Genomic DNA, 57,671 nt, shown 5'->3' with positions numbered 1-57,671 from the left:
GAATACACATTCTATCCCGACTATAGCGCCTGCCGTCGACAGAATACGCATCAAAGTGCGTAACGCCGCGCAACTTTATCGTTGGAAGGTCACCCTGCATTGGCAAAAGGCTCTTCGACACGTTAAGGTGAGATAGCAAAGAAACGTATCACACAAACGCATCGAACCTGCGTGTTGGGCAAACGTCTTGGACAACTGTCGTCGCACACTGCGTTTCAGGGAGTAGTATGATCACACATATCAGCCCGTTAGGGTCCATGGATTTACTGTCGCAGTTGGAAGTGGATATGCTGAAAAGCACCGCCAGCAGCGATCTTTACCGGCTATTCCGCAATTGTTCCCTCGCCGTCCTGAACTCCGGCAGTCAGACGGACAACAGCAAGGAGTTGCTCTCCCGCTACGAGGATTTCGACATCAACGTGCTGCGTCGTGAGCGCGGTGTGAAACTGGAACTGGTCAACCCGCCGGAAGAAGCATTTGTCGACGGGCAGATTATCCGTTCGTTGCAGGCCAACCTGTTCGCCGTGCTGCGCGATATCCTGTTTGTGAACGGCCAGATCGCCAGCGCCGGGCGTTATCAAAACCTGGATCTCGAAGATTCCACCCATATCACCAATCTTGTGTTCTCCATCCTGCGCAACGCCAGAGCGCTGCACGTGGGCGAGGAGCCGAATCTGGTAGTGTGCTGGGGCGGTCATTCGATCAATGAAACCGAATACCTGTACGCCCGCAAAGTCGGCAGCCAGCTCGGCTTACGCGAGTTGAACATCTGTACCGGTTGCGGACCGGGCGCGATGGAAGCCCCGATGAAAGGCGCCGCCGTGGGCCATGCCCAGCAGCGTTACCGGGACGGGCGTTTCATCGGCATGACCGAGCCGTCCATCATCGCCGCCGAGCCACCCAATCCGCTGGTGAATGAACTGATCATCATGCCGGATATTGAAAAACGTCTGGAAGCGTTTGTGCGCATCGGCCACGGCATCGTAATTTTCCCGGGCGGGGTTGGCACCGCGGAAGAGTTCCTCTATCTGCTGGGCATCATGATGGACCCGGCCAACAGCGAGCAGGTGTTGCCGATTATTCTTACCGGCCCGCAGGAAAGCGCCGACTACTTCCGGGTGCTTGACGAGTTCATCGTTAGTACGCTGGGTCGCCAGGCGCGCCGTTATTATTCCATCATCATCAACGACGCCGCCGAAGTGGCCCGGCAGATGAAAAAAACCATGCCGCAGGTGAAAGAGCACCGCCGCCACACCGGCGACGCCTACAGCTTCAACTGGTCGCTGCGTATCGCGCCGGACTTGCAACTGCCGTTCGAGCCGACGCACGAGAACATGGCTAACCTCAATCTGCATCCCGACCAGCCGGCTGAACAGTTGGCCGCCACGTTGCGCCGGGCGTTTTCCGGTATCGTGGCCGGTAACGTCAAAGAGGCGGGTATTCGGGCCATCGAAGAATACGGCCCTTACAAATTGCACGGCAATGCCGACATCATGAAAAGCATGGACCGGCTGTTGCAGGACTTCGTGTCCCAGCAGCGTATGAAGCTGCCTGGCAGCGCTTACGTCCCGTGCTACGAAATCTGTTCCTGACCATCAGTTCGCCGCCGGCGTTAGGCCGGCGGCGACTCACATGACTACCGCTTATGGCCGTACATCTGCTTATTGTCGACGCGCTCAACCTGATCCGACGCATTCATGCGGTACAAGGTTCTCCTTGCCTGACTGCCTGCCGGCACGCGCTGGGCCAGTTGATACAGCACAGTCAACCGACGCATGCCGTTGCCGTCTTTGATGACGAACAGCGGGATCAGAGCTGGCGCCACCAGTTGCTGCCGGAATACAAGGCCGGCCGCGCGCCCATGCCGGAAAATCTGTCGCAGGAACTGCCGCAGATCAGGGACGCCTTTCTGGCATCTGGGGTGGAGAGCTGGCACTCGCCGGGCAACGAAGCTGACGATCTGGCCGCCACGCTGGCTTGTAAAGTCGCCGCGCAAGGGCATCAAGCCACCATTGTCTCGACCGACAAGGGTTACTGTCAGTTACTGGCGCCGACCATTCGTATTCGGGATTACTTTCAGAAGCGCTGGCTGGACGTGCCGTTCATCCAGCAGGAGTTCGGCGTTCGACCCGAGCAGTTGCCGGATTACTGGGGGCTGGCGGGGATCAGCAGCAGCAAAATCCCCGGCGTAAGCGGCATTGGGCCGAAAACCGCCGCCCAGCTGTTGCAACAGGCTGGTTCGCTGGAGGCGCTATACCAGCAGTTGGAGCAGGTACCGGAGAAATGGCGCCGCAAGCTGGAAGCCCAGCAGGACATGGCTTACCGCAGCCGTCAGGTCGCCACGCTCAGAACCGATCTGGTACTCAATGGCAACCTGCAGCAGCTACGTCTGCCCGCATCGGGTTAAACGGCGTTAACCACCGACACGTACAGGCATCACGCCCGGCAGCGGCAGAAACTCAACGTTCGTCGCGTCGGCCGGGAATCGCACCCCAGATACGCCGTGCATGAACGGTGACTTCTTCACGGTCGTGATAGAGGTGTTTGGCATGAATCTCAAAATTGATGCCGTTCTCCTCCATCCGCTGCGCCAGTAAGGCCAGATTCTGGGTCACTTCTTCATAGCGCTTTTTCATCGGCAGCTTAAGGTTGAAGATCACTTCGCGACACCAGCCATTGACCAGCCAGTCAGCCATACGGCTGGTGACTTTGGCCGGTTTTTCCACCATATCGCACACCAACCAGTAGATATTGTTACGCGGCGGCTCAAAGCGGAAACCGTCCGCCTGATGGTGGATCACCTGCCCGGTATCCATCAGGCTCGGCGCCATCATGCCGTTATCGACGGCGTGAACCATCATACTGCGTTTCACCAGTTGATAGGTCCAGCCGCCGGGGCAAGCGCCCAGATCCACCGCAAACATACCGCTGGAGAGGCGTTCGTCCCATTCGTCCGCCGGCACGAACACATGAAATGCTTCTTCCAGCTTCAGCGTCGAGCGGCTTGGGGCGTCCGCAGGGAACTTCAGCCGCGGAATCCCCATATAGAACGGTGAATTGTTATTGCTGTAGGAATAACCGACATAGCAGCAACCGGGAGCGATGAACAACACATGAATAACCGGACGGCTGGCTTTCTCCTGTGCCAGCAGGATGCGGTTTTCCCGCAGCGCAGCGCGCAGCGGCACCGTGAACTTGCGGCAGAACTTCATCAGTTCCTTGCTTTCGTTGGTATCCGGCACTTCAACCCGCAGCTCTCCGGCGCGCTCCAGCGCCCCGGTCAGCATCCCGACGATCGGCGTGATGCGATCCTCCGGCGGCAGATCGCGCAACAATTCGCCGCATACCATCATCTGACGCGCAAATATCAGTTCCTGGAACGGTAATTCCTTAATCAGCCGATCGGCGTCTTCGTGCTGGTAGCACTCAAACATCACATACCCGCTGTTATCCTTTACCCGTACAAAGCCATAGACGTTATAACGCGCCGCCTTGTCGGTAATTTCCGCCGCGCACTCTTTCTCAAACCCGGGGCGGCAGTACAAAATCACTTTATTCATGCTACTCAGCCTTTTTCTTTAAGCGTAAGGCTCCAATTAACAGTAACAGCCAGCCCGTCAGGAAGCACGCGCCCCCCACCGGAGTGACAAATACCCATAGTTTGAGGTGCGACAACGCCAGACAGTACAGGCTGCCGCTAAACAGCAGCGTACCCAGCGCCAGAAACGCCGCACTCCAGTAAAACCAGACATTCGCCCGTTGATGCATCGCCGCCGACAGCGCCAGAATCGCCAGCGTGTGAAACGCCTGATACTGGAGCCCGGTATGCAGCCAGGACATTTCCGCTTCGCCCAGCGATTTACTCAACACATGCGTGCCGAACGCCCCCAACGCCACATATACAAACCCGCTGATAGCGGCGAATATCAGCATGAAACGGCTGTTCATCGTTTGATCTATTCCATATATCAAGAAAAAGAGGCTGAACCCGGCGGATTCAGCGCGCACTGTTGTCGTAGCGGAAGCGGAACTTTCCTGTTCGCTGGCCGCACGAGCCAGAATCCATTGGCGAAAGGCGGCTATTTTACCCAGTTCCGCCTGACTGTCATGACAAACCAGATAAAACGCGTTTTTGCTGACCAGCACATCATTGAACGGGCACACCAGTCTGCCCGCCTCAATTTCCGTCTGCGCCATCACATTGTTGGCCAGCGCGACCCCCTGGCCGTGAATCGCCGCCTGCAACACCATCGCGCTATGACTGAAAATCGGCCCTTGTTGCACATTAATCTGAGTTATCCCCAACTGGCGGGTATAGGCCATCCAGTCACGCCGCGAGGCGTCATGCAACAGCGTATGCCATATCAGGTCCCCCGGCGTTTTCAGCGGGTGCTCCCCGGCCAATAATTGCGGCGCGCAAACCGGCAACAGATACTCCGCGTACAGCTTTTCCACCCGCAATCCCGGCCAGTTGCCGCGTCCGTAGAAGATCGCCACGTCCACATCATCCGACAGTCGTTCCTCTTCCCGGTCCACCGCCTGAATTCGCACATCAATGCCCGGATATTCCGTATTGAAACTCGACAGACGCGGCACCAGCCAGTGAATGGCGAAGCTAGGCAGCAGACTCACCGTCAGCGCGCCTTTGGCGCTACGAGCCTGCAGCTTGCGGGTCGCTTCATTAAGGGCGGAAAAGATTTCCTTGATGTCCAGAAAGTAGCTCTGCCCTTCTTCCGTCAGCAACAGCGAACGGTTACGGCGGCGGAACAGTTTCAGGCCGAGAAAATCTTCCAGCGATTTGATCTGATGGCTGACGGCAGCCTGGGTAACGAATAACTCTTCGGCCGCGCGGGTAAAACTGAGGTGGCGGGCAGCAGCGTCAAAGACGCGCAAAGCATTGAGAGGCGGCAATCGTTTCGACATAAACCGGATTCTTCGTATGCGGCTTACCCCGGTAAACACTACCGCGATTTGCCATTAGTTTTTGTAATCCGAGGCATTATAAATTGTCCGTTGAGGATGCACCAGCAAATACCTATAGTAGCGCCACTTCCCTGAGCCGGAACGAAAAGTGCGTAAGGTTGACCGATGTGCTTTTGGCTTGTGGTTGTGATGTTGTGTTTGCTATTTGTTTACTGTCTGCATTTCAGACGTGGTAGCGATGCTACCTTTTCATTTCCTGTACATTTACCCTGTCTGTCTAAGTGATTTTTGCATAGCACCGCGTTTTGCGGTGCTTTTTTTTGCCCATATTGCATTGACCAGAAGATATCGATCACTTCGCTTCCGTCATCGATCTCAGCGCATCACGATTAATCTGTTGATGATGACCATAGGCATCGGTGTAACTGATGAGGCCGGTCTCTTCATCCACCTTCGGCTTGCCATCGGCAATGATGGTCCGTCCGTCGGAGGTTTCCAGCACATAATTGCTGGAGCAGGCTGACAGCGATAATGCCAGGCCCAGAGCGACAAGAATTACAATTTTATTCTTCATACTTAACTCCTGGTATTTTTTAATGCCTTCATAAAGGCATTAGTCATTATTAAACTCCGAATCAAGCAAGGTTAAGGGTAGCAAGCTGAACGAGGTTTTCGTTCAGGATCGTCCTAAACTTGTTTCAGCCGCAAAAATGGGACAGGATCTGTCGCTCAACAGAGGATCGACATGAAACCGTTCAACGCCCCGTATTTTCGCCAGCAATTTCCCGCGCTTCGCCAGCCCGGCGTCTATCTTGACAGCGCAGCCACGGCGCTGAAGCCCGACGCGGTTATCGCCGCGGTTCAGCACCACTACGCCAGTGAAACGGGCAATGTTCATCGCAGCCAGCACCGCGCCGCCCGGCAGTTGTCGGAAGCGTTTGAGCAGGCGCGCGAAAAAGTAGCGGATTTCATTGGCGCAGCGCAGGCACGCGGCATCGTCTGGACCAAAGGCACGACGGAAGCGATCAATCTGGTGGCGCAATGTTATGCCCATCCGCGGTTACAACCCGGCGATGAGATCCTGGTCAGCGAAGCCGAGCACCATGCCAATCTGATCCCGTGGCTGATGGTGGCGCAGCAGACGGGAGCGCGGGTGGTAAAGCTGCCGATTGGCGCGGATAGTCTGCCCGATCTTCAGCTGTTGCCCTCATTGATCAACGCCCGGACCCGCCTGCTGGCTATCGGGCAGATGTCGAATGTGACCGGCGGCATGCCGGACCTGAAACGAGCGATTACGCTGGCGCATCAGGCCGGCGCGGTGGTGATGGTCGACGGCGCGCAGGGCATTGCGCACACGACGACCGACGTGACGGCGCTGGATATCGACTTTTACGCGTTCTCCGGCCATAAACTGTATGGTCCTACCGGCATCGGCGTGCTGTACGGCAAACCGGCCCTGCTGGAAACCATGCCGCCCTGGCAGGGCGGCGGAAAAATGATGACGGCAGTGTCGTTTGACGGTTTCACGCCGCAAGCCATTCCCCAGCGCTTCGAAGCCGGTACGCCGCACATTGCCGGGGTGATCGGCCTGGCTGCCGCCATTGACTGGTGGCAGCAACAGGACCGCCCGGCGGCGGATCGGCATAGCGTCGCGCTGGCGAGCGATGCGGAACAGCAGTTGAGCGCGTTACCCGGTTTTCGCAGCTTCCGCGCTTCCGGTTCCAGCCTGTTGTCGTTCACTATCGAAGGCGTATACCACCACGATCTGGTGACCCTGCTGGCAGAGGACGGCATCGCTCTGAGAGCCGGACACCATTGCGCTCAGCCGCTGATAGCGGCGCTGGGCGTGCCCGGCACGCTGCGGGCCTCATTTGCGCCCTATAACCAACAGCAGGACGTGGACCATCTGGTCCAGGCTACCCAAAAAGCGCTTGAATTACTGATGGATTGATTGATGATGACCGATTCTACACGCCATCCGTTTGGCACTGAAATTGATGAAGCGGCGCTGACGGCGCGTTTTGACGCCTGTCGCTCCTGGGAAGAACGCTACCGTCAGTTGATCCTGTTGAGCAAATCCTTGCCGTCGCTGCCGGACGCACGTCGTCAGGAACATATCGAACTGTCCGGTTGTGAAAACCGCGTCTGGCTGGGATATCAACGGCGGGCGGACGGCGCCTTGCATTTTTACGGCGACAGCGACGGCCGCATCGTACGTGGGCTGCTGGCAATCCTATTGACGGCGGTGGAAGGCAAAACCGCGCAAATGCTGCAACAGCAAGACCCGCTGGCTTTGTTTGACCGGCTGGGACTGCGCGCCGAACTCAGCGCATCACGCGCCGGCGGGCTGGCCGCGCTGGCCAGCCGCATCCACGACATCGCCCGTCACGAATCCTGATTCAACGCGACGGCCTGCGCCTGCCGGGCATCGCGCGCCATCATTTTTTTCAACGCATGGGAAACCGCCACAAAGCCAAAAGTGGCGGTCACCATGGTCGCCGCGCCGAAGCCTGAGGCGCAATCCATACGTTTCACGCCGTCAGCGGTGCTGCGAGACGCGCAAACCGAACCATCCGGTTGTGGGTACATCAGCGGCTCGCTGGAAAACACGCAGTCGATGCCGAGCTTGCCCTTGCTGTTTTTAACGATATTAAAATCGTGCTTCAACCGCTCGCGTAACTTGGCCGCCAGCGGATCCTGAATGGTTTTCGCCAGATCGGCGACCTCAATACGGGTCGGGTCAATCTGCCCTCCCGCTCCTCCCGTGGTCACCACCGGCACTTTATTGCGGCGACACCAGGCCAGCAGCGCGGCTTTGGGGCGCACGCTATCGATAGCGTCAATCACATAGCTGAAATTGTTGTCCAGCAGTTCCGCCACATTATCGGCGCTGATGAAATCATCGACGCAGGTCACCCGGCATTCCGGGTTAATCGCCAGAATTCGCTCCGCCATCACCTCGGTTTTCAACTGCCCGGTGTGCTGACGTAGGGCATGAATCTGCCGGTTGGTGTTGCTGACGCACACATCATCCATGTCAATCAGGGTAATCGCGCCGATACCGGTGCGCGCCAGCGCTTCCGCCGCCCAGGACCCTACCCCGCCAATGCCGATCACGCACACATGCGCGCCGGCAAACAGCGACAACGCCCGCTGACCGTACAAACGCGCCGTACCGCCAAAGCGTTGCAGATAACTCTCGGATTGCAGAGAACTATCGGATTGCAGAGAACTCTCGGATAATTGCGTACTCATCGCCCACCTTCACTCAATCACAAACGGCAGCGATGATACCCCAGTCAGGACCATTTGCGCAGCGGATAACGGCAATCTATTCCACACGCTGCGTTTCTCCACAGCCGGCACTTGCACCCTGCCGTCATTATTTACCGTTTTGACAGGTGACGACTTTAGGTGAGCTGTGGCACTTTAACTGATGACGCTCATTAGGCGGCGCTCCGCCGGAGGAAACCATGCATCCTGAACTGATCCCCGCCACCGAATCGGATATCGATTTCCTGCTGCAACTGCGCAGGCTGACTATGGGGAAATATCTGGCGGACATCGGCGCATCGACAGACAGCGACAGTCTGATGCGGCGCGTTCGCTACGAGTTTGAACACGCCCATATCGTGCGGGTGGAGGGGCAGCCCGCCGGGTTGTTCAAATATCGCTTCATGCCGCAGGAACAGCACTGGTATCTGATTCAGATTCAGATCCACCCGGATTTTCAGAACCGCGGTCTCGGCAAGCTATTGATTGAAAACCTACTTGCACAGGCATCGGCGCAGGGGCAACCGGTGGTGTTGAGCGTGCTGAAAAATAATCCGGCGCGCCATCTTTACCACCGGCTGGGATTTCGGGTCACCGACCAAAACGACCTGGAATTCATCATGACCTGCCGCCCTCAGCCGCAATAAAAAAACAGACAAGGAGCCCCTGCATGAACATCGCCATATTGGATGACTATCAGGATATCGTCAGACAGCTGAACTGCTTTTCACTGCTGAACGGCCATCAGGTACGGATTCTGAATCAGACCTATACCGATACCGCCCAACTGGCGGCGCAGTTGCAAGATGCTCAAGCGCTGGTGCTGATTCGTGAACGTACCCGTATTACTGATGAATTGCTGGCTCAACTGCCGAACCTGAAGTTAATCAGCCAGACCGGCAAGGTGAGCCAGCACCTCAGCGTTGACGCCTGTACCCGGCATGGCGTCGCGGTGGCCGAAGGCACCGGCTCGCCGGTGGCGCCCGCCGAATTGTGCTGGAGTTTGATCATGGCGGCTTCGCGCCATCTGCCCTGTTACCGCGACCAGTTAGCTCAGGGTCACTGGCAACAGAACGGCACGTTGGGATTGGGAAGAACGCTGCATGGCCTGACGCTCGGCATCTGGGGATACGGCAAAATCGGACAGCGTATCGCCCGATACGGCGCGGCATTCGGCATGACGGTGTTGGTGTGGGGCAGCGAGACGTCACGTGAACTGGCGCGCCAGCACGGTTTTACCGCCGCCGACAGCAAGGCTGCGTTTTTTGCCGACGCCGACGTGCTGTCGCTGCATCTGCGTTTGAACGACGCCACCCGTCATAGCGTAACGCAGCCGGACCTGGCATTGATGAAACCGGATTCGTTGTTCGTCAACAGCAGCCGCGCCGAACTGGTGGAGCCGGGCGCGCTATGGCGCGAGCTGTCCGCCCATCCCGGCAAACAGGCCGCGCTGGATGTCTTCGACCACGAACCCGCAACGCCGGCAAACGAACCGTTGCTGGCGCTGCCTAATGTGCTGGCCACGCCGCATATCGGCTATGTCGAGCGCAACAGCTACGAGCTTTATTTTAAAACCGCGTTCGAGAACGTGGCGGCATTTGCCGCCGGGCGCCCGGCCAATCTGGTCAACGACCCGGCGCTTTTTACCCCCAGCCGAAACGCCGCAACAGGAGCCGATTGATGCAACCTCCCGCGATCACGCTGCGTAAAGCCCGCCGAAACGATGCGCAAACGGCGTTTGACCTGCGTAACCGCGCCATCCTGCACGGCTGCCGCCATGACTATGCGCCAGAGCAACTGCAGCGCTGGGCCAGCGGCACCCTCAGCGAGGCTTTCGAGAACACCGTCACCCACCATTTTCACCTAGCGGAAAGAGCCGGCCGGATCGTAGCAACGGGTATGATCAACCTCCACACCGGCATGATCGACGCGGTGTTTGTCGACCCGGAGGCGATGGGGCAAGGGGTGGGCAAACGGATGATGCAACATCTCGAAACGCAGGCTCGCGCGGCAGGTCTGGCGGAAATTCGGCTCGACGCCAGCCTGAACGCCGCGCCGTTTTACCGCTCGCTGGGCTTTTCAGGCGATGAAGTCAGCCTCTACCACTCGCCGCGGGGCTTCTCGCTGGCCTGTATCCCGATGGTCAAAGTTATCGACTGACAATATCTCGACAAACGATATGCTGTTATTCCGGTTCCCAGCACGAGAAAAAAATGAGCGATATCATTATCAGACGTACCGAAGCACGCGATGCCGCCGCCGTAGCCAGCATTTATGAAGGGGAACATGCCTACTCAGGCACACTGCAACTACCTTATCCGTCACTGGCTGTGTGGGAATCCCGTTTGAACCACATGCCGGAGAATGTTTATAGCCTGGTTGCTGAATGGGAAGGCGAACTGGTGGGCAATCTGGGATTTGAAATATTCAGCAACCCGCGCCGCCGCCATGCCGGAACCTTTGGCATGGGCGTCAAGGATACGCATCAGCATCGGGGAGTTGGCAGCGCCCTGTTGTCAGCCTTGACCGACCTGACGGACAACTGGCTTAACATCCACCGTATTGAGCTAACCGTTTACACCGATAACGACGCCGCACTGGCGCTATACAGAAAATTCGGCTTTGTCGTCGAAGGCGAGTCCAAAGATTACGCCTTCCGTCATGGCCGTTTCACGGATGTCTTTCACATGGCGAGAATACGCCCGGCAAATACAACCAACCGGTAGGCCTGCGGAAGAGGAATGTCCCGCCGCGATACAGCAATAGTACGGCGGGACGAAAATCATTAGTTGGAACTACTGACCAGTCCACCAGCCCCGTTGCTGTTGCCTGCGCTGAGCAACGGCATAGCAGAAGAAGACTGCGCGTTTCTCAATACCCACACCCGGCCGTAATGATTGTAGAACCCGGCGGCGTGTCCGGCATCCGCCCCAATACCCTGATAAATATCGAAATGTTGTCCTTTTATCGCACCGCCGACATCCAGCGCGACCATTAAACGCATCTCATATTTGCCGGTAAATTTGCCCTGATTATCCAGCAGCGGCACTTCCGCCAGCAACGTGGTGCCGGCCGGGATCAGCGAGCGATCAGACGCCACAGACGCTTTAGCTACCAACGGCACCGCGCTGGCGCCCTTCACCGGCATCGACGCCATCGGTTTAAAGAACACGAAAGAGGGGTTCTGCACCAGTAATTCCCGGACTTCCGCTTCGGTATGCCGGTCGGCCCACTGTCGGATGGCCTGCATCGACATCTCTTCTCTGGGCACCTCGCCGCGATCAATCAACACTTTGCCGATACTGCGGTAAGCATGACCGTTTTTGCCGGCATAACCGAAAAAGGTCAACGGGCTGCCATCGCCGAAATCCACATAACCGCTGCCCTGCACTTCCATCATGAAGTTGTCCATCAGCGAATTAGTCCAGGCGATAGCCAGTTCGTTGCTCAGCGCGCCGGAATAAATGGCGGAGCGATCCGGCAGACGGCCGTTCTTGCGTACGCGAGGCATGGCGTACAGTGGGAAACGGAACTCGCCCTGACGGTAGTGGCGCGCCTGCACCACCGGGGTGTAGTAGCCGGTAAACTGCACGTTGCCAAAGCTGTCGACGCCTTCCATCTGCCAGGCGCCGAGGCCGAACTGCGTCAGTTGACGGGTATCGCCGCCAGCCTGAATCCAGTTCTGGATGGCCTGAAAAATATCGCTGTTGCGGGAGTAGAGTCCGGGAGAGGATGCCTGAATCTGGCTGATCTGTTGGGAAAAATCGACCGTGTTTACCGGCTTGCCGTTAGCGTTCGGCGCGTTGACCCATTCCAGCGGCTGATCAAGACGGCCATCTTTATATTGCTGACCACGATCGCTGGGTCGGGTCTGACAACCGGCCAGTATGGCGATGACGACCCCGGTCAACACGTACTTCCCCCACCATCCTTTCATTTCCGTGCTCTCTTCTTGCTTGAGTGTGAAACCACGCAGAACGATAACAAACAGGCGGTGAGAATAAAACGCATCGCATCAAAACGACACCCAGCAGTCTAAAAAAGCAACGCAATGCCGACATTTCCACCATCCGTCGGCAAAAGCGTAAACTATTTGCAAAAAGAGGTTGCATCGAAGCGAACGCGGAGTATAGTGCGCATCCACGGACGCGGGGTGGAGCAGCCTGGTAGCTCGTCGGGCTCATAACCCGAAGGTCGTCGGTTCAAATCCGGCCCCCGCAACCAATTGATGTACCAGCATCATATCAGAAGAAAGAAGACGGACGCGGGGTGGAGCAGCCTGGTAGCTCGTCGGGCTCATAACCCGAAGGTCGTCGGTTCAAATCCGGCCCCCGCAACCAATAAATAGACACCCGAACGGGTGTTTTTTTATGCCTGCAATTCAGGCATTTCTTTCCGGCACAGTACGCCTTTCGGCGCTTATCGCACCTGAGCCGCAAAATAGGCTTTGATCCCTTCCAGAATCGATTGCGCCACCTGTTGCTGAAAACGGCTGGTGCGCAGCTTGCGCTCCTCTTCCAGATTGCTGATAAACGCCGTTTCCACCAGCACCGACGGAATATCCGGCGCCTTCAGCACCGCAAACCCGGCCTGATCGACGCTGTTTTTGTGCAGGTGATTGACCTTTCCCAGCCGATGCAGAATTTCTTTGCCGAATTTCAGGCTGTCGTTGATGGTCACGGTTTGCACCATGTCAAACATGGTGCTGTCCAGATAGCGGTCGCCGCTCAGGCTGACGCCGCCAATCAAATCCGATTCGTTCTGGGTTTGCGCCAGATAACGCGCCGCTGAACTGGTCGCGCCTTTTTTTGACAACGCAAACACTGAGGAACCGCGGGCGGCCCGGCTGGTGAAAGCATCGGCATGGATGGAGACAAACAGGTCGGCGCGCTGTTTGCGCGCTTTAGCCACCCGCACTTTGAGCGGAATGAACACATCCTCATTGCGGGTCATGTAGACCTTCATGTTGTGCTCACGCTCGATCAGCGCTTTCAGGCGTCGGGCAATTTGCAGCACCACGTCTTTTTCGCGGGTCCGGTTTTTGCCGATGGCGCCAGGGTCTTCTCCGCCGTGCCCCGGATCAAGCATGATAACCAGCGGCCTTTCGCGCCCCGCCTTGCCGTCTTTGGGCTTTTCCGGCGGCAGCGTCCGTTCCAGATCGCCTTTATTGTAATCTTCCAGCAACGCCAGCAACGGGTCATCAGCGTCGTCGTAACGACCGGCGGCGGGATACAAATCCATCACCAGACGGTTCCGGAAGCCGGCGACCGGCGCCAACGTAAACAGTTTAGGATTGACCTTCTGCCTTAATTCCAGCACCAGACGCACGGTATTCTTGTCGAACTGCCCGGCGCGCGCCGTTTTGATGAAAGGATCCGGCCGTTCGAATTGCCGACCGGCATTTTTCAGCACGCTATTCAACGAGGCATTTTCAATATCCACCACCAGACGATCGGGATTTTCCAGCATAAACTGGCGATACTTAAGCGGCTGGCTGGACTCCAGCGTCACACGGCTATAGGCGGAAGAAGGCCACACCCGCACGGCAATCACCTGCGAGGCGGCGGCCAGCCCGATGCCGCTGATACTCAGTAACCAGGTGGCGGCGGCGCCCTGTAATAAATGACGACGGGTCAGATGGTGCTTCGGATCAGACATGCAACTCCGGTAATGGCTAAAGAAATCAGGCAGATTGATAAAAACGTCAAAAACTTTAACCAATACGCATCAGACTGTCATGCAAAAATCATTTTTATGTTTTTTACTGTGATAAGCAGACTTCGCTGAACTATCGGGCCAGACCGAAAAGTTATCGCTTGCCTTTTAGTTTACGAAGAATAAAAATACGAAAATATCGAATAAAAATTCAAAGAGGGCTCGCAGTGAAGGAACGTAGTACAGAACTGGTTCAAGGCTTCCGCCACTCAGTTCCTTACATCAACGCACATCGTGGTAAAACATTTGTCATCATGCTCGGCGGCGAAGCTATCGAACATGAAAATTTTGCCAAAATCGTCAATGATATCGGGCTGTTGCACAGTCTGGGCATCAAGCTGGTGGTGGTTTACGGCGCACGCCCCCAGATCGATGCGAACCTGATGGCCCATCACTACGAGCCTCGCTACCACAAACATACCCGCGTAACAGACAGCACCACGCTGGAACTGGTGAAACAGGCAGCAGGCATGCTGCAACTGGACATCACCGCCCGGCTGTCGATGAGCCTGTTGAACACGCCGCTACAGGGCGCGCACATTAACGTGGTCAGCGGCAACTTTATCATCGCCCAGCCGTTGGGCGTGGATGATGGCGTCGACTACTGCCACAGCGGGCGCATTCGCCGCATTGACGAAGAAGCGCTGCATCGTCAGTTGGACAGCGGCGCTATCGTGCTGTTGGGTCCGGTGGCGGTTTCCGTCACCGGCGAAAGCTTCAACCTGACGTCGGAAGAAGTCGCCACCCAGTTGGCTATCAAACTCAGGGCCGAAAAGATGATCGGTTTCTGCGCCTCCCAGGGCGTGACCAATATCGAAGGCAGCATTGTGTCCGAACTGTTGCCAGACGAAGCCCAGCAGCGCATTCAGTCACTGGAGGAAGCCGGTGACTATAACTCCGAGATTGTGCGTTTCCTGCGCGGTGCGGTGAAAGCCTGCCGCAGCGGAGTACGCCGCAGCCACCTGATCAGCTATCAGGAAGATGGCGCGCTGTTGCAGGAACTGTTCTCCCGTGACGGCATCGGCACCCAAATCGTGATGGAAAGCGCCGAGCAAATCCGCCGGGCGACCATCAATGACATCGGCGGTATTCTGGAGCTGATTCGCCCGCTGGAGCAACAAGGCATTCTGGTGCGCCGTTCGCGCGAACAACTGGAAATGGAGATCGACAAATTCACCGTGGTGGTCCGCGATAATCTGACTATCGCCTGCGCTGCACTCTATCCGTTTCCGGAGGAGAGCATCGGTGAAATGGCCTGCGTGGCGGTGCACCCGGAATACCGCAACTCGTCGCGTGGCGATCAGTTACTGCATCATATCGCCGTACAGGCTCGCCAGCAGGGGCTCAAACGCCTGTTTGTGCTGACCACCCACAGCATCCACTGGTTCCAGGAACGCGGTTTCCAGCCGGCGGAGGTCGCCGTATTACCGAAACGCAAGCAGGAGCTTTACAACTACCAGCGTCGCTCCAAGATTCTGGTCATCGACCTGTAAGGCAAATAACGCGTGGTTCATCGCCACGCGTTACCCGCTCGGTTTCCCTGCTTTTCCTTGTGCCAGCCATTTCTCCTGGCGCAGGCATTCATACTTTCAGCAGCACCTACTGTCCGGCGCCTTACTGGGTTTCCGTCTGTTTTTGTTCCACCGGTTTCAACGTCAGCGTTCGTTGCAGTGCGGAAGTCGATGCATAGGATTGCCATTCCGACGGCCGGGCATAGTCAGCCTGCCCACTCGCACTGCCGGAAATCTGGGATAGAATCGCCAGCCCCTGTGGATGCAGCGCCTGCCGGAAAAAGTCGGTTAACTGCGCCGACGAAATAGACGCCAGTTGTCCAATCAACTGCTGGCGGGTATCGAAGGCAAAATTCTCCCGTTCCAGATCGCCGCGCAGGCGGGCCGCCTCTTCATCCAGCGTCTGAGGCGGCTGACTGAGCGCATTGATCAACCCCTGCTTATTCTGGGCAAACGTCTCTGCGTTCATGGCGCTCAGGCGCTGCTCCGCCTTGCCAAAAAAGTCCTGATAACGTTGATAGAGGTAGGCAGGCTGCTGGCTGTTGCTTTGCAGCAGGAAACCAATCCCCCACTGGCGATCGACAGAGATCGGGGTGGCGAACACGGCATAGCCCAGCTGTTCGTCAGTACGCAACTGATTAAAGAACCAGGGATGAATGATCTGACCCAGCAGCTTACTGTAAGCCGCGCTCTGTACTTCGTCATACCCTGTCGGAATATATACCGCCGCCAGCGCCGAATCGGTGCTGGTCGCGCTGCGTTGCAGCGTGGCTCGCTGTGGCTGGCTGATGCTGACGGATTGTCCGCGCCACCATTCGGTGCCGCCGCAGCCAAGACGTTCACGCAGGCTGTGCGACAAGCTAACCACCTTGTCCTGTTCCAGATTGCCGACCACCAGCATTTCCGGCGCAGCCTGATGCAGTAAGGCCTTGCGGTATTCCATCAGCTCCTGCAGCGTAATATCCTTCAGCAAGTTGCGCCGCTCGCTTCGTTCGCTATAAGGCACGCTCGACAACCCCTTAATCGGGAACATCGCCTGCTCGTACGCTTTGGCCTTCTCGGCTGCATCCAACTGCTCGGCGTACCAGGATTTTGCCTGTTCCAGCTGTTCTTCCGTCGAGCTGAAGCTGGCGTATTGTTCCACCAGCGTCAGCAATAGCTCCGGCAGATGTTGGGTGTAGCCGCTGGCCGTCATCATCAGCCCGTCATTGCTGCCGGTGGAGAAACTGATGCCGCCCACCGATGCCTGGTAGCTGAGCGCATCCAGCGCCACGCCGGCCAGATAATCATTCAGGGCGAACAGCACCTGATGACGGGCGGAATCGCTCGCCATCCGGTTACGCAGCATCAGCGTGATATCGGCTTTGGGTTCGCTGGCGAAATGGCGGCTCGGCATGTAAAACACGCGCAGCCCCGGCTGGTCGACCACTTTCTTCGGATGCGTGATGGCGGCATCCGCGGCAATCAGCGAAAAACTATCCGGGATGTAAGGGTTGGGCGTCGGCAGACTGAGCGCCAGCGACTGTGCCGTCTTCTGCCACAGCGCCATCCGCTCGTCGCCAATCTTGTCTACCTGATAAGGCGCGCCAACAAAATACGCCTCTTTATTGTGGGGCTGCTCCGGGCTTATTACCCAGATACGCGCGTTTTGCGGCGTCATGGCCGACAGCCGCGCCTTGATCGCCTCAGGATCGAACCGATCCGCCAGATAAGGTCCTTCAAGGGTATATTCCACCGGTAGCCGCAGCATGGTATCCGCCAGCCACTCCACATAGCTCATATCGCGGGTAAGAGAGGGGTAGCGGAAATCAATACCCAGCACCCGTGATATCTCATCGAAGTAACGCGGCTGAATCCCTTCCTTACGCAGTTTTTCCAGATAGCTGAACACCCCGGCAATCACGTTATCCTGCTGTGCCAGTCCTTTGTCGGTCAAATCAACGCTGATATTGAAGACGCCGCTGTCGCGCTCGGACATGGGATCAGAACTGGCGCGTACCGACTCGGCCAGCCCTTGTTTTTGCAGCCAGTCGGAAAGCGTGTTCTGGCTGCGATTGCCGATCAGGTAGCTGATGTAGGTATCCGTTTTGCTGCGAAACGCCGGGCTGTTGTTATCGATCCGAAATTCAATCTTCAACTGCTTGCGGGGTTGCGCCGGGACATAATGAATGAATAACCCGCGCTGTTCATCAGTCACCACAGGGGCGGCAATCGGCGGTACGCTGGCCTGACGATTGGCTATCCGCCCGAAGGTCGAGGCGGCGATGGCAGCCAGATCCGGCAACGGCAACTTGCCGTAAATCACGCCTTTCATCAGGTTGGCGGAGTAGTAGCGCTGGTAGAAATTGACCAGTTCATCATGCAGTTTACTGCCGGGCTTATCACTGAGGGTTTCCAGGTTGCCGCCGGCGAAGCGGGAGCCGGGATGCGCCGGGTTAATGGTTTCGGCTTCCACCTGCTCCATGCGCAAGCCATCGCGAGCACGGGCCATGGTCAACTCCGCATTTACCGCGTGGCGCTCACGATCGGCGTTGACCGGATCGAGCAGTGGTTCGGCAATCGCATCGGCCAGCCGGTCGACGGCGGGCTGCAACGCATCGTTTTCCACTTCGAGATAGAAAGCGGTGCGATAAGACGCCGTGCTGGCATTATGGCTGCCGCCGTGCATTTTCAGAAATTCGGCTAGCCCATCCGCCTGCGGGTAACGCGTCGACCCCATCAGCAGCATGTGTTCCAGATAGTGGGCCAGACCCGGCTGTTGCGGGGGATTATCCAGCGAACCGACCGGTATCGCCAGCGCCGCCAACGAACGGGTGGCCTGCGTATCGGACACCAGCAGAACCGTCATACCGTTATCAAGCCGTATCGCCTGATACTGCCGAACGTCATTCTCACTCTTTCTTATCGTCTCGGGTAGCGGCTGCCAGCCATCCGCCGCCTGACTGATCGGAAACCAGAAACACAGCAATAAAGCGCTTAACCAAATACAAGATTTCCGCATCAACATCTCCAAAGGCGTTATACAGGCAGTTATTCCAGGCTATGGGCTGTCACGTTGCACAACTGCGTCAGGGGTATCACAAAACCAGCGGCCGAGCACCGCACGATAGCGATAGGGCGTCACTACGGTCACCGTCACACGGCGACAGGCCGGAGGATGGCGTTGTTCTTCCCGGCTCACACGCCATCCGGCGGGAACGCTCCGCGACGACGATGAAACGCTGTCTGCGCCTTCAGTTTCCAGTTGCTGATGAGCCAGCCGCCACGCCTGACGCTGCTGCATCTGATGCAACAACGATTGCTGAAGTACCTGATGATATTGCAAGAGGCCGACCAACGAAACCGCAAATAACAGCGCGGCGACCAGCGTTTCCGGCAGACTGAACCCAGCGCAGGGCTCACGACGCGACCTTTCATTGCGCCGGGACACAGGCCGGCTCCGCCGCATCCGGGCAAAAATCCAGCCATCCGCCCGCGACGGGCCGGATGCCGCCGTCGGCCGCTGCGGCATCGGCCATGACCCGGTGATAAAACGCCAGTGGCTGCGGATTACCGGCTATCCGCCCCTCCCCCCGCAATAGCCCGGAATGGTCTTCGCCACTTATACGCAGACAGGCGCGTAACTGCGCCGACTGCTGAGCCTGACACTGCCACTCGCCGGTGGTTTGCCAGCGCAACCCCATTCCCCAGTTCAGCGACGACAGCCCCTGATTGAATGCCTGCCAGAAGCGCTGTTCGTCAATTCCCTGCTGCAACTGAATATCCAGTTGGCGCTGCAATCCGCCCAACATTAACAAGCCGATCATCATAACCAGCATCACTATCACCAGTATGCTGCCCTGCTGCCGCCTACCCTGCATGATTCCTCCCTGCCACCAGGCTGTCGACCTGCCGCCGCCGTGTCGAACGCGCGGTCCAGTACCCCTCCAGCAATATCCGATAACGCGGTTGCGCGCCGGACGTCTCCTTCGTTACCTCAAAACGGGCGATGGTCACTTCGCTGGGATCCAGCAATTTCTCCCAGCGGTTGCCCTGACAACGGGGGCCGCCCGTTTGCACCTCCAGCGTGCCATCGCGCAGGCGATAGCTGAAAAACTCCGGCTCCGACTGTTCCCCCGTTTCCCAACGACCATTGCGGTTGACGTCATAAGCCACCGACAGGCAACTCACCTGTTTCGTGGCGCCGGCCTCCAGCGTCAGCGCGCTTCCCTGACAGCGGCCGGCGCAAAATCCGGCGCGCCGAATGTCTTTTTCTATTCCGAACAGGGTCTGCCCCAGCAACTGTTCCAGCCGGATCAGGCTGGCACTATCCTGCGTCTGGGCCCGCAGCAACGGCAGCAGCTGCGCCACCGCCAGCATGATCAGGCTACTCATCCCCATCGCCAGCATCACTTCCGGCAGGGTAAACCCGCCTGCGGCTTTCCCGGTTAATCTGTTCAACATAGCGGGATCCCCTGAACTGGCCGGGACTCGCTGCAAAGGCGCAAGCGCCCGCGCGCCGAGATCACCAGCCTCACGCGCCCAGCCGGGTTGCTCAGGGTGAGATGCCCAGCCTGTGCGGCATTACGCAGGCCGTAAAATACCAGCCGCTCGCTGGTGGTTTCGGCGATCGCCGCATCCCGCACCGCGCGGGTAAAAACGAAAGCGCTTTCCGGCGGACAGGAAGCCGGTTCGGCGCCATTCCCAATACACCAATTATCACCCGCCGACTTGAACCACAGACTTTCGGTCTGATTGCGCCAGTAGGCGTTGGCCTGTATGCGCGTCATGAATGCCAGCAGGAGCCGGGCGTGCTGCTCCAGCAAAAGCGCCTGGCGATAAGCCAGCCAGCTATGCAGCCCGCCGCCTGTCAGCAAAGCCACAATGGTGATCACCACGATGAGTTCCAGCAGGGAAAAACCCTGTTGCCGTACGCTGTTTCTGTTCATGACCGCCATTCTAAAGCGCGGTATCAGCGTGAATAGCGCCAGAGGATGGGGTTACGAGGCGCTTCGCAGGCAAGATGCGGGGCGGCGGCAACATACAGAGAAACTGCGCGGCCGCTCGCAAATCAGGAGAGAGGACAAAAAAACCGCCCAACGGCAAGATGTCCGACTGATCAGCAGGAAACCGCGATTTCCATTGTCAGCAACATCCGCCGTTGGGCGGTATCAGGTGATATCAGAGCAGGATAAGACTCAGACGGCTACCGGCGCCTTGATGGCGGGGTGCGGGTCATAACCCTCTATGTCGAAATCGTCAAACTGGTAATCAAACAGCGACGCCGGACGGCGTTTGATCACCAGTCGCGGCAAAGGACGCGGCTCGCGGCTAAGCTGCAGACGAGTCTGCTCAAGGTGGTTGTTGTAGAGGTGGGTGTCGCCGCCGGTCCAGACGAAATCACCCACTTCCAGGTCACACTGCTGCGCCATCATATGCACCAGCAGCGCGTAGCTGGCGATGTTGAACGGCAGACCGAGGAAAATGTCGCAGGAGCGCTGGTACAACTGGCAGGAGAGTTTGCCGTTCGCGACATAAAACTGGAAAAAAGCGTGGCAGGGCGCCAGCGCCATTTTGTCCAGCTCGCCCACATTCCAGGCGGAAACGATGATGCGGCGGGAATCCGGGTCCTGTTTCAGCTGTTTTAGCACCGTCTGCAACTGGTCGATCTGACGGCCGTCCGCCGCCCCCCAGGCGCGCCATTGCTTGCCGTAAACCGGCCCCAGGTCGCCATTTTCATCCGCCCATTCATCCCAAATGGTGACCTTGTTGTCATGCAGGTAGCCGATATTGGTATCGCCGTTCAGAAACCACAGCAGCTCATGGATGATGGAGCGCAGGTGGCAACGCTTGGTGGTCACCAGCGGAAAGCCATCCTGCAGGTTGAAACGCATCTGATGGCCGAAAATCGATAACGTCCCCGTGCCCGTGCGGTCATCCTTGGGAGTCCCTTCTTCAAGCACCTTTTTCATCAGTTCCAGATACTGTTTCATACCACCTCACCTACTTAATTTTTATCAACATTTACTGCCGGGCAGACTGGCGACGATACGCCCAGACCATCATCAGGATTCCGGCCAATACCATCGGCACCGACAGGATCTGCCCCATACTGACGCCGCCGAACAGCCCCAGTTGAGCATCCGGCTGGCGGAAGAATTCCACAATAATGCGGAAGCAGCCGTAGCCGATCAGGAACAGGCCGGATACGCTGCCCATCGGGCGTGCTTTGCGAATGAACACATTCAGAATGATAAACAGCACTACCCCTTCCAGCACCAGTTCATACAACTGCGACGGGTGGCGGGGCAATACGCCGTATTGATTGAAGATCGCCTGCCACTGCGGGTTGCCGGCCGCCAGCGCCATGTCTTCGCCGCGCGACCCCGGAAACAGCATCGCCCACGGCGCATCGGTACTGACGCGGCCCCACAGCTCGCCATTGATGAAGTTGCCCAGACGCCCGGCGCCCAGACCAAAAGGAATCAGCGGGGCAATGAAATCAGATACCTGGAAGAAATGACGTTTGGTGCGATGCGCAAACCACAGCATGACCGCGATGACGCCCAGCAGGCCGCCGTGGAAAGACATGCCGCCGTCCCACACGCGGAACAGATAGAGCGGGTTATCCAGAAACGACGGGAAAGCGTAGAACAGCACATAACCCAGACGACCACCTACAAATACGCCGAGGAACCCGAAATAGAGCAGGTTTTCCACCTCTTCCTTGCGCCATCCGCTACCCGGTTTGTTCGCCCGGCGTACCGCCAGCCACATGGCAAACACAAACCCGACCAAATACATCAATCCATACCAGTGCAGGGAAACCGGCCCTAACGAAAAAATTACCGGATCAAACTGGGGAAATACCAGATAGCTCGTCGTCATCGATCACCACATTATCGTTGCTTTGTCCCTGATTTCGGGGCTATTCAAGGGCCGGAAGGAAGGCAGGGCTTCCGTCAGCCGTCCGCGGTTGCGCATGATAGCATAGCCAATGGAAACAGTTGGCGACGAGGGGATAAAAGAACTGTAAACATTTCCGGCATGGATCCGGTATGAAAATGGGGCGACGCCGCGCTCAGCGCCCGCCGCGAATCAAGCCGCCCAGCCCGCGTTCTTCAATGAAAATCGACGCCCACTGGCGCACTTCGCTGGCGGTTTGCGCCCTGAGCACCTTGTCCGTCAACTGGCTCGCCTCTTCCTCGCCAATCCGGCGCAGCAGGTATTTGATGCGGGCGACGCTACGACCGTTCATGCTTAGCGTGCGGTATCCCAGCCCGATCAGCAGCAGTGCGCCCATCGGCTCGCCGGCCATCTCGCCGCACACCGATACCGGCAACGAATATTGTCGGCAATGAGTGATGATCATGTTCAGCGCCTGCAGCATCGACGGATGCAGGCTGTCGTACAGGGCGCCGACATGCGGGTTATTACGATCCACCGCCAGCAGATACTGGGTCAGGTCATTGGTGCCGACGGAGACAAAATCGATGCGGGACGCCAGATGCGGCAACAGAAACAGCACCGACGGCACTTCGATCATAATGCCGATGCGCGGACGCGGCTGCGGAAAACCGAGCATTTCCGACACTTCCGCCGCGGCGCGATCGATCAACCGCTTTGCCTCATCGATCTCATCCAGGCTGTTGATCATCGGCAGTAAAATGCTCAGGTTGCCGATATGCGCATTGGCGCGCAGCATGGCGCGAACCTGAATCATGAAAATTTCCGGCTGATCGAGCGTTACGCGAATGCCGCGCCAGCCCAGACAAGGATTTTCTTCACTGATAGGCAGGTAAGGCAGTTGCTTGTCCGCGCCGATATCCAGCGTACGCAACATCACCGGGCGGGACGGATAAAGCCGCAACATGCCTTCATATTGCGTCATCTGCTCCTCTTCCGAGGGAAAGCCGTTTTGCAGCATGAACGGGATTTCGGTGCGGTACAGCCCCACTCCGTCCACCTGATTGATGAAACGCTTTTCATGTTCGGCGCTCAGACCGGCGTTGAGCATCACGTCCACCCGCTCGCCGCTTTTCAGCACCGCCGGGCGTTCCATGTCATCTTCCGCCAGCCGGGTAAGCTCGTTTTCCTCGCTCAGCAGGCGCTGGTACTCCTGCACCAGCACCGGTTCAGGGTCCACCAGCAACTCGCCGCGATAGCCATCCAGCACCAGCAGACGCTGATGCAGCAGTTCGGGTTGAATATCGGCGCCCATCAGCGTGGGAATGCCCATCGCCCGCACCAGAATGGCGGCGTGGGAATTGGCGGCGCCGTCGTACGCGACCACGCCGGCCAGGCGCTCCTGCGGCACCTCCGCCAGCAGCGTGGCGGTCAGTTCATCCGCCACCAGAATGAAACGCTCCGGCCACTGGCCGTTGCTCTGGGCGTTGTCATCAAGATGGAACAGTAGACGCTGACCCAGCGCCCGCAGATCGCTGGAACGATCGCGCAGGTAAGGATCCTGCAGGCTGGCGAACTGCGCGGCAAACCGTTCGATCACCACTTTGACCGCCCATTCAGCCACGCTGCCGGTATCCACCTCCTGAAACAGTTCGCGTTTGAGGCGCGCGTCGTTGAGCAGGTGGGAATAGAAATCGAAGATCGCCGCGCTCTCTTTCTGCGCACTGGCGCTGAAACGCTTACTGAAACGGCGGAACTCCGCCCCGGCCTCCTCCATCGCCATCAGCAGCCGGGACCGTTCGCGGTCGCTATCCAGACTGGAGGCCGGAAATACCAGCTCCAGCGACGGCTGGCTGCGGTCCTGCCAGCCGGGGGCGATCGCCACGCCGGAAGACGCCGCCATCGCCTTGATGCGCGTCTGTCGGTATTGCCCGAACAGCGCTTTCATCTGAGACTGGGACAGAATGGCCGCCATCTGGGTGGCCAGCGTCACCATGAACGATTCTTCGTTTTTGTCGAACTGCCGGTGTTCGCGCTGCTGGACTACCAGCACGCCCAGCAATTGACGCCGGTGGATCACCGGCACGCCCAGAAACGAGCGGAAATGTTGTTCACGTACGGCAGGAATGAATTTGAAGCTGGGGTGGCTTTGCGCATCCGCCAGATTGATGGGCTCCGCCCGTTCGCCGACCAGGCCGACAATCCCCTGACCAAACGCCAGCGTAATGGTGCGGCCGCGCGGCTTTTTCAGCCCGCGCGTCGCCATCAGGTAATAACACTGACGATCGTGATCGGCCAGATAGATGGAGCAGACTTCCGTATCCATCGCCAGACAGGTTTCATTCACCAGAATATCCAACGCATCACTCAGTCGGGCCGCGGCCGCAACCTTCTCAATAATTTCTCGCAGTCGCGTGAGCATCATGATGTGTCGGATTATCCTCGTTTTCGTCTGGTTCCTGATGACATTCGGGTAGCCGAATTCTCCTGTAGCTGCATCACGGCGATGACAAACTCCTTCATCACCTTTCGATAAACGTCACGTTTGAACGACACCACCTGGCGTACCGGATACCAGTAGCTCACCCAGCGCCACCCGTCGAATTCCGGGGTGCCGCTGCTTTGCATATTGATGTCTGATTCATTACACATTAACTGTAGCAGAAACCATTTTTGCTTTTGGCCGATACATACCGGTTTTGTATCCCAACGCACCAAACGTTTTGGCAATTTATAGCGTAACCAGCTTCGGGTGGAAGCCAGGATACGAACATCCTTTTTCCGCAGCCCAACCTCTTCGAACAGTTCGCGGTACATCGCTTGTTCCGCGCTTTCTCCGGGGTTGATTCCCCCTTGAGGAAACTGCCAGGAGTGCTGACCGTAGCGACGGGCCCACAATACCTGACCCTGCCGATTACAAATTACAATACCAACATTCGGGCGGTAGCCATCATCGTCGATCACCGGACTACCTCGATAAACTAGAATGCAAAGATGACTCGATTGTTTCACACTACTGACAGACGGTAAACTACCGCTTTACATCCCTTTTATTGATGCCGCTTCCGGCTATCACGCCGGACATCGGCGGCTCAGGCCGCCGCCTCGCTGCCCCCGCTCCACGCTGATAAATCGACGTTAACCCACAGATAGGATCAAAGTTATAAACATTCATACGGCAATTCCGTCGGTTTATTCACTTTTTCTGTGGACATCTTTGTGAAGAACATCATGAAAAAGTGCGTAAAACTCATTTCAACCTTCACGCCCCCGTGATCTCATCCGCTAAATTGCCATTCCCTTTCAACCAATTAACCTGCCTTTCCCCGATTTCTCCACCGCCTGATGCAGCCCGATTCCGATGTGGTTTTCGGAGTGGCGAAAGATCGCACTACGCCGATGTTATCCACAGGCAACCGACGAAAACCAGCCAAAAAATCGGCAAAACCAGCAAAAGCAGCGCCAGTCAAGGCTGTAAATCAAAACAGTGATCCCGAGTTATCCCGGTTATCCCAAAAAACTGTGGATAACATAGTGTAAAATCCTGTTCATTGTCGGTGTCTTGTCATGAACAAAAACCGACAGCGTGTTTTTCCCTGTGGAGACAGGGAGAAAAATCATAAAGGAATCATGCTATTATTATTTTTTATCTGAATAGCTGAATGCCTGACGTTATCCTCCGTTATGGCTGTACTTTTTTTAATCACCCTTGTTATCAGTAACGGATACGCAATCCATGCAGACACCCATCCCCCATCAGGACGCGCCGGACAGTGAACAGGCCCTGCTGCTGCGGGCGCAGGCGCTGGCCGGCTATTCGCTGGCGGAACTGGCCCGAATCGCCCAACTGCCGCTGCCCGCCAACCTTAAGCGAGACAAAGGGTGGATCGGCGTACTGCTGGAGCGCTTTCTGGGCGCCAGCGCCGGCAGTAAGCCGGAGCAGGACTTCCCTGACATCGGGATTGAGCTGAAAACCATCCCGGTGGATGAACAGGGGCGGCCGCTGGAAACCACCTTTGTCTGCGTGGCGCCGCTAACCGGCAACAGCGGCGTGACCTGGGAAAGCAGCCATGTGCGCCGCAAGCTGACCAGAGTGCTGTGGATTCCGGTGGAAGGTTCGCGTCCTATCCCGCTGGGGGAGCGCCGCATCGGCGCGCCGTTGTTATGGAGCCCCAGCCCGGAGGAAGAGCGGCAATTACAGCAGGACTGGGAAGAACTGATGGACTTGATCGTGCTGGGCAAAGTGGAAAGCATCACCGCCCGTCACGGCGAGGTGTTGCAGTTGCGCCCCAAGGCCGCCAACAGCCGGGCGCTGACTGAAGCCATTGGCGAGCACGGGCAACCGATTCTGACGCTGCCGCGCGGCTTTTACCTGAAGAAAACCTTCACCACGCCGTTACTGGCCCGGCATTTTCTGCTGTAATGCCCTCCGGGCGGGACACAGCCTAAATCCTCTTGCCTGTACGGCAGTAGGCCAGAGATAATGGTCATTTACGTTTCGTTTAAGGAAGCACTGAGATAATGTTCGATTGGATCGCGGATCCCAACGCCTGGCTGGCGCTGGGGACACTCACCATACTGGAAATCGTACTTGGCATCGACAACATCATCTTTTTGTCGCTGGTCGTCGCCAAGCTTCCCAAACATCAGCAGAACAAAGCCCGCCGTATCGGCCTGATGGGCGCGATGCTGATGCGCCTCGGTCTGCTGGCGTCCATCGCCTGGGTTATCAGACTCACCAATCCGCTGTTTAGCGTGTTCGGGCAGGAGGTTTCCGCCCGCGACCTGATTCTGTTCCTCGGCGGCCTGTTCCTGATCTGGAAATCCAGCAAGGAGATCCACGAAACCATTGAAGGCGGCGCGGAAGACCATACCTCGCAGGTGCATTCCTTTTTTGGCGCTATCGTGCAGATTATGCTGCTGGACATCATCTTCAGCCTGGATTCGGTAATTACCGCCGTAGGTCTGTCCGACCATCTGTTCATTATGATGGCCGCCGTGGTGATTGCCGTCGGCGTGATGATGTTCTCCGCCCGCACCATCGGCGAGTTTGTCGATCGCCACCCGTCGGTGAAAATGCTGGCGTTGTCATTCCTGATTCTGGTGGGCTTTACGCTGATTCTGGAAAGCGTCGATATCCATGTGCCGAAAGGCTACATCTACTTCGCCATGTTCTTCTCCATGTCGGTAGAGGCGCTGAACCTGATGCGCGGCAAGAAATCCGTCAAAAAGCGGTAATTCCCCTGCGGGAAACGGCCAGCGCGCCGTTTCCCGCCCCATCCTTACGTATCTTTTTAATTTTTTTGCCATAAATCCTAACCTCGCCCGGACAACGCTTTGCTAGACTGAAAAGACGTTCAGTTTTTTTGCTAAATAACAGGTAAATTCAGCATGCGATTTCGGATAAAAACCGCCGTTGCCCTGACTTTTGTCGTCCTGCTTTCCGGCTGCGCCAGCCACTATGTTATCGCCACCAAAGACGGTCAGATGCTGCTGACCAAGGGAAAACCAACGCTGGATCCGGCTACAGGTCTGCTCAGTTATACTGATGAAGAAGGCGTAAAACACCAGATCAACAACGACAACATTTCCCAGGTGATTGAACGCTAGAGCGGTTATTCGCATCAGCCGGGCCAGATTCAGAGATTCTGTTTGGCCCCGCCATCCCCATCGCCTTCCCCGTGTGGGGGAAAACCGTTTTTCCCCGCATTAATGCCCGGCCTTCCCGCACAAAGAGTCTTCCCCCCTCGTCACGGCTTGGTTATAGTCGAAAATGCGGTGCCGTCGCACCCGCGTTACTCAGAAGAATAAAAAGGACACTGCAATGCTCTATCACCGTATTCCCCACAGCAGTTTGGAAGTCAGTACGCTGGGTCTGGGCACCATGACCTTTGGCGAACAGAATAGCGAAGCGGATGCCCACGCCCAGTTGGATCTCGCAGTCGCCGCCGGCGTTAATCTGATTGATACCGCGGAAATCTACCCGGTTCCGCCACGTTCGCAAACGCAGGGGCTGACGGAAAGCTATATCGGTTCCTGGCTGAAAAGCCGCGGCGGGCGCGAAAAACTGATCATCGCCAGCAAAGTCGCCGGACCGGTGCGCGGCAACGACAACAGCCTGCGTCCGCAGCAGGCGCTGGATCGCAAAAATATCCGCGCCGCGCTGGAAGACAGCCTCAAGCGTCTGAACACCGACTACATCGATCTGTATCAGTTGCACTGGCCGCAGCGCCAGACCAACAGCTTCGGCAAACTGAGCTATCAGTACACCAGCGAAAAACCGGCCGTCACGCTGCTGGAAACGCTGGAAGCGCTGAACGAGCAGGTGCGCGCCGGTAAAATTCGTTATATCGGCGTGTCGAACGAAACCCCGTGGGGCGTGATGCGCTATCTGCAACTGGCGGAAAAGCACGACCTGCCGCGCATTGTCTCTATCCAGAATCCCTATAGCCTGCTGAACCGCAGCTTCGAAGTCGGGCTGGCGGAAATCAGCCAGCATGAAGGAGTGGAACTGCTGGCCTACTCGCCGCTGGCGTTTGGCACACTGACGGGCAAATACCTGAACGGCGCTAAACCGGCCGGCGCGCGCAATACGCTGTTTAGCCGCTTTGTGCGCTACTCGGCGCCCCATACCCAGCAGGCCATCGCCGAATACGTGGCGCTGGCGCAAAAACACGGTCTGGATCCGGCGCAGATGGCGCTGGCGTTTGTACGTCAGCAGCCGTTTGTCGCCAGCACCCTGCTCGGCGCCACCACGCTGGAACAATTAAAGATTAACCTGGACAGCCTTGACCTGACGCTCGGCGAAGACGTGCTGACGGAACTGGAAGCCATCCACCGCCGCTTTACCATTCCCGCGCCCTGACCTCGCAACGCGCCTTCCTTTCGGGAAGGCGCGTTTTACCTCAAAACGCCATGCTGTCAGAACGCCATACTGAACAGGGCCTGCGCGCTGTCGTCTTTAACCCGGGTTGCGCGATCGCCCTGATACCCCAGCGACAGGTGGATGTTGCGGGAGAAGTCCACCGCGACGCCCGCCCGCATCAAGCGGGTATTGTCCGCCAGCGGCAAACCTTCGGTAGTAAAAGTATCGCCGCCGGAAACAAAGCGCAGCCGGACCTGATTATCGTCGCGGGTTAAGCGGCGCTGATAACCGATATCCCCATACAGTGACACCGGCAAGCGTGACAATGGCTGTACTTTCAGACGCAGGCCGCCGGTCGCAAAGGCCGCGCGGGTGGTGTCCTTCGCAAATGCCAGCGCCGCGCCGTTTCCGCTCTCCTGCCCGCTCTGATTCTGTAGCCAAACCCAGGCGGTGTTGCCATACGGCTCTACGCTCACGGTATTAAAGAAATCAAACCGATGGCTGGCTTCGACAAATCCCTGTACCAGATTAGCGCGATAATCGCCCGTCGCCTGGCCGCTCACCCCGGAGACGTTGATGCCGCGCTGGCTGTCGAGGGTGAGATAGCTGTAGCTGAGTCCGGAGCGCAGGTCGAGCGCCAGCGCCCGTCCGGACAGGTAAACGCCGGCATGCCAGGCGTCCAGATCACCGCGTGACGCGCGATCGTCCATGGTGATCCGCCCTTTTTCCGCTCCAACGGCAAATCCCAGCGTCCCCTGTTCCCCCCAATGCCCGCCGTTGCCAAGCAGCAGACCATAGCCATTGTATTTCATGCCCGCCTGCGCGCCGTCGCCGTCCTGACGGCCGTCATACCCCCAGCTACTCACCCAGGGCTCGGCGCCTTTGCCCGCACCGCTCATGGTGCTGTTCAGGATATCGCGTACCGAGCGGCTGTTTCGAATCAGCGCATTGCGCGCCGTGGCGTAGAACTCGCCGTTGAGATTATCAAAGGCGCGCCGCGCGCTGTCGGCATCCTGCTGGTCGGCAATGGCGTTCAGCACCGCGGTGCCCGACTGGTTGTCAATGGCGTTTGCGACCGATTTCTGATTGGCGGTTTGCGCCACGTCGCTGAAACGGACGTTGTTACGCACCACGCTGACGAACGCGCTTTGCGGGTTGTAGGTAAGCGCGTCGGCCAAAAACAGCGAGTTGTTAGTCGACTCCAGCTTGTCGAACGCGCCGCTTAGCGTTCCTCCCGCCTGCACCAGCGCGAACCGATCGCCCAGATGTCCGCTGGTCCGCCCGACCAGCTTCACGGTTCCCGCCAGTTGGGCATTATTAGTTACCACCAGTTGGTCGGCGTTGCCCTGCTGATCAATCTCAAATTCATAAATCGAACCGGGATCAAAACGTACATTGCCGACCGTCAGCGTCCCGACCGAATTGCCGGGCGACAGCGTACCGCCATTCTGCACTACCACCGAGCCGTTGATGGCGCCGTGCCCGCCCAGCACCGCGCCGGATTGCACCCAGGCGTCTCCCGCCAGGCTGCCGGAGCCGCCAGCGACCTTGCCCACGATCAGCTTGCCGCCTTCCACCACGGTCGGGCCGGCGAAAGTATCATTGCCGGTCAGATACAAGGTACCGGCGCCCTGCTTGCGCAGGCCGACGTCCAACCCGGACAGCGCACTGCCGCTGGCGGTGTTTTTCACCTGACCGATATCGTTGCTCCAGGTGCTGTCGATGCCCTTGGTATCAATCGAATAGAGAGCAAAGTTCCCGCCAAAGGCGCCGCTGCTGAGATCGCTGTTCACCAGACGTTTGGCGTTCAGCAAGCCGGGGCCTTGCACCGCTTTGAAGGCATTAACCACCCCCTGACCGAACAGCGCCTGATAGTCGCTTTGCGTCATCACGGTAATATTCTGGTCGGCGGCGGCGCTCAGAATCGCGGCTCGAACCTGGTCGTCCGTCATGCCGCTATATGTGCTGTTAATCTTCAGCGAGCTTATCAGCGTGGTCAGTTCGTCGTCGGTAAACGTAATGCCGGTATGGGTGGAGTAGACCTTAACGGCGGAGCTGGTCAGCGACTGGTTTTCATCATACTGCTCGTTGGCCAGCACCACCGCTTTCGGCAAATTACTGCCGGTCAGCGGCGTCGCGGTAGACAGCAGCACATCGGCAATCTGCTTGCCGCTCATGTAGGGAAACGCCTGACTGAGCAGCGCGCCGACGCCGGCGACATAGGGTGAGGAAAACGAGGTGCCGTTGATCCGAACATAGGTGTTGTTGGTGGAGGAGGTGATAACGTTCACGCCCGGCGCCAGCAGGCTGTAGTCGGTCGCGCCCTGCGCCAGGTTGCTGAAGGTGGCGATGAATGCCGCGCTGCTGGTGGGCTGAGACGGATCGTACGCTATGACGTTAATCCAGGTGTTGGCGATGCTGTTCTGAAGGCCGTTATTGTCCAGCACCGTAGGCAACGCAGCAAACAGCGCCGGCGTCAGGTGCCCTTCGTTCCCGGCCGACATCACCATTAACTGCCCCTGACTGGCCAGCACATCCGCCGCGCTGGTATATACCGGCACCATCGTATTTAACAGAAAATCCTGCATGGCGGCGGAATAAGAGGAAATCTGGTCGGGATAAAACAGAAAGTTCCAGCTGTTGCTGATGATTTTCACATCCGGGCGGTTGCCCATATCGACCATGCCCTGAAACAGATCATTGACGGAGTTATCCGTTCCCAGCGTTAGCAGGTTCGAATTATAAGCCACGCCCTGCATGCCGAAACCATTCCTTGCCGCGCCAATGACCCCGGCCACCCAGTACCCGTGCGGGCTGGCGCTGCTGGGGTCGCTGATCCAGTGCGAACCGGCATCCACCTTACCATTGAATTCGTTATTACTGGACAGATCGCCGACGCGGTTAATAATCCCGACCGTTACCCCGGCGCCGCTGTATCCCAACGCGTAGGCTTCGGCGACATGCATGGAATCCAGCGCCGCGCCGTTAAACATATATTCGCGGGTCCGAAAATCCTCAGCGGTAGCGGCCAGCGCCGGATGTAATACGGAGCCCGTCAATTGGGCCAGCAGCAGCGCGGCGATCAACCGCCTGTTAAATCGCTTTTTATCTTGCGCGTTCCCACTGTGATGAAAATCCGTTTTTATACGGTGAAAAACTACTGATTTTCTGACATAAGAAAACCCTAACGTATTAAACGTCATGCGCATATGACACATCCTGGCGATATTAAAGAATAATAAAATCTCAATAAACGGATCGCGAGATCCGATAATCAAGCATTACGGGTGCATTTATCTGCTGTGCGGGAAGCGTCGCTTTATCCGATATATTCGCCACACTTCAAGTTGCAGATGCGCAAGACATCCTGCATACCTGAGTTATTTAGGGCATACATTCGAAAAAACGATACTGAATAAAGAAATAAAATTGATGATTTTCGTTGAACGAAAAAACGCACACACGCCATCATCTTATTGATGAAAATACCATTTATCTGGCAATAACCTGCAATCATCGACCGTCATCCCTTGTTAGACTCACACATTCCATTGATTCAGCAACACACTATTTTTATCTTTTACGTCATTGTCCTATGCCGAACTCTGCGCCGTAGCGCTATGCCGCGCTACAACCAAACCACATGTCGTGCTGCATGCCGTACTACATGCCATGATTATGTGCATGACTTTATGTATAACGAAAACCTGCGTTTCTTAACGATATCTTTACACGACAAAAATGAACAAAACAAGCCCTTTAATTTACGTTTTGATGAATTAAATAAATTTCCAATCCACAGGAAACAAATAGAAAAATAAAGCAACATTCAGGGACAGAGAGGAAACATTGTTTATAAACAAACGCACCTCATTAATACATAACGCTCATGAATATAACCACAACTTAATCATTCCAGATAGATCTTCAGGTGAAAGGAGAAATGATGGCTGGCACACTAAAGCACTATTGCCGCCTTGGTGAGGCACACGATAAGCGATACCTGCCATTTCCGTTTACTCCTCAATACGATAACGCCACAAGCGTAATTAGCATTGCCAACTGGCTGATAAAGTATTTTCCATTCGTTGTCGGTATTGTCGGGATACAGTTATGCAGACAGGATGCTACTGTTCGGAAGAATTAAGGAAAGCATATCTGAATAATCAGGCAATCAAGGGCAAACGCGCAAAACGGCATTTGCCCTTTTATAAAGAAGGGTTATTTAATCGACTGCAATAACGTCTGGCGTTGATTTTCCAGCGCGGTCACCCGATTGCAGACATCGCGGCCGAAGCGCTGAAAATCCATTTCCTGATTGTTCCACTCGGTCTGGATCGCTTTCTGCAGACCGCCCAGATTACCCATCATTGCCTGCAGCGGATTACCGCCGCCACCGCTGCCCATCTGTTTGACGCCCATTTCATTCAGGCTGTCCTGCAAGACGCCGCCCAGACTGCGTTCGACAATCTGCCGTCCGTCCTGCTCAACCTGCTTAATCGCCTGATGATGAAAGGTCAGGCCATCGCTACGGTGTTCGATAATCCGGTTCATCTGCTGCTTTAACTGTTCGTCCAGCGTGCCGAGACGGTTGCGCACATTACTGTCGCTGCCCAACTGTTGCACAATCACCTTGTCCAGCGCCTGACGAGCTTTCTCCAGATGTTGCTTTGCGCCTTCGTCAATCCACGGCAGTTGCTGACGCAGTTCAGACTGGTATGCTTTGGCTTGTTGACGCTGTCCGGCATCGAGATTCAGCGCGCTGCCGTTGCTCAGCATGTCGCCCTGCGGCGAAATCTGCAGATTGCCGCTGGCGCCGACCACTTTCACACTCTGCGGGCTGATGATGATGTCGTCCTGAGGTTGAACATTGCACTGATAGGCCGCCTGCGCTTGCCAGGCCAGCAACATCAATGCACCCAAGGTCATTTTACGCAACATAAAGACTCCTGAAAAAACAGCGCCCGGCGCCAGCCGAAACGACCGGCCGCCAAGACCGACAGCCGTCATCACCGGCTAAACCGCCGGTGATGGCGAAGAATGCGCGGTTTAACCGAGGTTGGCGGGCAGATCCCACCAGATGTCAAACAGATCGCTGACCGTCACGTCCGTCATCTGGTTCGCGTCCAGCCATTTGCGTACCAGTTCACGATGTTCATCGGTGCAATTACCCAGTTTTTGCAGGCACACCAGCCCTTCCCACTGTAGATAACCGCTGCCTTCAAACGCCAGCCCATTCGGCTCGATCACTTCATCGACGAACAGATCCAGCGAGCTGTCGATCGCTTCTACGCTGGTCCCCTGCGGGAAACGCCAGCTTACCGAGAAGCCGAATTCCTGAAATTCATCGATGTGCAGCTTTTTACGTAAACGACGACTCCGATTCTTAGCCATTATTGATTCCTCTCAAACATCAGATCCCAGACACCATGCCCCAGCCGCTGGCCGCGGGCTTCAAATTTGGTCAATGGCCGCGACGCTGGGCGCGGCACATAATCATTATGGTCCGACAGGTTGCGATAACCTGCGAGCGAACTCATCACTTCGAGCATATGTTGCGCATAAGGTTCCCAGTCGGTCGCCATATGGAACACGCCGCCGACGGCCAGCTTGCTGCGCACCAGCTCGGCAAACGGCACTTGCACAATGCGGCGTTTATTATGGCGCGCCTTGTGCCACGGATCGGGGAAAAACAGCTGCACCATAGCAAGCGAACCGTCAGGGATCATGCGCTCCAGCACTTCCACCGCGTCATGGCACATCACCCGCAGGTTGTCGACGCCCGCTTCCTGCGCCGCGCCCAGACAAGCCCCTACGCCGGGCACGTGTACTTCTATACCGATAAAATTTTGTTCCGGATGCTGCTGCGCCATCGTAACCAGAGACGCCCCCATCCCAAAACCGATCTCCAGCACCACTGGCGCATCGCGCCCGAATAGCCGGGCGAAATCCAGCGCCTCATTCTGATACTCCACGCCCATCACCGGCCAAAAATCATCCAGCGCCTGTTGCTGCCCTTTGGTCAGGCGGCCCTGGCGGCGCACGAAACTGCGGATTCTGCGCAGCGGGCGTCCGTTTTCATCAAATTCCGGAGAGATGACGTTATTGATCATAATGCTTTCTGTAAGTCTGATTGGGTTGGGAAAACGCGCATTATCCAAGGATACGGTTGTTTAGCAAGTAGCCGGAGGCGGAAAGTTCCGGTTTACAGTACATTCACTCTGTGCTGCAATCGCTGTCAAATTTTTACCAGCCGGATAACGACGCCTCTATGATGCAAGCGCAACAGTTCGCGCAACAGGTACTGGAGTGGTACGAGCGCTACGGCCGTAAAACCCTGCCCTGGCAACTCGAAAAGACCCCCTATAAAGTCTGGCTGTCGGAAGTCATGCTGCAACAGACTCAGGTGACCACCGTCATTCCCTATTTTGAACGGTTCATGGCGCGTTTTCCCACGGTGGCTGAACTGGCGGCGGCGCCGCTGGATGAAGTGCTGCATCTATGGACCGGGCTGGGTTATTACGCCCGCGCCCGCAACCTGCACAAGGCGGCGCAGACCATCGTCGACCGCCACGGCGGCGAGTTTCCGACCCGTTTTGACGACATCGTCGATCTGCCCGGCGTGGGCCGCTCCACCGCCGGCGCCATTCTCTCGCTGTCGCTCGGTCAGCACTACCCGATTCTGGACGGCAACGTCAAACGGGTGCTGGCGCGCTGCTACGCCGTAGCCGGCTGGCCGGGGAAAAAAGAGGTCGAGAAACGGCTCTGGACGCTGAGCGAAACCGTCACGCCCGCGCACGGGGTCGAAAAATTCAATCAGGCGATGATGGATCTGGGTGCGATGGTCTGCACCCGCAGCCGCCCGAAATGCGAACTGTGTCCGCTGAGCAACGGCTGCGTCGCTTACGCCAACCATAGCTGGGCCGAGTATCCCGGCAAAAAACCCAAACAAACGCTGCCGGAAAAAACCGCCTGGTTTCTGCTGCTGCAAAATGCGCAGACGGTGTGGCTGGAACAGCGCCCGGCGGTCGGCCTGTGGGGCGGTCTGTATTGCTTCCCGCAGTTCGCCAGCCCGGATGACCTGACGCAATGGCTCGACCAGCGCGGCATCCGGCGGCAGGCGTTGCGTCAGGGTATTGCTTTTCGTCATACCTTCAGCCACTTCCATCTGGATATTGTGCCGATGTGGCTGGATCTTTCCGACCAGGGTTCCTGCATGGATGAAGGTGCCGGTCTCTGGTATAACTTAGCGCAGCCGCCGTCCGTAGGGCTCGCCGCCCCGGTGGAACGGCTGCTACGCCAGTTGGCTCAGCCGCAATCGATCTTCGCTGAAGCCTGCGCACATGATGAGGAATAAGCATGAGCAGAACCATTTTCTGTACCTTTTTACAACGCGACGCCGAAGGGCTCGACTTCCAGCTCTACCCCGGCGAGCTGGGCAAACGCATCTATAACGAAATTTCAAAGGAAGCCTGGTCCCAGTGGCAGACCAAGCAGACCATGCTGATCAACGAGAAAAAGCTCAACATGATGAATGTGGAGCATCGTAAGCTGCTGGAGCAGGAGATGGTGCAGTTCCTGTTCGAAGGCAAGGACGTGCATATCGACGGTTACACCCCACCGCAACATTAAATGACAGGGGCCGCCAGGCCCTGACGCGTCCCTGATCCCGTACGGCTTGATACGATGAAGAAACTGTTTGCTTTGCTGCTTATTGCCCCGTTGTTGATTTCCTGCTCCAGCAAAAAAGGAGGCGAGAACAACGAGGCTTTTATCAAAGACACCAACGCCTTCGACATTTTGATGGGGCAATTCGCCAACAACATCGAAAACATCTGGGGATTGAACGAGGTTCTGATCGCCGGCCCCAAAGACTACGTCAAATACTCCGACCAATACATGACGCGTAGTCACGTCAACTTCGACGCCGGTAGCATCACCATCGAAACCATTTCTTCTACCAATTATCAGGCCAGCCTGCGTCAGGCGATCATCACCACCCTGCTGATGGGCGATAACGCCAGCAACACCGACCTCTATTCCGACGCCAACGACATCCAGATCAGCCGTGAGCCGTTGCTGTACGGTCAGGTGCTGGATAACACCGGCCAGCCGATTCGCTGGGAAGGCCGCGCCGGCAACTTTGCCGATTATCTGATTCAGAACAAGCTGCAGCGCCGCACCTCCGGCATGCGCGTGATCTGGTCGGTCACCATTCAACTGGTGCCGAACCACCTGGATCAACGAGCGCACAAATACCTGCCGATGGTGCGTCAGGCCTCCGAACGCTACGGTATCGACGCCTCGCTGATCCTGGCCATCATGCAGACCGAATCCAGCTTCAACCCCTACGCGGTCAGCCGTTCCGACGCGCTGGGGTTGATGCAGGTGGTGCAGCACAGCGCCGGCCGCGACGTGTTCAAAATGAAGGGCAAATGGGGACAGCCGAGCCGCAGCTACCTGTTTGACCCGGAGAACAACATCGACACCGGCACGGCTTATCTGTCGATGCTGAAAAATGTCTACCTGTCGGGCATTCAGGACCCGACGTCGCAGCGCTACGCCGTCATCACCGCCTATAACGGCGGCGCGGGCAGCGTGCTGCGAGTGTTCTCCAGCGATAAGGACGCCGCGTTCAGCCGCATCAATAGCATGTCGCCCGGCGAGGTCTACCAGACCCTGACGACGCGCCATCCGTCCGCTGAATCGCGGCATTATCTGTATAAGGTCAACACCGCGCAGAAAAACTATCGCGGCTACAGTCGCTGACGGCACAGCGTCAGCCCCAAACAAGCGGTGTCCTGTCCGGCACAGGACACCGCTCGCCGGCTCCCGGTCAGCGTTTTTCTGCTAACTCCTCTCTCGCCGCCATGATTACATCAGCAATGATTAACAAATAACCAATGCAAACGATTGGTTACAGTCATAAGCAAACACTATCTCAACAGCATTTAATAGCCTTAAAGACTTGAAAATAAATAATTTACGGATTAATCGTTTGATATAAATAAAAACCAAAGCACACAAACAAAACAAACCCACCGGATTAGCGCAGAGAATTTTTGCCTCTCGGGTCAGGAAACGGTAGCATCGCTGACGTTTTTTGGCCCGGCCCCGGCAGGGAGTCCGGTTCCGGCTCGGCCCGAAAAACACCATCCACTCAATGAGCCAGGCTGTGACACAACAGCCAATTTCATTCTCCTGAATGACAGACAAGGGAATCAAACGGGCAATGAATCAACACAAAAATGAGACCGAACACCACGCCAAACGACGCTGGCTCGATTCACATGAAGCGGGTTATCACAAAAGCATGGGTAACCGTCAGGTGCAGATGATCGCCATCGGCGGTTCGATTGGCACCGGTTTATTTCTGGGCGCAGGCGCACGACTGCAGATGGCCGGCCCGGCGCTGGCGCTGGTTTATCTGGTGTGCGGCATCTTCTCTTTCTTCATTCTGCGGGCGCTGGGCGAACTGATCGTACACCGTCCGTCCAGCGGCAGCTTTGTTTCCTACGCCCGCGAGTTTCTGGGTGAAAAAGCTTCGTATGTCGCCGGCTGGATGTACTTCCTCAACTGGGCGATGACCGGCATCGTCGATATCACCGCGGTCGCGCTCTACATGCACTACTGGGGCACTTTTGCCGACGTACCGCAATGGATGTTCGCGCTCGGCGCGCTGGCGATCGTCACCACCATGAACATGATTGGCGTGAAATGGTTCGCCGAGATGGAGTTCTGGTTCGCGCTGATCAAGGTCGCCGCGATTTCCCTGTTCCTGGTCGTTGGCACCATTTTCCTCGGTACCGGCAAAACGCTGGACGGCAACGTACCGGGGCTGCACCTGATTACCGATAACGGCGGCCTGTTCCCGCACGGCCTGTTGCCGGCGCTGGTGCTGATTCAGGGCGTAATTTTCGCCTTCGCCGGGGTGGAGCTGATCGGCACCGCCGCCGGCGAGTGTAAAGACCCGGAAAAAACGCTGCCCAAAGCGGTCAACAGCGTGATCTGGCGTATCGGCCTGTTCTACGTCGGGTCGATCATTCTGCTGGTGTGCCTGCTGCCGTGGAATGCCTACCAGGCCGGGCAAAGCCCGTTCGTCACCTTCTTCAGCAAACTGGGCGTGCCTTATATCGGCACCATCATGAATATCGTGGTGCTGTCGGCGGCGCTCTCCAGCCTCAACTCCGGGCTGTATTCCACCGGTCGCATCCTGCGTTCGCTGTCTCAGGGCGGCTCCGCGCCGAAATTCCTCGGTAATATGAACGCGCAATCGGTGCCTTACGCCGGGATTCTGGTCACCGTCTGCATCCACATTATCGGGGTGTTTCTGAATTACATCGTGCCGTCGCAGGTGTTTGAAATCGTCCTGAACGTGGCTTCGCTCGGCATCATCACCTCCTGGGCCTTCATCATCATCTGCCAGATGAAGCTGCGTCAGGCCATTAATCAGGGCAAAGCCAGCCCGGTCGCCTTCCGTATGCCGCTGGCGCCGTTCTCTTCCTGGCTGACGCTGGCGTTTCTGTTCAGCGTGCTGGTGCTGATGGCGCTGGATTACCCGAACGGCACCTGGACTATCGCCACCATCCCGGTGCTGGCGATCCTGCTGATTGCCGGTTGGTACGGGCTGCGTAAACAGAAAGAAGAAGTTAACCGGCTGAAAGCGGAACACGAGAAAGCCGCGGTCTGATGACCGATAGCGATAAAAAAACCGGGGATTTCCCCGGTTTTCTTCTTTGGTGCATACGGAACGAATCGATTAACGAGCAATCACATTCGCGCACAAGCGTTTGCTGCCGTCTTCCTGCACCACGCTGTAGACGCCCTGTAGCTCCGGCGCAAAACCCGGCATCAGGTTGATGCCTGCCTCCAGCGCCTGGAAATAACGCAGCACCGCTCCGCCCCAAACTTCCCCCGGCACCACGCACAGCACGCCCGGCGGGTAAGGCAACGCCCCTTCCGCCGCGATGCGCCCTTCCGCGTCGGCCAGCGGCACCAGATCCACCTCGCCGCGGATATACGCAGTGTGAGCATCCTGCGGTAACACCACCGCCTGCGGGAAAGAGGCTTTGCGGAACATCTCTTTTTGTAGCCGCTTCACATCGTGGCTGACGTAAAAATCGTGCATTTCCTGACACAGGCGGCGCAAGGTATAACCGGCATAGCGCTGCTCATATTTGTGATACAAGTTCGGCAAGACTTCGCTTAACGGCGCATCCTGCTCGATCAATTGCTCGAACTGCACCAGCGCCGCCACCAGACGCTCCATCTTCACGCTGTCTTCCGCCGGGGTCAGCAGGAACAGAATCGAGTTAAGATCGCATTTTTCCGGAATGATGCCGTGTTCACGCAGATAGTTGGCGAGAATGGTCGCCGGAATACCAAACTCGGTATAAGCGCCGGTCACCGCGTCAATCCCCGGCGTAGTCAGCAGCAGTTTGCACGGGTCGACAAAATACTGTTGCTGCGCATAGCCTTCGAAGGCGTGCCAGTTGTCGCTCGGTTCGAAGTTGAAGAAACGCACGTCCTGCGCCATCACGTCGGTGTCATGGTCCTGCCAGCGCATGCCGCCTACCGTCGGCGGCACGAACGGCTTGATCAGGGAACAACGCTCCAGCAATTGCTTGCGCGCCTCGATCCCCAGCCTGACACACTCCATCCACAACCGGCGGCCGCTCGGCCCCTCGTGCATTTTGGCGTTGACGTCCAGCGCGGCGAATAACGGATAAAACGGGCTGGTGGACGCGTGCAACATGAACGCATTGTTGAGGCGTTTGTGCGGGCAGAAGCGCTTCTGTCCGCGAATATGGTTGTCTTTCTTGTGAATTTGCGAAGTCTGCGAGAAACCGGCTTGCTGCTTATGCACCGACTGGGTAACAAAAATCCCCGGATCGTTCTCGTTAAGGTCCAGCAACAGCGGCGAGCACTGCTCCATCATCGGGATGAATTGCTCGTATCCCACCCAGGCGGAGTCGAACAGGATGTAGTCGCACAGATGACCGATGCTGTCCACCACCTGCCGGGCGTTATAGATAGTACCGTCGTAGGTGCCTAGCTGAATCACCGCCAGACGGAACGGGCGGGCTTCATCGGCACGCTCCGGCGCGACTTCGCGCACCAGCTCACGCAGGTAACCGTCGTCAAAACAGTGCGCGTCCACCCCACCGATAAAACCAAACGGGTTGCGGGCGGTTTCCAGATAAACCGGCGTCGCGCCGGCCTGAATCAGCGCACCATGATGATTGGACTTGTGGTTATTGCGGTCGAACAGCACCAGATCGCCGCGCGTCAGCAAGGCGTTGGTCACCACTTTGTTGGCTGCCGAGGTACCGTTCAGCACAAAATAGGTTTTGTCGGCGTTGAACACGGTGGCCGCGAACTTCTGCGCCTTTTTGGCCGCCCCTTCATGAATCAGCAGATCGCCCAGCTTCACATCCGCGTTGCAGATATCGGACCGGAACAGGTTTTCGCCGTAAAAATCGAAAAACTGGCGACCCGCCGGATGCTTGCGAAAAAACGCCCCGCCCTGATGACCCGGACAGGCAAAAGTGGTGTTGCGCATGCCGACATACTTGGACAGCGTGTCAAAGAACGGCGGCAACAACCGCGCCTGATACTCCGCCGCCGCTTTTTCCAGCTGGAGCGCGTGATCCCCGCCTTTATCCAGACTCAGCCACTCGCTGCCCGGCGGCAGCACTTCCTGACTGGTATGCCACGACTCCCGCACTACGAATGCCGGGATACCGAAACCGGAGTGATGCATCACCGACAGGATGCCGCTGCGCGCCTCCTCAACCGATACCACGACGGCCGCGATATCGGTAAAATCGGTTTGACTGAGCGCCACAACCGGACGCAGGGTGATTAGACGGGAGGCAACCGCCGCATTAGCCGCAATTTTTAACTGTTTCATGTAACCAAACCCAAACGGTTAAGAATGAGTGCACGTGTCTAAAAGACACCTCGCAGGGATAACGCCACGCTTTAAGCGTAACGCACCCGATCAACTACTGCCCAAAACGACGAACAGCATGCCGGCCAACCACGACAAACGTATGACCCGCGCCAGTAGCGCAGGCAACATCACATCATCTGGGACCAGCACCGTCCGATAGACATCAGTAAAATCAGAGACCGGCTCTATTTTTAATCATGCCTAACAGGGAGCGTCAGCACGCCTCACCGCATGGTGGCGAGGGATAATCGGGAAAACAGGGACGGGGTTAACGCAGGGCGTTCAGGGTGCGGCGACAGCAGCAGAGATCCGGCGCACGGCGTCTGTACCATGAGCATTGAATCCGACATATCCGCAACCCTCTAATAACCGCAGGTGAAAGGTAAGTTAAAAACCGCGCAATAGTGGCATTATTTTTCGCCGAATTCAAGAAAACGAATGTGACAGTATTTATCGACGCAACACCGCGCGCCGTCTGGCCTGCCACGTCATCGCAGGAACGTTCCGGCACGCCGGAAACCGGCTGCCAATGGAGGTAACTGACTGAAAATAGACCAACCGCAGCGTTTATGACAGAAACTCGTTGACGCTCCCCACGATATACGGTTTAATGCGCCCCGTTGCCCGGATAGCTCAGTCGGTAGAGCAGGGGATTGAAAATCCCCGTGTCCTTGGTTCGATTCCGAGTCCGGGCACCACCTTTCCTTTTTTATGCTTCCTTATCAATCCCTATATTGTTGCGATTCAATAAGTTGGCGTGAAAATCTTTTCCGATACGTTTTGATTTATCCCTTCGTATCGGGGAATTTGTGGGTCAGATTGCGGGTCATTCAGTTCGATGAACGGGAGTGACCCTCACATGTTAACTGACAGCAAAGTCCGATCCGCGAAACCTCTCGCAAAATCTTATAAGCTCACAGACTCGCAAGGCCTGTACCTCACGGTATCCACCAGCGGCGCTAAGCTATGGTATTTCCGCTATCGCTTCGGCGGTAAAGAAAGCCGTCTGGCCTTTGGCCCCTACCCTCAAATCACACTGGCAGAAGCCCGCGAAAAGCGCGATGCAGCACGTAAGTTGCTGGCGTCTGGACTCAGCCCTTCTCAGCTTCGTAAATCGAACAACCCCGCCGTTGATGAATCCCGCACCTTTCAGTATGTCGCTCGGGCGTGGCACACCAGCAGCCTTAAGCTCTGGTCGGACGCCCACGCCGATAAAATTCTTATCTGCCTGAAACGCTACGTTTTCCCCGCCATTGGCGCGATGGATATCGTGCAGGTTGAAACCCGCCATCTGGCGCAGTTGGTTAAGGCGATTGATGACAAAGGCGTGCATGACGTCGCCGGACGGATGCGCCAGCATTTGACTAAAATTATGCGCCATGCCGTACAGCAGGGCGTAATCAAATACAATCCGGCTTACGATTTGGACGGTGTCGTGACCCCAGTTGTGACCCAACATCACCCCGCTCTGCCGCTAAAACGCCTGCCTGAACTGCTGGAGAAGATGGAGAGCTACAAAGGCCGGATGCTGACCCGCATGGCTCTGGAGCTGAATCTGCATGTTTTCCTGCGCTCCAGTGAGCTGCGTTTTGCCCGCTGGGATGAATTCAACCTCAAAGCGCATATCTGGAGCGTGCCCGCCCAGCGAGAAGCAGTAAAAGGCGTGAGGTTCTCAGCGCGTGGCGCAAAGATGAAGGATGAACATCTGGTGCCGCTGTCACGGCAGGTGGTCGCCCTGCTGAAACAGATTCGAGCGCATTCCGGCGAATCGGTCTTCGTTTTTCCGGGCGCACATACCCTGAACAAGCCGATGAGTGAAAACACCATCAACAAGGCGCTGCGCGTGATTGGCTATGACACCAAAACCGAGGTGTGCGGCCACGGTTTCAGAACCATGGCCTGTAGCGCCCTGAACGAGTCTGGACGCTGGTCAAAGGATGCGATTGAGCGACAGATGAGCCACAAAGAGCGCAACGGCGTGCGGGCGGCGTATGTGCATAAAGCGGAACATCTGGAAGCCAGAATCGAAATGATGCAGTGGTGGTCGGATTATCTGGACGTAAACCGCGAGGGCTACGTCGCACCGTATATTTATGCGCGAAGTTACCGGGGAGAAGATTGATTGCGGCTAACGCGCTGCGCTTGTTGGCTCCTGACGGGCTTTCTATGTGATAGAAAACCCGTCAGGAGCGTTGTCGTAAAATCATCCGGGCATTCTGCCAAACGTTTCTTACCCGTTAGTATTTGCTACATCGACTGACTTAAACCACCGTTCAGCCTTTTGGTTCAATACCGCGCGTCTGGAGTTCCTTACGCAGAACACGCTTTATCCACGTAGCCAGTGTCTTGTCGCCATCCTTATGGGCTTGTTCCTCTAACTGCGCACGAAACTCGTGGGACAGTCGAATTTGATACTGGTCTGTTTTTTCACTTGACATTGTAATTACAAATTCCATAGCATGGTATAGTTGTAATTACACCGCAATTACATGGTGTTTTGCAACAGTAAAGAGCGAAGCCCGGCAGTGCTAGGAACACTAACCGGGCTTCTGACCACAACATTATGAGGACTAATGCTATGGCTGACACCGATAGTAACACGGGCTCGTCTTATCAATCACTGCCGGATTATGAGAACCGTTACTCCGCCATGAGTGCCGCGCTGGCTCATCTAGACTTTTCAAACATGGACACTGACGAACTCTCGCGGGTCACAGAGTATTGCACCGAAACACAGGCCGGGCTTTGCCATTGTCTGAATTTCATTGGCGATGCGCTGATTACCTTTGCCGATAATGACGTGTGCGAATCGACACCAGAAAGCTTGTGCCAGTTGGGACATGGGTTAACGGCAATCAGTTTACTCATCCCTACCCTTACCGATATGCAAAAACGCGCACATTCACTCACCGCCAGATAGCCATCTAAATATGTTCTGCCTGATTAAAGCTCTGCCGTTAGGTCAGAGCTTTTTTGCTTCCGTAGCTGAATGACAATAATTCTTCCCATCCGATATTGAGTTGTTTGCAGGCAACACCGCCCTTTCCCTGTAGCCTTCCCTACTGGCTGATTTCAGCGGGGAGAAGACATGCCAGTACGTTTTATTTTCGCGACGCTGACCGCACTCAACAGGCCATTCAGCCACGATGCAGGACGCGACGGGGTTAGGCGGTTGAATGCCTGCGCCTCGCGGGCATTCAACCGTGGCGTGAGGCGAGTAAATGCCCTTTCGCAGAAAGGGCACATTTGCGTCGCCCGAACCCACCGGCGAGCGTTTCTCCCAGGGGAAACCGAGCAGGCCGGGGGGAGCCGAATAAATTTTGCCGCCCCAGCGAGCAAAAAGACGCGCCCACGCGTCGGTTTATTTGGGGGGCATCAGCCCCGCACGCCGTCGCGGCTAAGTCTCCGGCCACAAGCCGGTAGCGAGGCGCGACTACCCGCTTTGAAGGCGTTTTCCCATTTTTTCGCTGACCGGAACGGGCAAAAGAAAAAGTGGGCTAAAAACGGCGTCTCAAAGGGGGTAGTCGCGCGTAGCGTGCGACGGTGTGCCGCCGTTGACCTTGGGGGTTTTGGCGTGGCGTCCAGCCGCGACATTACCCCCATGCGACAGGCAATAAGGGCGTCCAGCCCGCATGAACTGGCGCACGCCGTTTTGTGCCGGGAAATATATTTTCCGGCGCATGGCTGCGAAGCGGCCACCTCTTTATCCCCACAAGATCGCCTCATGACGTCGACTCATGCCAGTGGCCGAAGGTATGCGCCCATGTAATGAGGCGATAAAGCCGAAAGAGCGAACACCCCAGTAAAATGCGAAGGAGGAACCATGCTGATTTCTGATTACTGTGAACGCCGGGCGCGTAGTCACGAAAAAATGCGACTTCTGCTCACCTTTCTGAAAGAAGAAACCTACAGCGACTTTAAAACGCTGATGCTGCTTTTTGATTATAAAAATCACAAGCCGCTTTATCTGTTGCTGGCAAAAGCCATCGACATGGGATTGATCCAAAAGCATGAAATAAACACCAGAATGGTGAAAACCTCTCTGTGGGGGATCACCAATGACGGATTATCCGTTGTTGCCACACCCCATGAGGATGGTTTTCCTGCACGGTTTGAACCCTCGAAAGTCACGGGCTGGACGTTGATACAGCGCCTTGATCGTCAGCTAGCGCGGCTCCTTCTTGAGAAGAAAGGCGCTTATGGGTGGATCAGCGGCGCTGATTCAACATTCCGCAGCCACTATCAGGTATATCATCGCCCGGCCGGAGCGATAACGTTACCAGACGGAACCGTCATCGCCGTTGAGACTGAGCGCCATCTAAAAACCAAAGCTCGTTATCAGGCAATTATCACCCAACACTTGATAACTCGTACTCAAAAGCACTGGGTGTACGTCTTCTATATCGTGCCCGATGCGCAGATAAAGCGAGCTATTGAACGGATGTTCAATAGCGTGCAATACGCCATCGTCGACCATCAGCGTATCCCGCTGGAAGCGAAGCACCGCAATGTTTTTCGGGTTTATACGTTTGATGAGTTGAGGGGTTTGGATTTGAATCTTGGCTAATTGCTGAACAACCATGCGAAGTATATACTCATAGTATGCATAAAAGAGGATCACTATCATGAAACACCGCGTCAGCGTTACCGTGGACAAAGACAATTATCAGGTTCTGAGTGCCGCCGGGGTCAATATTTCCGGGCTGGTGAATGAGGCCATTGGCAAAGAAGCCCGCCGCATCAGGGCTGAAGAGTGGAAGAAGGAGAATCGCGAAGGGATGGAAGAAGTCGCCCGATTTATCGCACAGAATGGCTCCTTTGCGGATGAAAACAGGAACTGGTGATCATGCAATTCATTGTTTATCAATACAAACGCGCCAGTCACTACAAAATGTTTGTCGATGTGCAAAGCGATATTGTCGAGACACCCAAGCGACGCATGGTCATTCCGCTTATCGAATCGCATCACCTGTCTGAGAAAGTGAATAAGATGTTGTTCCCTCTGCTTCGCATCGATGGCGAAGATTATCGGTTGATGACAACTGAACTATCGAGCGTTCCTGTTGAGGTTATTGGTGAAGAAATCGCGGATCTTGGCGACTACGCTGATGAGATTAAGGATGCTATTAATCTTATGTTTTGGGGGATTTGAGAGGGGTTCATTGTGCTTGCATCAAGTCTTATGCATAGCGTCTCTTAAGCTGAGTACAATCAGTATGTCGGAAGAGCTCTAAAAGTGAATGCCTCAGCTTATTGGTATACTTACAGGCCATACCCAGGGTGTTTCGCAACAATTTTCCCAGTCGTATTATCCAGTCGGTACTGCGAAATAGTTCCGTCCACAATGTGCTGGATAACGGCCTGAACTGTAGCCAATGGGACATTAAACCACTCTCTTGGAGTATAGATCTGACCATTATGGCTCTTGAGCGTAATGTTGAGCCGACGGGCAGCGAGGAAACCATGTACCAATGCCTCTAATTTTTGAGCATTGAGGTTAAAACACTGGCTGGTAGCCACAATCCTGACAGGTGCTTCAAGGAAAGTACGGTCTTTCTCGGCATGCTCAATGCGCTGCTCCACAGTTGTTTCAGTAAAACCAATTTTGTAAAGACTTTGTTTATAAGGAATAAGCGCTGGGTCTGTACTTGTGGTCGCGAGCACATAAACCAAGCCGGTCGGCACCGCAGTATCTGATGGTTGCAACGTCTTGCCATTGAGTTGCACCTTGCGCCCTTCTTTATCCCTCACCAAACCGTGAGTTAAGGATTGATAGAGCATGTTCATTTCGGTGCCATTCTCAAATATCAGTCGCAATCGGGCGTTGTAAGTACGGTACTGACCCAGACGTTCACCAGCACTATGGACATATCCCAGTAACCCATTAAGAATAAAAAAATCGCCTTCAACAATTTTCAATTTATGTGTAAAACGCTCAAGACTAAAAACCCCATTTTTTAAGCCTTTATGCAGGCTATAAAACAAGGGCTCGAAACGCTGGAAGTCTTGACACGGCTGGCGCTGAGCAATGTCATCTGGCTGCTCTTTTTTATCAGCAGAAACATACTGTAAGCTGAAGATATCAGGCTCTGCAAAATTTAATAAACCGTCCTCATCGTCGGCAAAAATATCCTCTAAAGAAGTCACCAGTTCTGATTTGTTGGCATAGGATAATGGTGTTGGTTCAGCGGCTAGTGGGGTTCTACCATTTTCAATGTGATTTGAAGCCAGAAGCCCTCGGCAATCCAGCGTTTGCAACGAAGCACATATGTTGGGATTTTCTTTAATGATGCGCAATCGTCTTGCCAGGCGTTTTTCATCAAGAGAAGCAGCGCTGTTTTCAGTTGGCAGACGGCCATGCCGATCGTAAAACGCGGCAATTTCAGCAAACTGATTGCCAGCCAAATCGACGGGACTCGCCTTGTGCTTCAGAGGGTGAACATCCAATAAACAGAGATCATCTTCTTCACTGAGGATCTCATCTAATGTTGATTTGGCCGCTAATCGCGTTGTCGATAACCGGATCATTTTACTGCTCCTGATTAGCCAACTTCTGTTGCTTCATTTTGCGGATAAACGCCAGCGCTTCGGCATAACGCTTCTCAATCGGATCACTGGCATTCAGCGATGGCTCTCTCTGTTGTTCTCGGGTGAACTGCTTGATCTTAGGCCAAAGGATAATTGCCTCTTCTTCGGAGACCTGCGATCGGCTGGCACTTACTGCTTCCTGAATGGTTTTCAGCATAGGCGCAGTTACCGATTTAGAGAGAATTTCATAAGCACCATGGAACGGATTCACCGCATCTATCAGGTCTATATCCAGATTATCAATACAGATGAACTTTTCACCCATCTTCAGGAACTGCTTACCTGCGACACTGTTTACTGACTCTTCTTCAGCGCCATTCGCCATATCCACATTGGCATCCTGCGGCAGGTCTTCCCAATCAACCACGCCCCCTTTCTGAGTGATCAACATACTTTGTAATACTCCTATGCGTACCTGTTCCTGCTCTTCGTCGGTCAAATCTGGGTAAAGCGTCTGAATCACAGCAGGCAAAGCCACTTGAGTGAAAGTTTCGGGGGGGATGGTTTCACTAATTGTCTCTTTGACCAACTGTTCGTTAGCCATCAGAGTCGCCATAATTTCGTTCTTGTCGCTGTTCAGAATATCCAATACTTTCGGGGATACCGGTAAGGTTGCGGAATCATCTACAAGCAGAGTATTAGGTGGTAGTGGCTGACCGTCCCATTGAGAACGAGGCTTGAACTGGATGTTGGGAGCCAGGATCTGCTCCATCAATAACGACGTGGTGATCGCCTTAAGCATATTATTGACCGATGCCTTCACATCATCATCCTGTGCATCAGGTTGAGCGATGAGATTGGTAAACTGAGCATGCGTTTTTCCCGTACAATCTCGGGTCGCCCGGCCGATAATCTGCACAATTTCTGTCAGAGAGCTGCGATAGCCAATCGTCAACACATGCTCACAGTAAGGCCAATCAAACCCTTCTTTCGCCATGCCTAAGGCGATGATGATGTCCATATCATCAACCGCTTTGATATTACGTAAATACGCCTGGACTTTGGATCGTTCGTTAGGATTATCATCAACCAGATTGGCTAATTTGAGCTCACAGCCATTTTTTCCCGCAATATAATAAACCCCAGTCAGAGGATCGCGTTTTATCACGCTGCCAATCACATCAAGGATAGAATCAACTTCTCCATATTTATCTTTGGTCGATTCACCGGAATTAACATTCGGGATATGAATAATCGTTTTTTTGCTGGTATCGAGTACCGTGGGCAATGCATCAATATAACGCCCCTGATAAAAATGATAACCAATACCCAGAGATTTAAGATATTGATAGCCATTCAACTGCTCGTAATAGGTGTATGTCACCTTAGTGAACTGCGCCTCATCCTCAGGCAACAAGATCGGCACGGTATCGCCTCGGAAATATGATCCGGTCATGGCAACGATATGCACACTCGATTTTTTTATGAGCTCATCAATAAGATTACCAAGCCGATTATCACCATCGGCAGAAACATGGTGAAACTCATCAATAGCCACCAGGCAATTATCGAAATCTGTTACCACTAATTTATCAAAGGCAAAACGCAAGGTCGCATGAGTACATATCAGAATACGTTCGTTGCCATGCATAAAGCGTTGGAAAGCATGAACCTTACCCGCTTCCCCACCATCCACACACAGATTGTTCTCGGATGTAACACGCCAGTCAGCAAAAAAACCTTGTTCGGTTAAATTGGTCTCCTGAAAAGAGCCACCGATAGACTTTTCCGGAACGGCGACAATCACTTTTCGCACGTTCTGATTTTCCAGTTTATCCAGCCCCAGAAACATTAACGCACGCGATTTCCCCGAAGCCGGAGGGGCCTTGATCAATAGATACTGACTATTTCGTTCAGCAAAAGCTCGGGCCTGCATTTCACGCATTCCCATCGAATTAAGGCCGGTACTTTGCCCCGTCTGACCATACTCAACGTGCAATAAATTATTCATTATGGTTTCCTGCGTTGGCCGGTGTTCTGCTCTTTCTTGGTTTAGCCTGAGTTACTGTCAGTTTCTGCGTCAGTGCTTCATAACGTGCCAGCAGGCAGCTTAAGCGGTCGGCTGCATCTTTGAATGGGCGCTCACGGTAAAGTCGATCCACCGCGGTATCGAGAGCCTGATGGGCGGTTAACAGCTTTTGCGGCATCTTATCGGGATCATAGAGTTCAGCGAGTGTACGTCCTGGGAATTCTTCACGGATTAAAATCACGTCTTCGGCGAGCATCTCGATTTGTTTGCGTTGTATGGATGTCACTTCAGGCCAAGGAAAAGGGTTGTAAACGACTGAAGCGGAATAGCGATAGTCACTTTTCAACCTACCAGCAACCAGTCTCATCCAGTCGTTATGCATTAACGAAGAAAGTATTGCGAATTCGTATAACGTGCCGTCAGGGATAATATAATTTGCATTTGTTGAAATTACTTCTGCATTAAAAAAACCAAGAGGAACATAAATACGGCGTTCAGAAGAAACACTTGGAACAAGAATGTAACTTCCTGATGCTGGATGTCTGTTTTCGTCAAACAGATGCGGGCTATTCGATTTTTTTCTTGTGCCAGATTTGGAGCTTTTAAGACGGGCATTTTTAACAGCAAGAACCCTTTTCCCGACTAATGGCATTGATTCTAAATCAGCAACACTCGCCTCAACCAACCATAAGCACCAACGTTCTTTTCCATTAAAAAACTCATCGGCGCCTAATACCTTTTTGAGCCAGCGTTCAGCTTGCGGTTCTTGTTTGAGTAATTCATCACGTTCAAAACGATCTAACAGTAGATAACCACCATCAGTAGGTTTATTTCCAAAAAGTAATGGAGGTACACCTTTTATTAACGGGGAGTTTCGTGGAATAATTGCCAGCCGGCTTCCTTCTACTAAGTATGGGCTGATATTGTCGACCATTTTGCAATGCCATTCGCCTTGTACGTATTGATAAAGTCTGCTCTTTTCTGAACTCGCTGAAAGCCCAATAATGATTACATGTACCGCCGCTTTATCACGGGCATTATTTGCCCATGGAAATGTTGGGTATGCAAAATGGATATTTAGCCCGAGGGAAAAAATTGGCGGCCACAGTGTCGCAACCTGCTCTCCCTGACAAATGGAATTGGTTGCTACCAGAGCCAGCTCAGCACGTGAATTTTGAATATATTGCGCCCCTTTCCAGAACCAGCAAGCAACAAAATCTAAGGTTCCTAACGCTTTGAAGTCGCTAAATACAGCCTGCATATCAGCACGTTGCTCATCTGAACGTCCCAGTGTTCCTAAAAATGGCGGGTTACCGATTACATACACTTCGTCATCAGCTTGCTTAGGACAGACCTGATGCCAGTCAAGACGCAAACTATTACCACTATGAATATTTCCACTTTCACGTAACGGCAATGCCGGTGGCGCGAAACCAAACGCTTTTTCCCACTGACAATTCACCTGGTGCTCCGCCAGCCAGAGGGATAACCGAGCAATCTGGCAGGCGAAATCATCAATCTCAATGCCGTAAAACTGTGACAGGTGAAGACCGCTCATTGAAAATGTTTGAGGTTCCAGCTCACGCAGAGCCTCAATCACTTCAATTTCCAGATTGCGTAACGCTTTGTAGGCCACAATCAGGAAATTACCGGATCCACATGCAGGATCGAATACTTTGATCTTGCCGAGTCGCACCAGTAACGCTTTAAGCCCCTTGGCATTGTTACGTTGTTTATCCAGTTCAACGCGTAACGGATCAAGAAACAGGGGCTGAATCACCTTCATGATATTGCGATATGAGGTGTAGTGCTGCCCTAAGCGGCTGCGCTGTTCCACATCAATCACAGCCTGGAACATGCTGCCGAAAATGTCTGGGTTAATCTCACTCCAATTCATGGTTCCGCATTCGAGTAAGATCTTGCGCCCCTTTTTGCGCAGTTCGGGAACCGGTTCATCGCTGGCAAACAATCCACCATTTACATACGGAAATGCTGCAAGATGGGCGGGTAGCCTTTGTCGCTGCGGGCTGTCAGGCTTCTCATCTAACACACCAAATAACTGATAAAGAAATGAATCCAGATCGCTGCCATCTTCTTCGGTGAAACTTTTGACAGCAGACGTGAACTGGGCGAGGGCAAAAATACCGGTGTCTTCGGCAAAAAGGCAAAATAACAAGCGAGTCAGGAAGACGTTAAGGGCATGGATATCTTCCGACTTACTGAGGTCATTGTGGACTCGGATGAGGTCAAACAATCTCCCCATCTTCTCGGCGGCCTTCACATCAGCAGGGTTTTCACTGCTGATAATGGCTTTCTCAAGGCCCACTAACGGCAAAAAGAAACCATAGTTGCTATGTAACTCGTCCATTTCAATGTCGAGCCGCTCTTTACTTGCGGTATCCCAAGCCAGAAAGCGAGTAAAATCAGTGATCAGCACGAAGCGGATCTTATTTTTAGCTATCGCTGGGTCATCAATGCACTGATTTAGCAGAGTCTCAAGCTCTTCTCCTTCCGCAGCAGACTGAAACCAGAGTTTATTCTTGATACCGACCTGGCCAGGCTCTTTAGCGATGTTACGGCTACTGCCCTGACGCACCTGTGTAATCGTTGATTTAGGAAAATCAAAAGCGGCCATAAAACCATAAATAAATTCATCACGATTCAGCTCGTGGGTTATCTGTTCAAGCTGCTCGAAAATCCTCGCCTGATTCACTGCCATACATGATCCTTCAGAATGCATAACTTGTTTTTTGCCATAACTATATACCGCTTGTAGGTAAACCAACAATTATGCAGATGAGCGTTATCTGGCGATCTGGCATTCTCCGTGCTTTTAGCAGGAGGAAATGGCGTGTTAATAGGCTATGTCAGGGTATCAACAAATGACCAAAACACCGATTTACAACGCGAAGCGTTGGAACGGCTAGGATGTGAACAGATATTTGAAGAGAAAATCAGTGGGACTACAGAGAAAAAACCAAAACTCAATAGTGCTCTGAAGGCATTACAGTCGGGGGATACGCTCGCGGTGTGGAAACTGGATCGATTGGGGCGCAGTATGAGACAACTCGTCAAACTAATGGACACGTTGCAACAACGCGGGATTCATTTTCGTAGCGTAACCGACTCCATAGATACCGCCACGCCAATGGGAAGGTTTGTTTTTCACATTATGGGGGCGATGGCTGAAATGGAACGAGAACTTATTGTCGAGCGAACCCGCGCAGGTTTGGCTGCCGCTAGGGCTAAAGGACGTATAGGCGGACGCAGGCCCAAGCTGACGCCGGAGCAATGGGCGCAAGCCGGACATCTTCTGGCTAATGGCGTCCCGCGACAGCAGGTGGCACTGATTTATGACGTAGCAGTGGATACCTTATATCGAAAATTCCCTGTCGGCAGAAAACTGAGTACCAAAACGTAACGTTGAAAAGATCAAGTAATCTACTGAATAGAGCCCGTACATAGATTTGTGTAATTGCCTGATTTTGATATGTTCTATTCAACATCAAAACAGGTTGGTTTATGGAAGAAAACAGTCACGGAATGGGCTAACGAACTGGCCCAAAATCCCAAAACCCTTGAGGATTTTCAGCCAGTTCGATAGCTTGCTGAGGAAAATTAGCGTAAAAGCGGCTATACGCAGATCCGCCGCAGTTGGCAGGCAAACTGAACGAATATGTCCACCTTCTTTGCTTATCTAAAGGGTATCCGCAAGGTGATCTGTGAGCGTCCAGTGAACTCGTATTGGTAACAAAACTCTGCTGCCCTCATTCAATAAAACGAACCTGAGGTAAAATAGCGTCGTTTAAACTACCCGGTGATATCTACTCTCAAAGGCTCGCTGATTTGCCGCACTTCTTCACCGCCCCCTTCCCCTCTCAGACATTGAAGGAAGTGGAGTAACCACTCGAAGGCGATCCTCACAGGCTGGTGATTCATTGGTGATCATCTGAAGAAGATGATACAACCGAAGCAATATTAACAATGCGATCCGGGATCGCCAAATGATTACCCACATACCCACCAACAAAGTCGGCTCGACACTCGCAGACCGTTCCGTTCGCCTGCTCTTTTGGTGAACACTGACTTATTTTCCCATGGATATGTGGATAACAGTACAGAAGTTATAGCTGTGAGCTGTAAGGTAGTGAATTAATCAACGTCTCCATATATGTCCAATCAGGTGTGCCCATTACTGTAACCGGCAATTTAATCGTCGATTCTCGCATTCGGTCCATATGCCATTTTCTGCCATAGCTAAATCGGTATTTTTCCATGCGGATGATAGTGCAAATAAAAATCGCAATTGCTGGTGTTAAATTAAAATCTTTAGGATAAAGAACATTAACATCATCCGTAGCCCAATAAGGCTCTGGCTGATAAAATGCTTCGGCCACTGAGCCATTATAGCTAACGCTAATCGTCCCTCCATCATGAATAGGATCCTGCCCTATTTGGGCTGTCACTCCATTATTTGCATCAGACGCACCAACATAAGGGGTGCGTCCCATTATCATATTCGCTTTGGTCAGGCGCTTTCCTTTTCTAATATCAAATAGTTCACCGAGAACAAACACCCCAAAATGTTCAGCATCTATATCCTCCGCTAATATTCTATTAGCGGGAGAGCAGACATCATTTTTATTAGCTAACATCACATTACCAACCCAATCAGGAATAATATCGGGAAGTATTATCTGCTTTAACCTGTCCCCTTTTGGTTTACGTCCATAAGAGAATTTATAGCGATTCATTGTAATACACCTGGAATAATAAATTTTCTCATTCAAGGTCATGTTTTTTTTAGGAAGTAAAACGGCGACATCACTGTTGCAGGAAAATTTAAAACCAGACACATAAGAATAGCTGTGGCTACCTTCCCCATTGGTTGAAACAAATAACGTTTCTTCCGGGTAAATGTTTTTTTCTCCAACAAGGGATTCACTCACCCACCCAGAAATAGTCCGTTGCTGAGTACTTGATGGTCTTAGATAAGGTATGGTTCCTGGTGCAGGATAGGTGTAGATTTTCAATCCAGAACTGACAATACCGTTGCGAATTTCAAACAGTTCCTCAATCTTCATCATCCACTCCATCTTCCTGAGTCACCGCATGCGCTTCCAGCATCAGATTATATAAAACATATTTTTTAACTTCTTTCTCAAACAGTTCTTTTGTTAACACCGAGTAATCTGTCTCAATATATGCTTCAGCGCACCATTCATCCGAATAAGTGACAGACTGCATCACACTTTCGCCGGGGTGTATTTCACGATTACGATACATCGCAACCCAGCGGTCACGAATTTCAGACCAGCGATGATTAATATCTATGCGCCCTTTATGTTTGGTTTTGACAAAACCATCATCTCGCCAATAACCAAACCAAGTTTTCCGGTTTGAAGATTCATGAGGCTGACCTGCAATCCATACCATAATACAAGTAACAACACCCACTGAATTAAACAACTCTGGCGGCATCGACATCACAGCATCAAGTGTATGATGTTTAAGTAACTCCTCCCTCACCGGATTAAGAGAAATCGCACAGGACATCGGAACAATAGCAATACCGATAGAACCAGGTTGAAGGCAATTCAGCATCTGCTTCACAAAATACAGTTCATGCAGTTCCGCATCACTTTTTGATTGTGCATAAGGAGGGTTTAGCATTCCGACATTAGGCTTCATGCATTTTACAGAGCGAATAATGGCATCATCAAAACAACTGGCTTGATGCAGGTTGGCTTTGCCATCACCACGGAGGATCATATTGGAAGCAGCCAGCGCAAACATTTTTGGGCTGTTTTCTATTCCTATCAGCCTATTACGACGAATATCCTGGCGTTGAACTTCTGTCACCGCCTTTTTCAGCATGTGTTGCATGGCAGAAATTAGAAAACCGCCCGTGCCAGCGCATATATCTAGGACCCGTGACTCGGGCCCGACATTCGCGAGCAAAGAGAATAACTCTGCGATATGCCCAGGTGTGAGTACAATACCCAGCGCTTTTTTATCACCGGCAGTGTACTTTAAGAACTCGCCATAAAACTGACCAACAACATCGAAATCATGATAGATGTTGATATACGGCCATACATTTTCACAAATCCGCCGAATAATCTCTTTAAACACTCCACTTGGATACTCTTTTGCAGTTCTGCTATCAGGGCGTCCCAGATTGGGATGTACGGCGATAGAAGTGTACGGCTGCAACATTGTGTCTTTTTTTGCCTGAGGTATCTCCGCCTTATCCAATTCCTTTTTAATCGCCCCTAGCCAGGCATCTTGTAACTCTCCTGCTGGCAGGCTATCAAATGTCTTCATGAACGTAGCATTCATCAGTGCGATAAGCGTGCCACTTACCAACAGGGGTTTCTCTTCTTCCGATACTTTTGCTTTCGCCCAGATGAGTTCGTGAAGCTCCCGAGAGAACGCGAGCAGATCGGAATGTCGTTTTTTCGCTACATCAGGATCAAAAGAAGCCAGTCGGTAATAATCATCAAACGGGAGGAGCTCCGTCACTGAGGTGCCTGACTCATTGGCAAGAATTTTCGTTTCTGTTGTTCCTGCTGGAACCAAGAAACTGGATATTTTCATTGAACTACGTGTTTCACCACTGACTGCAACAGCAACAACGGTATAGTCCTTTGCCAGATGTTTGGCGTAGTGCAAAACACCATCAACAGCAAATTCAACAGGTTTATTTCTGGCCTGGCTTTCGTGCTTTCTCACATCATGTTTACACTCAAAAACAATCAGAAATGCAGTATCTTTTAGGTTAGAAATAATAAATTCAGGATACCCAGTATTCCCTTTAGCATTCTTACTTGCCTTAGATAACAAAAATTTAACTTTAGATATTTCTGATTTTTGTTCTTCAATACTGATTCCATTATCTGGCTCATAATAACCAAGAGCTCTTAATTGATCCCGTACCAACCCTTCAGTCTTTCGTTCATTTGCCATACTGATAATCCGGTGTGG

Annotated in this window: 48 protein-coding genes, 3 tRNA genes and 1 pseudogene; 26 read left to right on the top strand and 26 right to left on the bottom strand. The window is 54.4% G+C overall.

From position 1 onward, the window contains the following. The first annotated feature begins 227 nt into the window (after positions 1-227). On the top strand, positions 228-1,592 hold the full coding sequence (gene ppnN / locus DXXMK7_RS04700; protein ID WP_038661540.1) for a nucleotide 5'-monophosphate nucleosidase PpnN: 1,365 nt from the start codon (positions 228-230) through the stop codon (positions 1,590-1,592). A 53-nt stretch (positions 1,593-1,645) separates the two neighbouring features. Continuing rightward, positions 1,646-2,407 carry a flap endonuclease Xni gene (gene xni / locus DXXMK7_RS04695; RefSeq protein WP_038918073.1) on the top strand — a complete coding sequence of 254 codons (762 nt, stop codon included), beginning with the start codon at positions 1,646-1,648 and terminating at the stop codon, positions 2,405-2,407. Between the two features lie 52 nt (positions 2,408-2,459). Here the strand turns inward: xni and rlmM are convergent, their stop codons facing one another. The 4 genes and pseudogenes from rlmM to DXXMK7_RS04675 form a co-directional block, all read right to left on the bottom strand. Further along, positions 2,460-3,560, bottom strand: a complete 1,101-nt coding sequence (gene rlmM / locus DXXMK7_RS04690) for a 23S rRNA (cytidine(2498)-2'-O)-methyltransferase RlmM (protein WP_038918072.1) — start codon at positions 3,558-3,560, stop codon at positions 2,460-2,462. A 1-nt stretch (position 3,561) separates the two neighbouring features. Continuing rightward, the gene (locus tag DXXMK7_RS22895; protein WP_038661549.1) at positions 3,562-3,948 is read right to left on the bottom strand and encodes a DUF423 domain-containing protein; all 387 of its coding nucleotides are present in this window, start codon (positions 3,946-3,948) and stop codon (positions 3,562-3,564) included. Positions 3,949-3,997: 49 nt separating this feature from the next. After that, positions 3,998-4,923: pseudogene (locus DXXMK7_RS04680) on the bottom strand (transcriptional regulator GcvA). 352 nt (positions 4,924-5,275) lie between these two features. Then, a complete protein-coding gene (locus DXXMK7_RS04675; protein ID WP_038918071.1) occupies positions 5,276-5,497 on the bottom strand; it encodes a YgdI/YgdR family lipoprotein in 222 nt (73 codons plus the stop codon). 171 nt (positions 5,498-5,668) lie between these two features. On the opposite strand from DXXMK7_RS04675, the gene csdA reads away from it, so the two are divergent. Both csdA and csdE read left to right on the top strand, forming a co-directional pair. Next, positions 5,669-6,874 carry a cysteine desulfurase CsdA gene (gene csdA, locus DXXMK7_RS04670; protein ID WP_038918070.1) on the top strand — a complete coding sequence of 402 codons (1,206 nt, stop codon included), beginning with the start codon at positions 5,669-5,671 and terminating at the stop codon, positions 6,872-6,874. A gap of 3 nt (positions 6,875-6,877) precedes the next feature. Continuing rightward, complete coding sequence (gene csdE, locus DXXMK7_RS04665; RefSeq protein ID WP_038918069.1) at positions 6,878-7,321, top strand: cysteine desulfurase sulfur acceptor subunit CsdE; 444 nt, start codon at positions 6,878-6,880, stop codon at positions 7,319-7,321. Here the strand turns inward: csdE and tcdA are convergent. Beyond that, a complete protein-coding gene (gene tcdA / locus DXXMK7_RS04660; RefSeq protein ID WP_049842506.1) occupies positions 7,309-8,178 on the bottom strand; it encodes a tRNA cyclic N6-threonylcarbamoyladenosine(37) synthase TcdA in 870 nt (289 codons plus the stop codon). The genes csdE and tcdA overlap by 13 nt on opposite strands. Before the next feature lie 218 nt (positions 8,179-8,396). Here tcdA and DXXMK7_RS04655 point away from each other — a divergent pair, with 218 nt between their 5' ends. Genes DXXMK7_RS04655 through DXXMK7_RS04640 form a run of 4 tightly spaced genes read left to right on the top strand, consistent with a single transcriptional unit; the run spans position 8,397 to position 10,922 of the window. Continuing rightward, positions 8,397-8,843 (top strand): GNAT family N-acetyltransferase, encoded by a 447-nt coding sequence (locus DXXMK7_RS04655; protein ID WP_038918068.1) that lies wholly within the window; start codon positions 8,397-8,399, stop codon positions 8,841-8,843. A 23-nt stretch (positions 8,844-8,866) separates the two neighbouring features. Further along, positions 8,867-9,877 carry a D-2-hydroxyacid dehydrogenase family protein gene (locus DXXMK7_RS04650; RefSeq protein WP_038918067.1) on the top strand — a complete coding sequence of 337 codons (1,011 nt, stop codon included), beginning with the start codon at positions 8,867-8,869 and terminating at the stop codon, positions 9,875-9,877. Beyond that, positions 9,877-10,356: a GNAT family N-acetyltransferase gene (locus DXXMK7_RS04645; protein WP_038918066.1), complete on the top strand. Its 480-nt coding sequence runs from the start codon at positions 9,877-9,879 to the stop codon at positions 10,354-10,356. The genes DXXMK7_RS04650 and DXXMK7_RS04645 overlap by 1 nt, the downstream gene beginning before the upstream one ends. A gap of 53 nt (positions 10,357-10,409) precedes the next feature. Continuing rightward, entirely contained in the window at positions 10,410-10,922 is a 513-nt protein-coding gene (locus DXXMK7_RS04640) for a GNAT family N-acetyltransferase (RefSeq protein ID WP_038661572.1), read from the top strand. Between the two features lie 59 nt (positions 10,923-10,981). On the opposite strand, the gene mltA is transcribed toward DXXMK7_RS04640, so the two are convergent. After that, on the bottom strand, positions 10,982-12,133 hold the full coding sequence (gene mltA, locus DXXMK7_RS04635; RefSeq protein WP_038918065.1) for a murein transglycosylase A: 1,152 nt from the start codon (positions 12,131-12,133) through the stop codon (positions 10,982-10,984). A 210-nt stretch (positions 12,134-12,343) separates the two neighbouring features. Between mltA and DXXMK7_RS04630 the strand changes: the two genes are divergently transcribed. Continuing rightward, a tRNA-Met gene (locus DXXMK7_RS04630) sits at positions 12,344-12,420 on the top strand. Positions 12,421-12,459: 39 nt separating this feature from the next. After that, positions 12,460-12,536, top strand: a tRNA-Met gene (locus tag DXXMK7_RS04625). 79 nt (positions 12,537-12,615) lie between these two features. On the opposite strand, the gene amiC is transcribed toward DXXMK7_RS04625, so the two are convergent. Further along, complete coding sequence (gene amiC / locus DXXMK7_RS04620) at positions 12,616-13,854, bottom strand: N-acetylmuramoyl-L-alanine amidase AmiC (protein ID WP_038918062.1); 1,239 nt, start codon at positions 13,852-13,854, stop codon at positions 12,616-12,618. A gap of 224 nt (positions 13,855-14,078) precedes the next feature. On the opposite strand from amiC, the gene argA reads away from it, so the two are divergent. Further along, positions 14,079-15,404, top strand: a complete 1,326-nt coding sequence (argA, locus tag DXXMK7_RS04615; RefSeq protein ID WP_013316727.1) for an amino-acid N-acetyltransferase — start codon at positions 14,079-14,081, stop codon at positions 15,402-15,404. Between the two features lie 121 nt (positions 15,405-15,525). Here argA and ptrA read toward each other — a convergent pair whose 3' ends face one another. From ptrA to rppH, 9 genes are all read right to left on the bottom strand, one after another. After that, the gene (gene ptrA / locus DXXMK7_RS04610) at positions 15,526-18,423 is read right to left on the bottom strand and encodes a pitrilysin (RefSeq protein ID WP_038920829.1); all 2,898 of its coding nucleotides are present in this window, start codon (positions 18,421-18,423) and stop codon (positions 15,526-15,528) included. A 39-nt stretch (positions 18,424-18,462) separates the two neighbouring features. Then, a complete protein-coding gene (locus DXXMK7_RS04605) occupies positions 18,463-18,870 on the bottom strand; it encodes a prepilin-type N-terminal cleavage/methylation domain-containing protein (RefSeq protein ID WP_038918061.1) in 408 nt (135 codons plus the stop codon). Next, positions 18,836-19,282: a YgdB family protein gene (locus DXXMK7_RS04600; protein ID WP_193745939.1), complete on the bottom strand. Its 447-nt coding sequence runs from the start codon at positions 19,280-19,282 to the stop codon at positions 18,836-18,838. Before DXXMK7_RS04600 ends, DXXMK7_RS04605 begins: the two co-directional genes overlap by 35 nt. Continuing rightward, a complete protein-coding gene (locus tag DXXMK7_RS04595) occupies positions 19,272-19,865 on the bottom strand; it encodes a prepilin peptidase-dependent protein (RefSeq protein ID WP_038918060.1) in 594 nt (197 codons plus the stop codon). The genes DXXMK7_RS04600 and DXXMK7_RS04595 overlap by 11 nt, the downstream gene beginning before the upstream one ends. After that, the gene (locus DXXMK7_RS04590; protein WP_038920827.1) at positions 19,859-20,350 is read right to left on the bottom strand and encodes a prepilin peptidase-dependent protein; all 492 of its coding nucleotides are present in this window, start codon (positions 20,348-20,350) and stop codon (positions 19,859-19,861) included. Before DXXMK7_RS04590 ends, DXXMK7_RS04595 begins: the two co-directional genes overlap by 7 nt. Before the next feature lie 249 nt (positions 20,351-20,599). After that, complete coding sequence (gene thyA, locus DXXMK7_RS04585; protein WP_038918059.1) at positions 20,600-21,394, bottom strand: thymidylate synthase; 795 nt, start codon at positions 21,392-21,394, stop codon at positions 20,600-20,602. A gap of 31 nt (positions 21,395-21,425) precedes the next feature. Further along, entirely contained in the window at positions 21,426-22,289 is an 864-nt protein-coding gene (gene lgt, locus DXXMK7_RS04580) for a prolipoprotein diacylglyceryl transferase (protein WP_038918058.1), read from the bottom strand. A gap of 193 nt (positions 22,290-22,482) precedes the next feature. Further along, entirely contained in the window at positions 22,483-24,729 is a 2,247-nt protein-coding gene (gene ptsP / locus DXXMK7_RS04575) for a phosphoenolpyruvate--protein phosphotransferase (RefSeq protein ID WP_038920826.1), read from the bottom strand. Between the two features lie 14 nt (positions 24,730-24,743). Further along, positions 24,744-25,271 carry an RNA pyrophosphohydrolase gene (gene rppH / locus DXXMK7_RS04570; protein ID WP_038661599.1) on the bottom strand — a complete coding sequence of 176 codons (528 nt, stop codon included), beginning with the start codon at positions 25,269-25,271 and terminating at the stop codon, positions 24,744-24,746. Between the two features lie 772 nt (positions 25,272-26,043). On the opposite strand from rppH, the gene mutH reads away from it, so the two are divergent. The 4 genes from mutH (at position 26,044) to DXXMK7_RS04550 (ending at position 29,172) form a co-directional block, all read left to right on the top strand. Then, complete coding sequence (mutH, locus tag DXXMK7_RS04565) at positions 26,044-26,730, top strand: DNA mismatch repair endonuclease MutH (RefSeq protein ID WP_038918057.1); 687 nt, start codon at positions 26,044-26,046, stop codon at positions 26,728-26,730. Positions 26,731-26,828: 98 nt separating this feature from the next. Further along, positions 26,829-27,545 (top strand): TerC family protein, encoded by a 717-nt coding sequence (locus tag DXXMK7_RS04560; RefSeq protein ID WP_038661605.1) that lies wholly within the window; start codon positions 26,829-26,831, stop codon positions 27,543-27,545. A gap of 153 nt (positions 27,546-27,698) precedes the next feature. Next, positions 27,699-27,917, top strand: a complete 219-nt coding sequence (locus DXXMK7_RS04555) for a YgdI/YgdR family lipoprotein (RefSeq protein ID WP_038661608.1) — start codon at positions 27,699-27,701, stop codon at positions 27,915-27,917. A gap of 214 nt (positions 27,918-28,131) precedes the next feature. Then, positions 28,132-29,172 (top strand): NADP(H)-dependent aldo-keto reductase, encoded by a 1,041-nt coding sequence (locus DXXMK7_RS04550; protein ID WP_038918055.1) that lies wholly within the window; start codon positions 28,132-28,134, stop codon positions 29,170-29,172. A 56-nt stretch (positions 29,173-29,228) separates the two neighbouring features. On the opposite strand, the gene DXXMK7_RS04545 is transcribed toward DXXMK7_RS04550, so the two are convergent. The 4 genes from DXXMK7_RS04545 to trmB all read right to left on the bottom strand — a co-directional run bounded on the left by DXXMK7_RS04545 (position 29,229) and on the right by trmB (position 35,285). Beyond that, on the bottom strand, positions 29,229-32,258 hold the full coding sequence (locus DXXMK7_RS04545) for an autotransporter domain-containing protein (protein ID WP_231348845.1): 3,030 nt from the start codon (positions 32,256-32,258) through the stop codon (positions 29,229-29,231). Positions 32,259-33,393: 1,135 nt separating this feature from the next. Further along, the gene (locus tag DXXMK7_RS04535) at positions 33,394-34,113 is read right to left on the bottom strand and encodes a DUF2884 domain-containing protein (RefSeq protein WP_038661619.1); all 720 of its coding nucleotides are present in this window, start codon (positions 34,111-34,113) and stop codon (positions 33,394-33,396) included. Between the two features lie 108 nt (positions 34,114-34,221). Then, positions 34,222-34,566 (bottom strand): YggL family protein, encoded by a 345-nt coding sequence (locus DXXMK7_RS04530; RefSeq protein WP_038661622.1) that lies wholly within the window; start codon positions 34,564-34,566, stop codon positions 34,222-34,224. Then, complete coding sequence (gene trmB / locus DXXMK7_RS04525) at positions 34,566-35,285, bottom strand: tRNA (guanosine(46)-N7)-methyltransferase TrmB (protein WP_038918051.1); 720 nt, start codon at positions 35,283-35,285, stop codon at positions 34,566-34,568. Before trmB ends, DXXMK7_RS04530 begins: the two co-directional genes overlap by 1 nt. A gap of 158 nt (positions 35,286-35,443) precedes the next feature. On the opposite strand from trmB, the gene mutY reads away from it, so the two are divergent. The 4 genes from mutY to ansP all read left to right on the top strand — a co-directional run bounded on the left by mutY (position 35,444) and on the right by ansP (position 39,862). Beyond that, entirely contained in the window at positions 35,444-36,529 is a 1,086-nt protein-coding gene (gene mutY / locus DXXMK7_RS04520) for an A/G-specific adenine glycosylase (RefSeq protein ID WP_038920825.1), read from the top strand. A gap of 2 nt (positions 36,530-36,531) precedes the next feature. Then, a complete protein-coding gene (locus DXXMK7_RS04515) occupies positions 36,532-36,804 on the top strand; it encodes an oxidative damage protection protein (protein ID WP_013316704.1) in 273 nt (90 codons plus the stop codon). 54 nt (positions 36,805-36,858) lie between these two features. After that, positions 36,859-37,941: a membrane-bound lytic murein transglycosylase MltC gene (gene mltC / locus DXXMK7_RS04510; RefSeq protein WP_038918050.1), complete on the top strand. Its 1,083-nt coding sequence runs from the start codon at positions 36,859-36,861 to the stop codon at positions 37,939-37,941. Between the two features lie 463 nt (positions 37,942-38,404). Further along, positions 38,405-39,862, top strand: a complete 1,458-nt coding sequence (ansP, locus tag DXXMK7_RS04505) for an L-asparagine permease (protein ID WP_038918049.1) — start codon at positions 38,405-38,407, stop codon at positions 39,860-39,862. Between the two features lie 69 nt (positions 39,863-39,931). On the opposite strand, the gene DXXMK7_RS04500 is transcribed toward ansP, so the two are convergent. Beyond that, positions 39,932-42,085, bottom strand: a complete 2,154-nt coding sequence (locus DXXMK7_RS04500; protein WP_038918048.1) for an ornithine decarboxylase — start codon at positions 42,083-42,085, stop codon at positions 39,932-39,934. Positions 42,086-42,749: 664 nt separating this feature from the next. Here DXXMK7_RS04500 and DXXMK7_RS04495 point away from each other — a divergent pair. The 6 genes from DXXMK7_RS04495 (at position 42,750) to ccdB (ending at position 47,279) form a co-directional block, all read left to right on the top strand. After that, positions 42,750-42,825, top strand: a tRNA-Phe gene (locus DXXMK7_RS04495). A gap of 161 nt (positions 42,826-42,986) precedes the next feature. Further along, positions 42,987-44,249, top strand: a complete 1,263-nt coding sequence (locus DXXMK7_RS04490) for an integrase arm-type DNA-binding domain-containing protein (protein ID WP_038918047.1) — start codon at positions 42,987-42,989, stop codon at positions 44,247-44,249. Positions 44,250-44,705: 456 nt separating this feature from the next. Further along, complete coding sequence (locus DXXMK7_RS04485; protein ID WP_038918046.1) at positions 44,706-45,047, top strand: hypothetical protein; 342 nt, start codon at positions 44,706-44,708, stop codon at positions 45,045-45,047. A 903-nt stretch (positions 45,048-45,950) separates the two neighbouring features. Then, on the top strand, positions 45,951-46,694 hold the full coding sequence (gene mobC / locus DXXMK7_RS04480) for a MobC family replication-relaxation protein (protein WP_038918045.1): 744 nt from the start codon (positions 45,951-45,953) through the stop codon (positions 46,692-46,694). 58 nt (positions 46,695-46,752) lie between these two features. Next, entirely contained in the window at positions 46,753-46,971 is a 219-nt protein-coding gene (gene ccdA, locus DXXMK7_RS04475; protein WP_038918044.1) for a type II toxin-antitoxin system antitoxin CcdA, read from the top strand. Positions 46,972-46,973: 2 nt separating this feature from the next. Further along, entirely contained in the window at positions 46,974-47,279 is a 306-nt protein-coding gene (ccdB, locus tag DXXMK7_RS04470; protein WP_038918043.1) for a type II toxin-antitoxin system toxin CcdB, read from the top strand. A 110-nt stretch (positions 47,280-47,389) separates the two neighbouring features. On the opposite strand, the gene DXXMK7_RS04465 is transcribed toward ccdB, so the two are convergent. Genes DXXMK7_RS04465 through DXXMK7_RS04455 form a run of 3 tightly spaced genes read right to left on the bottom strand, consistent with a single transcriptional unit; the run spans position 47,390 to position 53,403 of the window. Further along, a complete protein-coding gene (locus DXXMK7_RS04465; protein ID WP_038918041.1) occupies positions 47,390-48,655 on the bottom strand; it encodes a GIY-YIG nuclease family protein in 1,266 nt (421 codons plus the stop codon). A gap of 1 nt (position 48,656) precedes the next feature. Continuing rightward, the gene (locus DXXMK7_RS04460; protein ID WP_193745938.1) at positions 48,657-50,666 is read right to left on the bottom strand and encodes a DEAD/DEAH box helicase; all 2,010 of its coding nucleotides are present in this window, start codon (positions 50,664-50,666) and stop codon (positions 48,657-48,659) included. Further along, complete coding sequence (locus tag DXXMK7_RS04455) at positions 50,659-53,403, bottom strand: DNA methyltransferase (RefSeq protein WP_038918039.1); 2,745 nt, start codon at positions 53,401-53,403, stop codon at positions 50,659-50,661. Before DXXMK7_RS04455 ends, DXXMK7_RS04460 begins: the two co-directional genes overlap by 8 nt. Positions 53,404-53,535: 132 nt before the next feature. On the opposite strand from DXXMK7_RS04455, the gene DXXMK7_RS04450 reads away from it, so the two are divergent. Beyond that, positions 53,536-54,105 (top strand): recombinase family protein, encoded by a 570-nt coding sequence (locus DXXMK7_RS04450; protein WP_038918038.1) that lies wholly within the window; start codon positions 53,536-53,538, stop codon positions 54,103-54,105. A 703-nt stretch (positions 54,106-54,808) separates the two neighbouring features. Here the strand turns inward: DXXMK7_RS04450 and DXXMK7_RS21635 are convergent. Together DXXMK7_RS21635 and DXXMK7_RS04445 are read right to left on the bottom strand one after the other, a co-directional pair. Continuing rightward, entirely contained in the window at positions 54,809-55,771 is a 963-nt protein-coding gene (locus DXXMK7_RS21635) for a restriction endonuclease subunit S (protein WP_071605162.1), read from the bottom strand. Continuing rightward, positions 55,758-57,671, bottom strand: a 1,914-nt coding sequence (locus DXXMK7_RS04445) for a class I SAM-dependent DNA methyltransferase (RefSeq protein ID WP_238555979.1), incomplete at its 5' end; no start/stop codon positions are given. The genes DXXMK7_RS04445 and DXXMK7_RS21635, both read right to left, overlap by 14 nt.

This window comes from Dickeya sp. MK7 (assembly GCF_000406305.1).
Taxonomy (GTDB): domain Bacteria; phylum Pseudomonadota; class Gammaproteobacteria; order Enterobacterales; family Enterobacteriaceae; genus Dickeya; species Dickeya fangzhongdai.
This window is presented reverse-complemented; position numbering and strand designations above follow the sequence as displayed.

What these genes read in the sequence shown, in the direction of transcription:
- ppnN (WP_038661540.1), top strand. Translation starts at nt 228, where the DNA reads ATGATCACACATATCAGCCCGTTAGGGTCCATGGATTTACTGTCGCAG.
- xni (WP_038918073.1), top strand. Translation starts at nt 1,646, where the DNA reads ATGGCCGTACATCTGCTTATTGTCGACGCGCTCAACCTGATCCGACGC.
- rlmM (WP_038918072.1), bottom strand. Translation starts at nt 3,560, where the DNA reads ATGAATAAAGTGATTTTGTACTGCCGCCCCGGGTTTGAGAAAGAGTGC.
- DXXMK7_RS22895 (WP_038661549.1), bottom strand. Translation starts at nt 3,948, where the DNA reads ATGAACAGCCGTTTCATGCTGATATTCGCCGCTATCAGCGGGTTTGTA.
- DXXMK7_RS04675 (WP_038918071.1), bottom strand. Translation starts at nt 5,497, where the DNA reads ATGAAGAATAAAATTGTAATTCTTGTCGCTCTGGGCCTGGCATTATCG.
- csdA (WP_038918070.1), top strand. Translation starts at nt 5,669, where the DNA reads ATGAAACCGTTCAACGCCCCGTATTTTCGCCAGCAATTTCCCGCGCTT.
- csdE (WP_038918069.1), top strand. Translation starts at nt 6,878, where the DNA reads ATGATGACCGATTCTACACGCCATCCGTTTGGCACTGAAATTGATGAA.
- tcdA (WP_049842506.1), bottom strand. Translation starts at nt 8,178, where the DNA reads ATGAGTACGCAATTATCCGAGAGTTCTCTGCAATCCGATAGTTCTCTG.
- DXXMK7_RS04655 (WP_038918068.1), top strand. Translation starts at nt 8,397, where the DNA reads ATGCATCCTGAACTGATCCCCGCCACCGAATCGGATATCGATTTCCTG.
- DXXMK7_RS04650 (WP_038918067.1), top strand. Translation starts at nt 8,867, where the DNA reads ATGAACATCGCCATATTGGATGACTATCAGGATATCGTCAGACAGCTG.
- DXXMK7_RS04645 (WP_038918066.1), top strand. Translation starts at nt 9,877, where the DNA reads ATGCAACCTCCCGCGATCACGCTGCGTAAAGCCCGCCGAAACGATGCG.
- DXXMK7_RS04640 (WP_038661572.1), top strand. Translation starts at nt 10,410, where the DNA reads ATGAGCGATATCATTATCAGACGTACCGAAGCACGCGATGCCGCCGCC.
- mltA (WP_038918065.1), bottom strand. Translation starts at nt 12,133, where the DNA reads ATGAAAGGATGGTGGGGGAAGTACGTGTTGACCGGGGTCGTCATCGCC.
- amiC (WP_038918062.1), bottom strand. Translation starts at nt 13,854, where the DNA reads ATGTCTGATCCGAAGCACCATCTGACCCGTCGTCATTTATTACAGGGC.
- ptrA (WP_038920829.1), bottom strand. Translation starts at nt 18,423, where the DNA reads ATGCGGAAATCTTGTATTTGGTTAAGCGCTTTATTGCTGTGTTTCTGG.
- DXXMK7_RS04605 (WP_038918061.1), bottom strand. Translation starts at nt 18,870, where the DNA reads ATGCGGCGGAGCCGGCCTGTGTCCCGGCGCAATGAAAGGTCGCGTCGT.
- DXXMK7_RS04600 (WP_193745939.1), bottom strand. Translation starts at nt 19,282, where the DNA reads ATGCAGGGTAGGCGGCAGCAGGGCAGCATACTGGTGATAGTGATGCTG.
- DXXMK7_RS04595 (WP_038918060.1), bottom strand. Translation starts at nt 19,865, where the DNA reads ATGTTGAACAGATTAACCGGGAAAGCCGCAGGCGGGTTTACCCTGCCG.
- DXXMK7_RS04590 (WP_038920827.1), bottom strand. Translation starts at nt 20,350, where the DNA reads ATGAACAGAAACAGCGTACGGCAACAGGGTTTTTCCCTGCTGGAACTC.
- thyA (WP_038918059.1), bottom strand. Translation starts at nt 21,394, where the DNA reads ATGAAACAGTATCTGGAACTGATGAAAAAGGTGCTTGAAGAAGGGACT.
- lgt (WP_038918058.1), bottom strand. Translation starts at nt 22,289, where the DNA reads ATGACGACGAGCTATCTGGTATTTCCCCAGTTTGATCCGGTAATTTTT.
- ptsP (WP_038920826.1), bottom strand. Translation starts at nt 24,729, where the DNA reads ATGCTCACGCGACTGCGAGAAATTATTGAGAAGGTTGCGGCCGCGGCC.
- mutH (WP_038918057.1), top strand. Translation starts at nt 26,044, where the DNA reads ATGCAGACACCCATCCCCCATCAGGACGCGCCGGACAGTGAACAGGCC.
- DXXMK7_RS04560 (WP_038661605.1), top strand. Translation starts at nt 26,829, where the DNA reads ATGTTCGATTGGATCGCGGATCCCAACGCCTGGCTGGCGCTGGGGACA.
- DXXMK7_RS04555 (WP_038661608.1), top strand. Translation starts at nt 27,699, where the DNA reads ATGCGATTTCGGATAAAAACCGCCGTTGCCCTGACTTTTGTCGTCCTG.
- DXXMK7_RS04550 (WP_038918055.1), top strand. Translation starts at nt 28,132, where the DNA reads ATGCTCTATCACCGTATTCCCCACAGCAGTTTGGAAGTCAGTACGCTG.
- DXXMK7_RS04535 (WP_038661619.1), bottom strand. Translation starts at nt 34,113, where the DNA reads ATGTTGCGTAAAATGACCTTGGGTGCATTGATGTTGCTGGCCTGGCAA.
- DXXMK7_RS04530 (WP_038661622.1), bottom strand. Translation starts at nt 34,566, where the DNA reads ATGGCTAAGAATCGGAGTCGTCGTTTACGTAAAAAGCTGCACATCGAT.
- trmB (WP_038918051.1), bottom strand. Translation starts at nt 35,285, where the DNA reads ATGATCAATAACGTCATCTCTCCGGAATTTGATGAAAACGGACGCCCG.
- mutY (WP_038920825.1), top strand. Translation starts at nt 35,444, where the DNA reads ATGATGCAAGCGCAACAGTTCGCGCAACAGGTACTGGAGTGGTACGAG.
- DXXMK7_RS04515 (WP_013316704.1), top strand. Translation starts at nt 36,532, where the DNA reads ATGAGCAGAACCATTTTCTGTACCTTTTTACAACGCGACGCCGAAGGG.
- mltC (WP_038918050.1), top strand. Translation starts at nt 36,859, where the DNA reads ATGAAGAAACTGTTTGCTTTGCTGCTTATTGCCCCGTTGTTGATTTCC.
- ansP (WP_038918049.1), top strand. Translation starts at nt 38,405, where the DNA reads ATGAATCAACACAAAAATGAGACCGAACACCACGCCAAACGACGCTGG.
- DXXMK7_RS04500 (WP_038918048.1), bottom strand. Translation starts at nt 42,085, where the DNA reads ATGAAACAGTTAAAAATTGCGGCTAATGCGGCGGTTGCCTCCCGTCTA.
- DXXMK7_RS04490 (WP_038918047.1), top strand. Translation starts at nt 42,987, where the DNA reads ATGTTAACTGACAGCAAAGTCCGATCCGCGAAACCTCTCGCAAAATCT.
- DXXMK7_RS04485 (WP_038918046.1), top strand. Translation starts at nt 44,706, where the DNA reads ATGGCTGACACCGATAGTAACACGGGCTCGTCTTATCAATCACTGCCG.
- mobC (WP_038918045.1), top strand. Translation starts at nt 45,951, where the DNA reads ATGCTGATTTCTGATTACTGTGAACGCCGGGCGCGTAGTCACGAAAAA.
- ccdA (WP_038918044.1), top strand. Translation starts at nt 46,753, where the DNA reads ATGAAACACCGCGTCAGCGTTACCGTGGACAAAGACAATTATCAGGTT.
- ccdB (WP_038918043.1), top strand. Translation starts at nt 46,974, where the DNA reads ATGCAATTCATTGTTTATCAATACAAACGCGCCAGTCACTACAAAATG.
- DXXMK7_RS04465 (WP_038918041.1), bottom strand. Translation starts at nt 48,655, where the DNA reads ATGATCCGGTTATCGACAACGCGATTAGCGGCCAAATCAACATTAGAT.
- DXXMK7_RS04460 (WP_193745938.1), bottom strand. Translation starts at nt 50,666, where the DNA reads ATGAATAATTTATTGCACGTTGAGTATGGTCAGACGGGGCAAAGTACC.
- DXXMK7_RS04455 (WP_038918039.1), bottom strand. Translation starts at nt 53,403, where the DNA reads ATGGCAGTGAATCAGGCGAGGATTTTCGAGCAGCTTGAACAGATAACC.
- DXXMK7_RS21635 (WP_071605162.1), bottom strand. Translation starts at nt 55,771, where the DNA reads ATGATGAAGATTGAGGAACTGTTTGAAATTCGCAACGGTATTGTCAGT.